Annotated in this window: 48 protein-coding genes (1 of these 48 running past the window's edge); 35 read left to right on the forward strand and 13 right to left on the reverse strand. The window is 62.2% G+C overall.

Features of this window, described 5'->3' with window-relative positions; all coding sequences use genetic code 11:
- Positions 1 to 213 precede the first annotated feature (213 nt).
- Positions 214 to 708 carry a DUF1543 domain-containing protein gene (locus tag ACZRMO_RS23640; protein WP_463974377.1) on the reverse strand — a complete coding sequence of 165 codons (495 nt, stop codon included), beginning with the start codon at positions 706 to 708 and terminating at the stop codon, positions 214 to 216.
- Positions 709 to 814: 106 nt separating this feature from the next.
- Here ACZRMO_RS23640 and ACZRMO_RS23645 point away from each other — a divergent pair, with 106 nt between their 5' ends.
- Positions 815 to 1,636 (forward strand): aldo/keto reductase, encoded by an 822-nt coding sequence (locus ACZRMO_RS23645; protein ID WP_463974378.1) that lies wholly within the window; start codon positions 815 to 817, stop codon positions 1,634 to 1,636.
- Here the strand turns inward: ACZRMO_RS23645 and ACZRMO_RS23650 are convergent.
- Positions 1,633 to 2,148, reverse strand: coding sequence for an Hcp family type VI secretion system effector (locus ACZRMO_RS23650; RefSeq protein ID WP_017737018.1), 516 nt, complete (start codon positions 2,146 to 2,148; stop codon positions 1,633 to 1,635). The two genes, ACZRMO_RS23645 and ACZRMO_RS23650, sit on opposite strands and share 4 nt — an antisense overlap.
- A gap of 479 nt (positions 2,149 to 2,627) precedes the next feature.
- On the opposite strand from ACZRMO_RS23650, the gene tssA reads away from it, so the two are divergent.
- Genes tssA through ACZRMO_RS23735 form a run of 17 tightly spaced genes read left to right on the forward strand, consistent with a single transcriptional unit; the run spans position 2,628 to position 22,078 of the window.
- On the forward strand, positions 2,628 to 4,181 hold the full coding sequence (gene tssA, locus ACZRMO_RS23655; RefSeq protein ID WP_463974379.1) for a type VI secretion system protein TssA: 1,554 nt from the start codon (positions 2,628 to 2,630) through the stop codon (positions 4,179 to 4,181).
- Between the two features lie 31 nt (positions 4,182 to 4,212).
- Complete coding sequence (tssB, locus tag ACZRMO_RS23660; protein WP_463974380.1) at positions 4,213 to 4,710, forward strand: type VI secretion system contractile sheath small subunit; 498 nt, start codon at positions 4,213 to 4,215, stop codon at positions 4,708 to 4,710.
- Between the two features lie 25 nt (positions 4,711 to 4,735).
- Positions 4,736 to 6,211 (forward strand): type VI secretion system contractile sheath large subunit, encoded by a 1,476-nt coding sequence (gene tssC, locus ACZRMO_RS23665; protein ID WP_463974381.1) that lies wholly within the window; start codon positions 4,736 to 4,738, stop codon positions 6,209 to 6,211.
- A gap of 14 nt (positions 6,212 to 6,225) precedes the next feature.
- Positions 6,226 to 6,627, forward strand: a complete 402-nt coding sequence (gene tssE, locus ACZRMO_RS23670; RefSeq protein ID WP_463974472.1) for a type VI secretion system baseplate subunit TssE — start codon at positions 6,226 to 6,228, stop codon at positions 6,625 to 6,627.
- Positions 6,617 to 8,386, forward strand: a complete 1,770-nt coding sequence (gene tssF / locus ACZRMO_RS23675; protein ID WP_463974382.1) for a type VI secretion system baseplate subunit TssF — start codon at positions 6,617 to 6,619, stop codon at positions 8,384 to 8,386. The genes tssE and tssF overlap by 11 nt, the downstream gene beginning before the upstream one ends.
- On the forward strand, positions 8,350 to 9,357 hold the full coding sequence (gene tssG, locus ACZRMO_RS23680) for a type VI secretion system baseplate subunit TssG (RefSeq protein WP_463974383.1): 1,008 nt from the start codon (positions 8,350 to 8,352) through the stop codon (positions 9,355 to 9,357). Before tssF ends, tssG begins: the two co-directional genes overlap by 37 nt.
- Before the next feature lie 12 nt (positions 9,358 to 9,369).
- On the forward strand, positions 9,370 to 11,793 hold the full coding sequence (locus ACZRMO_RS23685) for an AAA family ATPase (protein WP_463974384.1): 2,424 nt from the start codon (positions 9,370 to 9,372) through the stop codon (positions 11,791 to 11,793).
- The gene (locus ACZRMO_RS23690) at positions 11,790 to 13,307 is read left to right on the forward strand and encodes a sigma-54 interaction domain-containing protein (protein ID WP_463974385.1); all 1,518 of its coding nucleotides are present in this window, start codon (positions 11,790 to 11,792) and stop codon (positions 13,305 to 13,307) included. The genes ACZRMO_RS23685 and ACZRMO_RS23690 overlap by 4 nt, the downstream gene beginning before the upstream one ends.
- 24 nt (positions 13,308 to 13,331) lie before the next feature.
- Positions 13,332 to 13,463 (forward strand): type VI secretion protein, encoded by a 132-nt coding sequence (locus ACZRMO_RS23695; protein ID WP_124528541.1) that lies wholly within the window; start codon positions 13,332 to 13,334, stop codon positions 13,461 to 13,463.
- Positions 13,464 to 13,479: 16 nt separating this feature from the next.
- A complete protein-coding gene (locus tag ACZRMO_RS23700; RefSeq protein WP_463974386.1) occupies positions 13,480 to 13,833 on the forward strand; it encodes an FHA domain-containing protein in 354 nt (117 codons plus the stop codon).
- Entirely contained in the window at positions 13,820 to 14,590 is a 771-nt protein-coding gene (locus ACZRMO_RS23705) for a type VI secretion system-associated FHA domain protein (RefSeq protein WP_463974387.1), read from the forward strand. The genes ACZRMO_RS23700 and ACZRMO_RS23705 overlap by 14 nt, the downstream gene beginning before the upstream one ends.
- 5 nt (positions 14,591 to 14,595) lie before the next feature.
- Positions 14,596 to 15,063 carry a type VI secretion system lipoprotein TssJ gene (tssJ, locus tag ACZRMO_RS23710; RefSeq protein WP_463974388.1) on the forward strand — a complete coding sequence of 156 codons (468 nt, stop codon included), beginning with the start codon at positions 14,596 to 14,598 and terminating at the stop codon, positions 15,061 to 15,063.
- Position 15,064: 1 nt separating this feature from the next.
- On the forward strand, positions 15,065 to 16,393 hold the full coding sequence (gene tssK, locus ACZRMO_RS23715; protein ID WP_463974389.1) for a type VI secretion system baseplate subunit TssK: 1,329 nt from the start codon (positions 15,065 to 15,067) through the stop codon (positions 16,391 to 16,393).
- Between the two features lie 5 nt (positions 16,394 to 16,398).
- Positions 16,399 to 17,259 (forward strand): type IVB secretion system protein IcmH/DotU, encoded by an 861-nt coding sequence (gene icmH, locus ACZRMO_RS23720; protein WP_463974390.1) that lies wholly within the window; start codon positions 16,399 to 16,401, stop codon positions 17,257 to 17,259.
- Positions 17,260 to 17,274: 15 nt separating this feature from the next.
- Entirely contained in the window at positions 17,275 to 20,562 is a 3,288-nt protein-coding gene (locus ACZRMO_RS23725) for an ImcF-related family protein (protein ID WP_463974391.1), read from the forward strand.
- The gene (locus ACZRMO_RS23730; protein WP_463974392.1) at positions 20,559 to 21,266 is read left to right on the forward strand and encodes a PP2C family protein-serine/threonine phosphatase; all 708 of its coding nucleotides are present in this window, start codon (positions 20,559 to 20,561) and stop codon (positions 21,264 to 21,266) included. The genes ACZRMO_RS23725 and ACZRMO_RS23730 overlap by 4 nt, the downstream gene beginning before the upstream one ends.
- Complete coding sequence (locus tag ACZRMO_RS23735; RefSeq protein WP_463974393.1) at positions 21,263 to 22,078, forward strand: serine/threonine-protein kinase; 816 nt, start codon at positions 21,263 to 21,265, stop codon at positions 22,076 to 22,078. The genes ACZRMO_RS23730 and ACZRMO_RS23735 overlap by 4 nt, the downstream gene beginning before the upstream one ends.
- Positions 22,079 to 22,086: 8 nt before the next feature.
- On the opposite strand, the gene ACZRMO_RS23740 is transcribed toward ACZRMO_RS23735, so the two are convergent.
- From ACZRMO_RS23740 to ACZRMO_RS23750, 3 genes are all read right to left on the reverse strand, one after another.
- Complete coding sequence (locus ACZRMO_RS23740) at positions 22,087 to 22,416, reverse strand: DUF6388 family protein (protein ID WP_463974394.1); 330 nt, start codon at positions 22,414 to 22,416, stop codon at positions 22,087 to 22,089.
- A gap of 25 nt (positions 22,417 to 22,441) precedes the next feature.
- Positions 22,442 to 22,693, reverse strand: a complete 252-nt coding sequence (locus tag ACZRMO_RS23745) for a hypothetical protein (protein ID WP_463974395.1) — start codon at positions 22,691 to 22,693, stop codon at positions 22,442 to 22,444.
- Positions 22,694 to 22,801: 108 nt separating this feature from the next.
- Positions 22,802 to 24,115, reverse strand: a complete 1,314-nt coding sequence (locus ACZRMO_RS23750) for a serine hydrolase domain-containing protein (protein WP_463974396.1) — start codon at positions 24,113 to 24,115, stop codon at positions 22,802 to 22,804.
- A gap of 251 nt (positions 24,116 to 24,366) precedes the next feature.
- Here ACZRMO_RS23750 and ACZRMO_RS23755 point away from each other — a divergent pair, with 251 nt between their 5' ends.
- A complete protein-coding gene (locus ACZRMO_RS23755) occupies positions 24,367 to 26,442 on the forward strand; it encodes a PTS sugar transporter subunit IIC/EAL domain-containing protein (protein WP_463974397.1) in 2,076 nt (691 codons plus the stop codon).
- Here ACZRMO_RS23755 and ACZRMO_RS23760 read toward each other — a convergent pair.
- The 3 genes from ACZRMO_RS23760 to ACZRMO_RS23770 are packed head-to-tail and all read right to left on the reverse strand — an operon-like array spanning position 26,439 to position 29,710.
- Complete coding sequence (locus ACZRMO_RS23760; protein WP_463974398.1) at positions 26,439 to 27,272, reverse strand: metal-dependent hydrolase; 834 nt, start codon at positions 27,270 to 27,272, stop codon at positions 26,439 to 26,441. The two genes, ACZRMO_RS23755 and ACZRMO_RS23760, sit on opposite strands and share 4 nt — an antisense overlap.
- 15 nt (positions 27,273 to 27,287) lie before the next feature.
- Positions 27,288 to 28,178, reverse strand: a complete 891-nt coding sequence (locus ACZRMO_RS23765; protein WP_463974399.1) for an SDR family NAD(P)-dependent oxidoreductase — start codon at positions 28,176 to 28,178, stop codon at positions 27,288 to 27,290.
- Positions 28,175 to 29,710 (reverse strand): flavin-containing monooxygenase, encoded by a 1,536-nt coding sequence (locus ACZRMO_RS23770; protein ID WP_463974400.1) that lies wholly within the window; start codon positions 29,708 to 29,710, stop codon positions 28,175 to 28,177. Before ACZRMO_RS23770 ends, ACZRMO_RS23765 begins: the two co-directional genes overlap by 4 nt.
- A 275-nt stretch (positions 29,711 to 29,985) precedes the next feature.
- On the opposite strand from ACZRMO_RS23770, the gene ACZRMO_RS23775 reads away from it, so the two are divergent.
- From ACZRMO_RS23775 to ACZRMO_RS23825, 11 genes are all read left to right on the forward strand, one after another.
- Complete coding sequence (locus ACZRMO_RS23775) at positions 29,986 to 30,984, forward strand: alpha/beta fold hydrolase (protein WP_463974401.1); 999 nt, start codon at positions 29,986 to 29,988, stop codon at positions 30,982 to 30,984.
- Positions 30,985 to 31,278: 294 nt separating this feature from the next.
- Positions 31,279 to 32,559, forward strand: coding sequence for an alkane 1-monooxygenase (locus ACZRMO_RS23780; RefSeq protein WP_463974402.1), 1,281 nt, complete (start codon positions 31,279 to 31,281; stop codon positions 32,557 to 32,559).
- Between the two features lie 135 nt (positions 32,560 to 32,694).
- Complete coding sequence (praA, locus tag ACZRMO_RS23785) at positions 32,695 to 33,189, forward strand: alkane oxidation protein activator PraA (protein ID WP_017739150.1); 495 nt, start codon at positions 32,695 to 32,697, stop codon at positions 33,187 to 33,189.
- Positions 33,190 to 33,323: 134 nt separating this feature from the next.
- Positions 33,324 to 33,842 carry an alkane oxidation protein activator PraB gene (gene praB / locus ACZRMO_RS23790; RefSeq protein ID WP_257781058.1) on the forward strand — a complete coding sequence of 173 codons (519 nt, stop codon included), beginning with the start codon at positions 33,324 to 33,326 and terminating at the stop codon, positions 33,840 to 33,842.
- 282 nt (positions 33,843 to 34,124) lie between these two features.
- On the forward strand, positions 34,125 to 34,604 hold the full coding sequence (locus ACZRMO_RS23795; protein ID WP_463974403.1) for a protein activator: 480 nt from the start codon (positions 34,125 to 34,127) through the stop codon (positions 34,602 to 34,604).
- Between the two features lie 108 nt (positions 34,605 to 34,712).
- A complete protein-coding gene (locus ACZRMO_RS23800; RefSeq protein ID WP_463974404.1) occupies positions 34,713 to 36,167 on the forward strand; it encodes an outer membrane protein transport protein in 1,455 nt (484 codons plus the stop codon).
- Positions 36,168 to 36,425: 258 nt separating this feature from the next.
- Positions 36,426 to 38,951: an acyl-CoA dehydrogenase gene (locus ACZRMO_RS23805; protein WP_463974405.1), complete on the forward strand. Its 2,526-nt coding sequence runs from the start codon at positions 36,426 to 36,428 to the stop codon at positions 38,949 to 38,951.
- A gap of 146 nt (positions 38,952 to 39,097) precedes the next feature.
- Positions 39,098 to 40,441, forward strand: coding sequence for a 3-oxoacyl-ACP reductase (locus tag ACZRMO_RS23810; RefSeq protein ID WP_463974406.1), 1,344 nt, complete (start codon positions 39,098 to 39,100; stop codon positions 40,439 to 40,441).
- A gap of 3 nt (positions 40,442 to 40,444) precedes the next feature.
- Positions 40,445 to 41,335 carry a MaoC/PaaZ C-terminal domain-containing protein gene (locus ACZRMO_RS23815; RefSeq protein WP_463974407.1) on the forward strand — a complete coding sequence of 297 codons (891 nt, stop codon included), beginning with the start codon at positions 40,445 to 40,447 and terminating at the stop codon, positions 41,333 to 41,335.
- The gene (locus ACZRMO_RS23820; protein ID WP_463974408.1) at positions 41,332 to 42,630 is read left to right on the forward strand and encodes an acetyl-CoA C-acetyltransferase; all 1,299 of its coding nucleotides are present in this window, start codon (positions 41,332 to 41,334) and stop codon (positions 42,628 to 42,630) included. The genes ACZRMO_RS23815 and ACZRMO_RS23820 overlap by 4 nt, the downstream gene beginning before the upstream one ends.
- A gap of 31 nt (positions 42,631 to 42,661) precedes the next feature.
- A complete protein-coding gene (locus ACZRMO_RS23825; RefSeq protein WP_463974409.1) occupies positions 42,662 to 44,365 on the forward strand; it encodes an AMP-binding protein in 1,704 nt (567 codons plus the stop codon).
- A gap of 147 nt (positions 44,366 to 44,512) precedes the next feature.
- Here ACZRMO_RS23825 and ACZRMO_RS23830 read toward each other — a convergent pair whose 3' ends face one another.
- On the reverse strand, positions 44,513 to 45,628 hold the full coding sequence (locus ACZRMO_RS23830; RefSeq protein WP_463974410.1) for a Gfo/Idh/MocA family protein: 1,116 nt from the start codon (positions 45,626 to 45,628) through the stop codon (positions 44,513 to 44,515).
- Positions 45,629 to 45,937: 309 nt separating this feature from the next.
- Here ACZRMO_RS23830 and ACZRMO_RS23835 point away from each other — a divergent pair, with 309 nt between their 5' ends.
- From ACZRMO_RS23835 to ACZRMO_RS23855, 5 genes are all read left to right on the forward strand, one after another.
- Positions 45,938 to 46,975 carry a WD40/YVTN/BNR-like repeat-containing protein gene (locus tag ACZRMO_RS23835; protein ID WP_463974473.1) on the forward strand — a complete coding sequence of 346 codons (1,038 nt, stop codon included), beginning with the start codon at positions 45,938 to 45,940 and terminating at the stop codon, positions 46,973 to 46,975.
- An 18-nt stretch (positions 46,976 to 46,993) separates the two neighbouring features.
- Positions 46,994 to 49,369 (forward strand): efflux RND transporter permease subunit, encoded by a 2,376-nt coding sequence (locus tag ACZRMO_RS23840; protein ID WP_124528484.1) that lies wholly within the window; start codon positions 46,994 to 46,996, stop codon positions 49,367 to 49,369.
- Positions 49,370 to 49,447: 78 nt separating this feature from the next.
- The gene (locus tag ACZRMO_RS23845) at positions 49,448 to 49,741 is read left to right on the forward strand and encodes a DUF5629 family protein (protein ID WP_124528482.1); all 294 of its coding nucleotides are present in this window, start codon (positions 49,448 to 49,450) and stop codon (positions 49,739 to 49,741) included.
- Positions 49,728 to 50,903, forward strand: a complete 1,176-nt coding sequence (locus ACZRMO_RS23850) for a lactonase family protein (RefSeq protein WP_124528480.1) — start codon at positions 49,728 to 49,730, stop codon at positions 50,901 to 50,903. The genes ACZRMO_RS23845 and ACZRMO_RS23850 overlap by 14 nt, the downstream gene beginning before the upstream one ends.
- Before the next feature lie 155 nt (positions 50,904 to 51,058).
- A complete protein-coding gene (locus ACZRMO_RS23855) occupies positions 51,059 to 51,238 on the forward strand; it encodes a hypothetical protein (protein ID WP_017739136.1) in 180 nt (59 codons plus the stop codon).
- 144 nt (positions 51,239 to 51,382) lie between these two features.
- On the opposite strand, the gene ACZRMO_RS23860 is transcribed toward ACZRMO_RS23855, so the two are convergent.
- From ACZRMO_RS23860 to ACZRMO_RS23875, 4 genes are all read right to left on the reverse strand, one after another.
- On the reverse strand, positions 51,383 to 51,976 hold the full coding sequence (locus ACZRMO_RS23860) for a glutathione S-transferase (RefSeq protein ID WP_463974411.1): 594 nt from the start codon (positions 51,974 to 51,976) through the stop codon (positions 51,383 to 51,385).
- Entirely contained in the window at positions 51,973 to 55,611 is a 3,639-nt protein-coding gene (locus tag ACZRMO_RS23865) for an AAA family ATPase (RefSeq protein ID WP_463974412.1), read from the reverse strand. The genes ACZRMO_RS23860 and ACZRMO_RS23865 overlap by 4 nt, the downstream gene beginning before the upstream one ends.
- The gene (locus ACZRMO_RS23870) at positions 55,608 to 56,849 is read right to left on the reverse strand and encodes an exonuclease SbcCD subunit D C-terminal domain-containing protein (RefSeq protein WP_463974413.1); all 1,242 of its coding nucleotides are present in this window, start codon (positions 56,847 to 56,849) and stop codon (positions 55,608 to 55,610) included. Before ACZRMO_RS23870 ends, ACZRMO_RS23865 begins: the two co-directional genes overlap by 4 nt.
- A gap of 198 nt (positions 56,850 to 57,047) precedes the next feature.
- A protein-coding gene (locus ACZRMO_RS23875; protein ID WP_463974414.1) for a BatD family protein crosses the window boundary here: on the reverse strand, positions 57,048 to 57,671 show its 3' end. It continues 1,017 nt past the right edge of the window; 624 of the gene's 1,641 nt are visible here — the last part of the coding sequence; the start codon falls outside the window, past its right edge; its stop codon occupies positions 57,048 to 57,050.

Here is a 57,671-nt window from a genome sequence, read left to right on the forward strand (position 1 = left end):
CACGGATTCAAGCCGGAGTGAGGGCATGCCGAGCCTAGGCGAGGCACCGAGTGTTGGGGCAAGAGCCCTTTGCTTACTTTGGGGCTTTTCCAAAGTGAGCCGCTGTAAGAGCGGAACCCTAAGTGGCCGTTACCTAAATAATGGATATGTACACAGACAGACCGCTATCGCAGGCAAGCCAGCTCCCACACAAGCCAGCTCCCACAGTTGCCATCAGGGCAGCACGATGTAGTCATTGTGCTGCACGATGGGTCGGTGCTGAGCTTGCTCCAGATGAATATAACGCCCATCCACCAAGTCAATCGGCAGGCAGTCATCAATATCCATCACCGCATCGGTATGGGCCTGAGACCAGTGCCGCAGCATCTGCTGTTTGCCCAGGGCTTTTGCTTCCCGAGCATTGCGCGCCACCACCAGCAAGTAGTGATGGGCTTCACCAAACGCGTTGGCTTCATAACCGCCCAGGTTGATGAAGTACAGGCGCTCGGCGCCGGCAGCGGGGGCCAGGTGGCTGAGCTGGATCTTCCAGCCGTCCACGCCATCCACCGCCATCCATGAATCAATGTGTACACCTTTGGGGCTGCCAAACCAGGCATCGCGCAATTGCGGGTAGGTGGCTTGCAGCGTATCCGCCACGGCGAATACCACATCGTGCACTTCGATCCTGGCTCGTGGGTGCTTGCCCCCGAGCATGACGACAAACAGCATTGCAGGTTCTTCCTGGCGACTTGGCAGGCGCCAACCATACTGCGATTGAACCCTTTTGTCCGGCCAATGCCACACTGTTTATCCGCGAACTCATCAGGAGGTTGTCATGCGTACCATTGATCTGGCCGGTGTTCCGGTCCCTGTTGTCGGCCAGGGCACCTGGCGCATGGGCGAGGACCCGAGCCAGCGCCGCGCCGAAGTCGCGGCGTTGCAACTGGGGATCGACGAGGGCATGAGCCTGATCGATACCGCCGAAATGTACGGTGAAGGCGGCGCCGAGGAGGTGGTCGGCGAAGCCATTCGTGGCAGGCGCGACCAGGTGTTCCTGGTGAGCAAGGTGTACCCGCACAACGCCAGCCGCAAGGGCGTGCCACGTGCCTGCGACGCCAGCCTGCAACGCCTGGGTACGGACTACATCGATCTGTATCTGCTGCACTGGCGTGGCCAGTATCCCTTGGAAGAAACCGTCGAAGCCTTCGAACGCTTGCGTGACGCCGGCAAGATCGGCCGCTGGGGTGTGTCCAACTTTGATGTGGCAGACCTTCAGGAACTCGCCGCCCCGGCGTGTGCCACCAATCAGGTGCTCTACAACATTGAAGAGCGCGGCATCGAATTCGACTTGCTGCCCTGGTGGCAGCAGCACCATCTACCGCTCATGGCGTACTGCCCGATTGCCCAGGGCGGCGCGCTGTTGGCCAGCCCCACCCTCAAGCAGATCGCCCGCCGTTATGACGTCACCCCGGCGCAGGTGTCCCTGGCCTGGGTGTTGCGCCAGGACGGCGTGATTGCCATCCCCAAGGCCGTGACCCCCGAGCATGTGCGGCTTAACGCCCGCGCCGCACAGCTGGTGCTGGATGAGCACGACCTGGAGGCCATCGACCGGGTATTTGGTGCGCCGAAGCGCAAGCACCCGTTGGCGATGGTCTAGCCGGCTACGGGCGTGCGCCAGTCGTCCGAGCCGGAAGTGCCGGCCACTTCGTGGGTCCAGACGATCTTGCGATAGGTGAAGTGCACGTCTTCGAGATGGGTGAAATGCGCATTCGCCGGGTCCTGGCAATTGGGCATGCGTGACTGGATATCGACGATGGTCGCGCCTTCCAGCTCGATGGTGAAGTAATGCTCCTGGGTGCCAGCCGAGGAGGTACGGAACCACTCCAGGCGGCACTTGACCTCTTCGCCCGCCGTGAGCGCGCTGAAGAGCAGGGGCGAGGACTTGTCGAAGATCTTGCTGATCATCAATGGCTTATGCACACGCTGCCCGGTGGGTTGGCCGGACTGCGGATCACGAGGAATGATCACCTGGTGGCTGAACGCCTGCACCAGGATCTGATCTTCGTGGCCTTCCTGGTAGATGTTGCCGACCGAGTCCTGGGTAAACGTGCCTGCTGTAATCAAACCTTGTTTGACACCGGTGATAGAGAGATACGCGGGTGTTGGCATGTCGCTTTCCTTGTCTGGTTTTTAAGAGTTTCCACGCGGCGGAGGGTGCCGGGTGGGCAAGGTCCTATAACAAGAAGCGTGCCTGAAAGTGCAGGGGCTAATGAAATAAGGGGTGGCGGGTTAGTTGGGAGTTAGTTGAGGAGTAAGTGGGCGGGTTTTGGAAAGTATTTGCTCGGATTGACTGCGCAGTAGTGCGCAGTTAATTGCTCATCTCGTGGCGCTGAGTTTTTAAATGGTTTGCGAGTTTTTTGACGAGTTTTGCGTTGTTCAAGCTGCGCAAGAATTTGCGCATAGCCTTGTTTTATAAGGGTTGTAGGATATTCCTTAACCCCGGTTGCGTTGCTTGCCCAATGGTGTTTGCGTGGCTAAGGTTTGCGAGCTTCGCAGCGATTCAGCGAAGTTGATGCGGTGCGCTGATCTCGCGTTTAAATCGATGATTAGTTTGCCCGCCCTGCCTTTAATCGTCGTCGTGGCTGCGCATGATCTACTCCGATAAATTGCTCGATTATTACCTTGAAATGGCGCGCTCGCCTTGCTCGGCGGCGACGTTCGCCGGCAGTGACATGCGTTTTTCAAGTGAATATGAAGCCCTGGAGTTCGAGCTGGCCAAGGCGCAATCGATACATGGCAGCGGCCAGCCGGATTGGCAGAAGGTCAGGGACGTCGCTGAGGGGGTGTTGCGCCATCACTCAAAGGATTTGCGCGTCGCAGTGTGGTTGACCTGGGCGCTGCATCAGTGCGAATCCTTCCCAGGGTTGCTCGCGGGCCTGGGGTTGCTGCGTGATCTCTGCGAGCGGCATTGGGGCGAGGTTTATCCCGCCAAGCCGCGTACCCGTGCAGCGGCCTTTGGCTGGCTGGTGCTGCGCCTGGAGCCGCTGTGCCTGCAAAACCTGGCGCTGCACCCGCAACGTCCGTTATTCCAAGCCATCCTTGAACACCTCACGCAGCTCGATGAACTCTGGTCGGGGCACCTGGGGGAGGACGCACCGTTGTTGCTGCCAGTGCGCCGGCAGTTGGCGGAACATCTGGAGCGCGCCGCACAAGCAGCGCCCGAGCCCGGCGCAGTGGGTGCGGTGATTGCCCAGCTCAAGCACGCCACCACCCAATTGCTCGCGCCGGAACCTGCAATCGACAGCGAAAAAGCCGCGCACAAACGGCTGCGTGTCTTGCAGGATCAAGCCCGACCGCTGTGCGCCTGGTGGTTGCGTCAGGATGCCACCGACTTGCGCGCCCTGCGCCTGAGCCGCGCCATGGCCTGGCTGACGCTGGTGGGCTACCCGGATGCCGACGGTGAGCGCATCACCACCCTGCGCGGCCCCACGTCAGACAAACTCCAGCGCTATCAGGAGCGCTTCGACCAGGGGCATTACGCCGACTTGTTGCTTGAGCTTGAAGCCAGCCTCGCGACGGCGATGTTCTGGTTCGATGGCCTGCGCCGGGTCTGGGAGTGCCTCGCCGCGTTGCAGGCCGCAGCGGCGATGGCCGAACTTGAGGCCGACTTTGCCCAGTTACTCAAGCGTTTGCCGAACCTGCCCGAGCTGCGCTTTCACGACGGCAGGCCCTTTGCCGAAGCGGCCACCCGTGACTGGATCACGCTTCACGTCGAACGCCATATGCGCAAGCCCGAGCCGCACAAGGTAGCCATCGATGCCACGGCGCAGCCTTGGGAGACCGCCCTGCAGCAGGTCATGCCCGTATTGCGCAAGGACGGACTCAAGGCTGCCGTCAACCAACTCAACCAAGGCGTGCGCACCGCCGTCAGTGAGCGTGAGCGTTTCCAGTGGCGCCTGGCCGTGGCCCGGTTGTGTGTGCTGGCAGGCAAACACGAGCTGGCGAAGGTCCAGCTCGAGCAACTCGACCAAGAACTGCAACACGCCGGGCTCGAGCGCTGGGAGCCGGCGCTGGCCCTGCAGGTCGCGCAATTGCTGTACCGCTGTTGCGACCTCTTGCCGCAAAGCCAGGCCGTGCGCGAACGCAAGGAAGACACCCATCGCAGGTTGTGCCGTTTCGATCTGGAAGCGGTACTTGAATAGGCTTTCGAGCCACAAAAAAAGGAGAAACACCATGGCCAAAGAAGGTTCGGTTGCGCCTAAGGAGCGCATCAATATTACGTTCAAACCGGCGCTTGGCGGTGCTCAGGAAGAGGTCGAGCTGCCGTTGAAATTGCTGGTGCTGGGGGATTTCACCGGGCGTGAGGACCTGCGCAAGCTGGAAGACCGCAAGCCCATCGGCATCGACAAACACACCCTGGACGAGGTGCTCGCCAAGCAGGCGTTGAGCCTCACCCTCTGCGTGCCCAATCGCCTGCAGGACGAGGCCGACCCGCAAGAGCTGGGCATAGCCGTGCGCATCAACTCAATGAAGGACTTCAACCCCGCGAGCCTGGTCGAGCAGGTCCCGGAGTTGCAAAAACTGATGGCCCTGCGTGAAGCGTTGATGGCGCTCAAGGGCCCGCTGGGCAATACACCGAGTTTTCGCCACGCCATTGAACAGGCGTTGGCCGACGACGATTCCCGCGCGCGGGTCTTGGCTGAGCTTGGACTGAGCAGCCCTGACGCCTGATTTTTCAGTAAAAGGACACTGATGCATGAGCACCCAAACACAGCCGCAGCACCTGCAACCCACCGGCGAACGCAGCATCCTTGACGGCATCATCGCCCAGACGCTGTGGAACGCCGATGATGAGGCCTATGGCATTGCCAAGCGCGGTGTCGCCGCGTTTATTGCAGAGTTGGTCAAGCCGCATAACAACGGTGAACCGGTGAAGAAACGCCTGGTGGACCGGATGATCAGCGAGATCGACACCAAGCTCAGCCGGCAAATGGACGAAATTCTCCACCATCCCGAGTTCCAGGCGCTGGAGGCGGCGTGGAAAGGCTTGCAACTGCTGGTCGAACGCACCGACTTTCGTGAAAACATCAAGATCGAGCTGTTGAACGTCGCCCGCCAGGACTTGCTCGACGACTTCGAAGACTCGGCGGAAATCACCCAGTCCGGGCTGTACAAACACATCTACAGCGCTGAATACGGCCAGTTTGGCGGCCAGCCCGTGGGCGCGATCATTGCCAATTACTACCTGTCGCCCAGTGCCCCTGACGTCAAGCTGATGCAGTACGCGTCCAGCGTTGCCTGCATGGCCCATGCGCCCTTTATCGCGTCTGCGGGGCCGGGTTTCTTTGGCCTCGAAAGCTTCACCGGGTTGCCGGACCTCAAGGACCTCAAGGACCATTTCGAAGGCCCGCAGTTTGCCAAATGGCAGAGCTTTCGCCAAAGCGAGGATGCGCGCTACATCGGCCTGACGGTGCCGCGTTTCTTGTTGCGCACGCCCTACGACCCTCTCGAATGCCCGGTGAAGACCTTTGTGTATCAGGAGAACGTGGTCCACAGCCACGAACACTACCTGTGGGGCAATACCGCCTATGCCTTCGCCACGCGCCTGACCGACAGCTTTGCGCGGTTTCGTTGGTGCCCGAACATCATCGGCCCACAAAGCGGCGGTGCGGTGGAGGACTTGCCGCTGCACCATTTCCAGAGCATGGGCGAAATCGAAACCAAGATTCCCACCGAAGTACTGGTCTCCGACCGCCGTGAATACGAGTTGGCCCAGGAAGGCTTCATCGCCCTGACCATGCGCAAGGGCAGTGACAACGCCGCGTTCTTTTCCGCCAGTTCGGTGCAGAAACCCAAGCACTTCGGCATCAGCGCCGAAGGCAAGGACGCGGAGTTGAACTACCGCCTGGGCACGCAATTGCCCTACATGATGGTGGTCAACCGCCTGGCGCATTACCTCAAGGTATTGCAGCGCGAACAGCTGGGCTCGTGGAAGGAACGTGCCGACCTGGAGTTGGAGCTGAACAAGTGGATCCGCCAGTACGTCGCCGACCAGGAAAACCCCAGCGCCGAAGTGCGTGGGCGACGCCCATTGCGGGCTGCGCGGATTGTCGTCAGTGACGTGGAAGGCGAACCCGGCTGGTATCGCGTCAACCTGAGCGTGCGACCGCACTTCAAGTACATGGGGGCGGACTTCACCCTGTCCCTGGTCGGCAAGCTCGACAAAACATGAGCGCCAGCCAAGGGATGACCGATCACCGCAGCCTGTTCGAGCGCCTGGCACGGCCGGAGGCCGCCCAAGCCTCCCGCGTGGCCTGCATCGCCACACACCTGGGGAACATGCTCAGCACCCGCGCCGGCAGCGTGCAGACACGGCCGGACTACGGGTTGCCCGACTTCAACGACATGCGTTGCAGCCTGCATGAGTCGTTGAGCCAGTCACGGCGGCAGATCGAGGGTTTTATCCAGGCCTGCGAGCCACGGCTGGCGAATGTCCACGTCAGGCTGTTGCCCCGTGATCGCGACCCCTTGGTCCTCGCGTTTGTAATTGACGCGCTGCTGACCGTCAACGGCGTCACCCAGCCCGTCGCATTCCGCGCGCAATTGGGTGAGGCCGGGCGGGTCGAGGTGTTGCCCGATGGCCTTTAACCGCTATTACCAAAGTGAACTCAGCGCCCTGCGCCAGCTTGGGCGGCGTTTCTCTGAGCGCAACCCGGCCCTGGCGCCGTTCCTCGCCGACGCCGGGCAAGACCCGGATGTGGAACGGTTGCTGGAAGGCTTTGCGTTTCTCACCGGTCGTCTGCGCCAGAAGCTCGACGATGAACTGCCCGAGCTGAGTCACTCGCTGATGCAATTGTTGTGGCCCAACTATATGCGGCCGGTGCCGGCATTCAGCATCTTGCAGTTCGACCCGCTCAAGCACGCCGGGCCTGGCGTCGAGGTGGCGCGGGATACGGTCGTGGAGAGCGTGGTGGTGAATGGCGCACGCTGCCGTTTCCGCACCTGCTACACCACCCATGTCATGCCGCTGCAGATCGGCGCGCTGGACTATGTTGCCCAAGGCGAGCGCGGGTTGTTGAGCCTGCGCCTGGACATGAGCGCCGACGGTGATTTCAGCATGCTGGCCGTCGACGTCCTGCGCCTGCATCTGGCCGGCGACCGCTACATCAGCCAAGGGGTGTACCTCAGCCTGTTGCGTCACCTGGAAGGTATCGAACTGTTGCCGTTGGACGCGGACGGGGTGCCGCTCAACAGTGGGGACGGGCAAGCGATGGTCTTGCGACTGCGTCCGCAGCAGGTGCAACCCGTCGGTTTTGCCGAGGATCAGGCGTTGATCCCGTATCCGCAAAACACCTTTCGCGGCTATCGCCATTTGCAGGAGTACTTCGTCTTTCCCGAGAAGTATCTGTTTGTCGACATCGGCGGGCTTGAAGTCGTCCACACGTTACCCACCCACGTGCTGAACGCCACGCGCAGCCTGTTGCTGCGCTTTGCCCTGGATATTCGCGGGCACGCGCCGCCGCCGCCGACCCTGGACAACGTGAAGCTGTATTGCACGCCCATCGTCAACCTGTTCCAGCACGACGCGGTGCCGGTGCGGCTGGACGCCAGGCAGGACGAGTACCTGCTGCTGCCGGGGGAATATGCCCCAGGCAATGCCAGTGTGTTTTCCGTGGACACGGTGACCGGCTGGCGCCCGGGAGGCTTGGGCTACCAGGCTTACGTGCCGTTCGAATCCTTTGAACATGATGGCGATGCTGCGAGCTATACCGTTCGCCAGCGTGCTTCGGCGCAGCATGCCGGGCTGGATACCTGGCTGGCAGTCGGCCATGGGCACGGCCATGAGCAGGAAACACTGTCGGTCGAGCTGACCTGTACCAACCACAACCTGCCACGGCAACTGCAGGTGGGCGATATCCGCCAGGCCTGCGAGCAGACGCCGGCATTTGTCACCTTCCGCAATATCAGCGTGCCGACTCCCAGCCTTGCGCCGCCCCTGGACCAGGATTTCCTGTGGAAATTGATCAGCCACATGTCGCTCAACTACCTGTCGCTGACCGATATCAACGCGCTCAAAGTGATCCTCGAAACTTACGACCTGCCGCGTTATCACGACCGGCAGGCGCAGAAAATCAGCCGGCGCCGCCTGGACGCATTGCGTTCGATCCGCCACGAAGCGGTCGATCGCCTGCATCACGGCTTGCCATTTCGCGGGTTGCGCGTCGACCTGTGCATCGAGCCCCAGGGCTTTCTCGGCCAAGGTGAAGTGTTTGTGTTCGCCTCGGTGCTCAATGAGTTTTTCGCGCTGTACGCCAGCCTCAACTCGTACCACGAACTGCGAGTGATCAGCACACAAGGAGATGTGTACCTATGGCCACCCCGGATGGGCCAACAACCCCAGCTTTAAACACACTGACCCGCACCATTCGTGAGTACTCGCTGTACCAGGCGGTGCTGCAAGTGGTCGGTCACTTGCGCGTAGCCCATCCCTTGATGGATGAGGACGCGCTGTACGACCAACTGGAGTTTGTCGCCAACCCTGGCTTGGGTTTTCCCGGGCAGGACATTGACCGCGTGGAGTTCTTCCACGAACACGGGCAACTGCGTGCGCGCCTGCGCCTGAATGTCCTCGGGCTGTTTGGCGCGGGTTCGCCGCTGCCGGCGTTTTATGGCGAACAGGCCTGTGCCGAGCAAACAGGCGGCAACGCGACGCGGGATTTTCTCAACCTGTTTCAACACCGCCTGCAACGGTTGCTGTTGCCGATCTGGCGCAAATACCGCTATCACGCGCGGTTTCGCAGCGGCGCCGGCGATGCCTTCTCCGAGCAGATGTTTGCCTTGGTGGGCTTGGGCGGGCCGGCGATACGCCAGGCCACGCCACTCGATTGCAAGCGCTTGCTGCCGTACCTCGGGCTGTTGAGTCTGCGTGCGCATTCGGCGGCGTTGGTCGAGACGGTGCTGCGTTACTACTTCAAGCACGAGCGCTTGTTCATCGAACAGTGGGTGGCGCGCAGCGTGTCGATCGAGCCGCCGCAGCGCAACCGCTTGGGCCTTGCCAACCATGGGCTGGGCCTGGACCTGGTGTTGGGCGAACGCGTGGCCGACCGAGGCGGCAAATTCCGGGTGCATATCGTTGGGCTCGATTGGCAGCGTTTTCACGAATTCTTGCCGTTCGGCACGGGTTACCCGGCGTTGTGCGCCCTGGTGCGGCTGACCGTACGCGACCCGTTGGCCTATGACCTGCGCCTGGTGTTGGCCGCAGGCGAGATCCGCGCGTTGCATATCGGCGCACGCAATGTGTGTCGCCTGGGCTGGACCACTTGGCTGGCGCACGAGCGCGCCGACGGCGCGGTCACGCTGGCCGGCAATGATCAATAGGGAGCAAGGGTGATGATGAATATCGATTTGCAACAACTGATCCAGACCTTGACCTCCCGCACGCGCGGCGACCTGGAGCGGGCAGCCGAGCGTTGCGTCAACCGCGGTGGCCGGGACGTGTTGGTGGAAGATCTGCTGCTGGTGCTGTTGGAGTATCCCGCCGGTTTGGTGGACAAGGCCCTGATGGATGCCGGAGTTCCCGCGAGTGAACTGCATGCCGTGCTGCAACCCAAGAGCGAGAGGCATGCGACGCGAAATCCGGTGTTCGCCCAACCTCTGGTGCGCTGGTTGCAGCAAGCGTCGATGGTGGCCCATGTCGAGCTGGGACAGCCCGAGGTCGGTCACGGCGCATTGCTGCTGGCGCTGCTGCGCCACCCGCTGGAGCATGCGGGCAACGCTTATCAACGCTGCCTGGCACGCCTGGATGTGGCGCGCGTGCGCGACTTTATTCTGAGCCAAGCCCCCGCCCGTGAGCACGTGGTGGCGGGATCGATGCTGCAACGGTTTACCCATGACCTGACGCAACAGGCTCGTGAAGGGCGGATCGACCCGGTGCTGTGCCGCGACGGGGAAATCCGGCAGTTGATCGACATCCTGATGCGCCGCCGCAAAAACAACCCGATCCTGGTCGGCGAGGCCGGCGTGGGCAAAACCGCCGTCGTCGAAGGGCTGGCCTTGCGTGTGGCCGCCGCGCAGGTGCCAGCCCCGCTCCAGGAAGTGCGCCTGTTGACCCTGGACATGGGCTTGCTGCAAGCCGGTGCGAGCCTGCAGGGTGAATTTGAACGGCGCCTCAAAGGCGTGATAGACGAGGTCCACGCTTCGCCGCAGGCGGTGATCCTGTTTGTCGATGAAGCGCATACCCTGGTGGGGGCGGGTGGTCCGGCAGGTGGCAGCGATGCGGCCAACCTGCTCAAGCCGGCATTGGCCCGAGGTGAGCTGCGGACCATCGCGGCCACCACCTGGTCGGAGTACAAACGGCACATCGAAAAAGACCCTGCCTTATCCAGGCGTTTTCAGCCGGTACTGGTCAATGAGCCGAGCGTTGGCGAAGCCGTGTCGATCCTGCGCGGGCTCGTGCCGGTGTATGAGGCCAGCCATGGCGTATACGTGCGTGACGACGCGGTGGTCGCCGCCGCCCATATGAGCGCGCGTTATCTGGCGGGACGCCAGTTGCCGGACAAGGCCGTGGATGTGCTGGATACCGCGTGCGCCAGGCTGCGTACGCAACTGGCGATGCCCACTGAGGCGGTGCAGCAGTTGCACGCCGAGCGGGCAGAAGCCATGCGCCAGCAAGGGGCGTTGACCCGCGATGCCGACGCCGGGTTACCCGTCGACCACGCGGCCTTGCACGGCGTGACTCAGCGCTTGAAGGCAATCGGACAGGCGCGTGAGGCGTTGCCGCAAGACGAACAAGCGTCGATCAAGGCCGAAGTCTGCCCCCGCCTGATCGCTGAAGTTATCAGCGCCTGGACCGGCATTCCCGTGGCACAGATCGCCCTGGAACACAGTGCAAAGGTCATGGGTTTCGCCGACGCCTTGCGCGCACGCATCTTCGGTCAGGAGCACGCCGTGCAGACCCTCGACCGCAGCCTGCGGGCGGTCGCGGCAGGTCTGAACAATGCCGATTCGCCGGTGGGCGTGTTCCTGTTGGTCGGCCCCAGCGGAGTAGGCAAGACCGAAACCGCATTGGCCCTGGCGGACCTGTTGTATGGCGGCGAGCGTTTTGTGACCACCATCAACATGTCCGAGTATCAGGAGAGGCACTCACTGTCGCGCTTGATCGGAGCACCGCCTGGCTATGTGGGCTACGGCGAAGGCGGCGTGCTGACGGAGGCGGTGCGCCAGCGCCCGTATTCGGTGATTCTGCTTGATGAGGTCGAGAAGGCCGACCCGGAGGTGTTGAACCTGTTTTACCAGGTCTTCGACAAGGGCCGCGCCAATGACGGCGAGGGCCGGGCGATTGATTTTCGCAATACGCTGATCCTGATGACGTCCAACCTTGGCAGCGAGCGTATCGGCGCGCTGTGTGCCGGCGGCCGACGTCCCGCCATCGAGGCGCTGCACGCGGCGATCCAGCCGGAGTTGCGCGCGCACTTCAAACCGGCGTTGCTTGCGCGCATGCGTGTGGTGCCTTACTACCCGATTGCCGGTGAAGGACTGCATGACGTCACCCGTCTCAAGCTTGGGCGCCTGGGCCAGCGCTTGCAGCAACGCAAACTGGCGTTTACCTACACCGCCGAACTGGTTGCGCACATGGCTGAGCGCTGCGTGCATAGCGACAGCGGCGCCCGCTACATCGACCAATGGATCGAGAGCCAGTTGCTGGCGCAGATGGCGGATCAATTGCTGGCCGCGATGTCGGCTGGCGAATGCCTCGCCCACGTCCACGCGCGGTTGGACGAACACGGCGCGCCGGTCTGTGAGTTCAGCCAATGACGCAGACGTTATTCAGCCAACTGCCGCAACCCTTGGCCTATGCCGAAACCCTGCTGGACTGGATCAGCCGCCTGGGGCTTGAACACGATGAAAGCCGTTTGCCGAACCTGTGCGTGGCTGCTGCCGCACAACTGAGCGAGTGTGAACTCAGCCAATTGTATTGGCGGGATGCAACGAGCGGGCGGCTGGTGCTGCTTGCCCAGCACGCAAGCGACGCACAGCCGCTGGGCGACAGGGACTTCCAGCACGAGCAACTGTTGCAGTGTGTCGTCAATCAGCGCGTCGCCCTGTGCCTCGACGATGTGCACGGCAGCGTCTATAACCGCGCGTTCCTGCCAGCAGCGTCGACACCCTGGCGTGCCTTGGCCTGTGTGCCGCTGCTAAACCCGAGCCAGGCAATCATCGGCGTGTTGCTGTGCGCCAGCCAGCGCACGGCGGCATTGCAGGGCTACACCGCATCGCTGGCGCAACTGGGCAGTTTTGCCCTGAACCAACGGGCGCTGTTGCGGCGTATGCCGCCGGTCCATACAGGCGTGCTGTCCGAGGCGAATGCGCCAACGACCGGCACCTATGGCCTGATCGGCACCAGTGCGGCGATGCAAGACACTTGCCGCTTGATCGGCAAGGTCCTGCATACCCCTTACACCGTATTGCTGCGCGGTGAAACCGGCACGGGCAAGGAAGTGGTGGCGCGCGCCATTCACGCCAGCGGCTCGCGCCGGGCCCAGGCATTTGTGGTGCAGAACTGCGCCGCGTGCCCGGAAGGGCTGCTGGAAAGCGAGCTGTTTGGCTATCGCAAAGGTGCGTTCACCGGCGCCGACCGCAATCACGCCGGGCTGTTTGACGCAGCGCACGGCGGCACGTTGCTGCTCGATGAAATCGGTGACATGCCACTGGCATTGCAAGCCAAGTTGCTGCGGGTGTTGCAGGAAGGCGAGGTGCGCCCACTGGGGGCCAGCAGCGCCCATAAGGTCGATGTGCGCATCATCGCTGCGACCCATCGGGACCTTGCGGCCATGGTGGCCGTGGGCAGCTTTCGCGAGGACCTGTACTACCGTCTGGCGCAGTTCCCCATCGAATTGCCCGCCCTGCGTGCGCGGGACGGCGATGTGCTGTTACTGGCCCGGCACTTTGCTGACAACGCCTGTTCGCTGCTGGGCAAGGCGCCGGTGGCCTGGTCAGGCGCTGCCGTCGATCAACTGTCGAGCCACCGCTTTCCGGGCAACGTGCGCGAACTCAAGTGCCTGGTGGAGCGCGCGGTGTTGCTGAGTGACGACGGCGTGATCCTGCCGGCGCACCTCTCGCTGGCACCCGACTCGCCGGTGACGGTGGTCGACGCCACGCTGCGCCAGCGCCTGGAGCGGGTCGAGCGCGTGGTCCTGATTGATTGCCTGCACAAGAACCGCGGTAACCGCACGCGCACCGCGCGTGAGTTGGGCGTCGCGCGGCGCACGCTGCTGTATCGCCTTGCCCGCCTGAATATTCCCCTCGGTGATGCCCAGGCGGAATGCTGAATGAATCCTCTAGGGAGATACCCAATGCCTGATCGTTGGTGGCGAGCCTTGGTGCTTGCGGTTTTTTTACTGGGCGGCTGCAACGCCAATTACGTCTTTGATGACGGTGACTACCGCCCGTTGGGCGATCCACAGGTGAGCCGCCGTGGCCAGTGAGTCGGGGAGGTCATTCATGCAATTAGTGTTAGAGGTGTGCAGCGGCGGCCAAGCCGACCCATCGGCCCACAAGGCGTTTGCTGGCGCCGGTGGTGTGATCGGGCGGGGCAGCGATTGTGATTGGGTGCTTCCCGACGCCAGCCGCGTGTTGTCCAGCCACCATGGCCTGGTCAGCTACCGGGACGGGCGCTATTTCCTCACCGATATCAGCAGTAACGGTATCGGCGTGGCGGGCAGCGCCGAACGCTTGCGCCGGGGGCAACCGTGGCCGATCCACGATGGCAACGTCTTCGAATTGGGGGCCATTGGCGCTGCGTGCGCGGTTGACGGCGCCGCGGCAGCGGCTCGCCGAGCCTGTGCCTATTCCTGACGATGGCTTCCTGGCGCCGACCCCGCTGCCGTTGATCGAGGATGAGTGGGTGGCTGATGACGCGACGCAACCCTGCACGGAGCACGGTACGCCGCAATGGGATCACCTGCTGACGCCGACCCTCACCGCGCCTGCGGACGAAGCCGCTGCGCCGTTACCCGTTGCAACTGCGGCGCCGAGCCATGACGCGTTCTGGGCGCACTTCGCGCAGGCGTTGGGTAGCGATATGTCGACGCTCGACACCGCGCGCCGCGAGGCATTGGCGATCAAGGTCGCGGGCTTGCTCAAGCACACCCTCGATGACCTGCAACAGTGCCTGCGTACCCAAGAGGCGCTGAAAGGCGAGTTGAACCTGGCGCCGCTCGACAACCATTGCCAAGGGCACAACACCCTGCAGGACATGCACGTGTTGTTGGGTGATGGCGGGGTGGGCGAACTGCCCGCGCAACAGGCCGTGACCCAGGCGTTCCGCGACCTGCAAGCCCATCAAGTGGCGATGCTGGCGGCGTGCCGGGCCGCCGTGCGGGGTGCACGGCAGGCGTTTGCACCGGATCAGCTGCAACGCTGCTTTGTACGTCAGGGCAAACCGCCAAGGTTCTTCAGGGATGGCGCGCATTGGCGTGCGTATCAACGGTATTACCAGCAGTTGATCGACGACGAGCCGTCGGCCGAGCCTGCGCTTGGCCGTGATTTTCTCGCGGCCTACAAGGATCAGGTGCGCCTGATCGCGACCTTGCATGCGAACTACCCAGGATGATGTCCATGTATCGAACTTCCATGGTGACCCTGCTGGCAATGCTGCTGGCAGGTTGCAGCGCGTTGTCGCCGCTTTCGTCGCTGACCAAGCTGGACCTGACACTGGCCGCCGGCGAGCGGCTCAACCCGGACCTGCATGGCCGTCCCTCGCCGGTGGTGGTGCGCCTGATCGAACTGCGGCACCCGGTAGCGTTTGAAAACAACGACTTTTTTAGCCTTTACGAGCGGGCAGAGCAGGTACTGCCCAAGGACTGGGTGGCCGCTGAAGAGCTGGAACTGCGCCCGGGTGAACGGCGGCTACTCAAGCTCAGCGTTGAGCCGCATAGCCGCTACGTGGGGGTACTGGCGGCCTATCGAGACCTCCCGCACGTGCAATGGCGCTGGGTGCTGCCCGTCAGCCCGCAGCGGCGTACGCAGGCCGAGTTGCTGCTGGACGAGACGGGTGTACGCCAAGTCGGCGTGGGGGAGGGTTGAGATGCTGGTTCATAAAGTCGTCTGGCAAGAAGGCATGCTCTTGCGGCCTCAACACCTGCAACACAACGATCGCCACTACCAGCAGCAGCTCAGCTGGACCCGCCTGCTGGTCCCGGATGCCTGGGGCTTCTTGAGCCTGGCGATGGATTTGCAGTACCTGCACCTGGGCAAGATCGTGGTCAGCCAGGCCACTGGCGTGCTGCCGGATGGCAGCTTGTTCGAGCTGGGTGCAGGGGCGCCACCGCTGGTCTTGCAAGTCGCGGCCAACACCGGTCAGCAAGGGATCTACCTGGCATTGCCATTGGCCAGCGGCACACAGGTCGACACCCGGCGGCCGGAGCAGGTCGATGTGTTGGCGCGCTATATCAGCTGTGAAGTGCAGGCCCCTGATTCCAATGCCGGCAGTGAGTCCCAGTGCCGGCTCGATTGCGCGCGCCCGGATCTGCGCCTGGTTGCCGGGGAGCAACACAGTGACCAGACGCTGGTCACGCTCCAGGTTGCCCAGGTGATGGCGTGCACCAGCGAAGGGGGCGTGACCCTGGATTCGGACTTTAGCCCGACCTTTATCTACCTCCAGCAACACGGCTACCTGGCATCGTGCCTGAGCGAAGTGATCAGCCTGCTGGCCAGCCGCGGCGAGGCGCTTGCCACGCGTATTCGTGGCAACGGCGGGGCGCCCGGGACGCAGATCGGGGATTTCCTCATGCTGCAACTGATCAACCGCACCGAACCTGTCCTGCGCCATTACGCGCACCAGTCCAAGGTACGCCCGGAGACCCTGTACCGCGAGCTGTTGGCGATGCTCGGCGAGTTATCGACCTTCGCCAATGACAGCAAGCGTTGCCCTCTGCAACTGCACTACCAGCACAGCGATCAGGGTGCGAGCTTTCGCGGGCTGATGGAGGCTATTCGCAGCCTGCTGTCGATGGTGCTGGAGCAGCAGGCCATCGAGTTGGCCTTGCAGGCGCGCCAGTACGGGGTGTTGGTATGCCCGGTCAGCGAGCTGAAATTGCTCGGCGTTGCGACGTTCATCCTCGCCGCGAGCGCCCAGTGCGACGGCGACACCTTGCGCACTCGCTTGCCGGCCCACCTCAAGATCGGCGCCGTGGAGCGAATCCGTGAGCTGGTCAACCTGCACTTGCCGGGTATCCGCCTCAAGCCGCTGCCGGTGGCGCCAAGGCAGATCCCGTTCCGTGCCGACAAAACCTATTTCTTGCTTGAACTCAGTGCCCGTGACACCGCGCAGCTGGAGCAATCGGGCGGCTTTGCCTTCCATGTCAGCGGCGAGTTTGCCGAGTTGCAGCTGAACTTCTGGGCGATCAGGAATTGAACACCATGACCATGGATAGCGAATACCCGCCGGATGAAAAAACCATCTTGCTCGACCGCGAAGGCCACGGGCCGGCACAGCGGGCAATGACAGACCACCCATCGCCGCCGCGCTTCGAGCAGTTGGCAGACCGGATGATCTACGCCGCCCGCTTGCCCGGTGCGCATAGCTTCAACGTGGGTCTCAACACGTTGGTGGCCGCGGCCTGGGCAGTATTGGCCGAGGCCGCTCAGCTCAAGAGCCATGTCGGTCGCGAGAGCCTGGGCGCGCTGAATGAGCGCCTGGTGTTGGCGATCACGCAGTTCGAGCAGCGCGCCTTGCATGAGGGGGTGGAGAGCGTCGAGGTCAACTCGGCCCGCTACGTGTTGTGTGCGGTGCTGGATGAGGCGGTGGTCACGGCGCAGTGGGACAGTCATGGCGACTGGTCGAAGATCAGCCTGTTGAGCCGCTTTCACCATGAAACCTTGGGCGGCGAAAGGTTTTTCACCTTGTTGGAACGACTGTCCCGCGACCCGATCAAGCACGTGGCGATGCTGGAGCTGATGTACCTGTGCCTGGCGATCGGCTTCGAAGGCAAATACCGCGTCGTGGAGCGCGGGGTGGTGCAGCTCGAAGCCGTGCGCGATGGCCTGTATCGACAGATCCGGCATGTGCGCGGCGAGCCTGCGCCACCGGTGCCAGCACCTGCGCTGCGCAGGCGCAATCGGCGGTTACGCGGGTTTTCCACGCCGTGCTTGGCGGTGTGTGTCCTGGCCTGTCTGCTGGCCATGTACACGGGGTTTGCCTGGGTCCTGGGCAACGAGCGCGTGACGGCGCTGGAATCTTTTCATCCTATGGCGCCGGCCCTGACGCGGACGCCCTTGTAACGCTGGGAGCAATGAATGAACGCATTCTTCAAGGGCGCGGGTGCCGTGCTGCGTCGGGTTTGGGTATGGAGCCTGCTGCTGGTGCTGTTGAGCGCCGGCCTGGTGTGGTTTGTCGGGCCATTGCTGGCGGTGGATGACTATCGCTTCTGGCAGGGCGCGACGGCGCGTCTGTTGACGATCAGCAGCGTGTTTCTGCTGTGGGGGCTGGCGATGGTCTGGCTGGGTGGGCGTCGCGTGGCGGCGTCGAACAAGCCTGAAAACCATGCCCGTGACGCACAGAAAGGCCGACTCGAAGACGAGCGCCGACACGTGCGTGCGCGCTTCAAGGAGGCCGAGCAAGCCCTGGCGACGACACCGCGCTACGGCAACCACCGCAAGCGTTGGCGCCATGAGCTGCCGTGGTATGTGCTGATAGGCGAGGAGGGCAGCGGAAAAACCAGCCTGCTAGCGGCGAACGGGTTGCACGCGCCCCTTGATCGCAGTGATGCAACGCCAGCCGGGCGCAGCGCTTTCTGTGACTGGTATTTTGCCGACAAGGCGGTGTTGATCGATACCCCAGGTCGTTACCTGTGCCAACCACACGGTGCACCCGACGCGGCGGGATGGGCGACGTTGCTGGGCTTGCTCAGGACGCGACGCAGGGCCAGCCCGCTCAACGGCGTGGTGGTAACGCTGTCGGTGCAGACCTTGCTCGCCAGCAACGAACACGACCTGGACCTGCATGCTCGCCAGGTACATGCCCGTTTGCAGGAGGTCCAGCAGACGTTGCACGTGGATGTGCCCCTCTACCTGGTGTTGACCCACGCAGACCGTTTGCCGGGGTTTGCCGAGTATTTCGATACGCCCGAGGCACAAGCGGCCGTCGGTGTATTGGGCGAGCCGTTGGCTGTTGGCACCGCGGGAGCCGAGATGGCCCAGGTGCGACAGGCATTCGAGGCCCTGCTGCAACGTTTGAGCGCTGAACTGATCACACGTTTGCATCAGGAGCGTCACGTGGAGCGCCGTGCGCGCATGCTGGACTTGCCGCCACAAGCGGCGCAGATGGGCGAGCGTTTGTGTGCGTTCATCGAGACGGCGTTCCGCGCCCATCGCGCTCCGCGCATCAACGGTTTGCGCGGCTTTTACCTGACGTGCGCGGGCGACGTACGGGCGCGCGGTGTGTCGGGGTTGTTCCGTCAGGTCATCCTTGCCGAAGCCGACCTCGCCGGCCTGCATACCGAGGAACGCCAGCGCCTGCGTTGGCGCCGGGCCGGGTTGAGCCTGGCGGCGCTGTTGCTGCTGGGGGCGAGCGCGGCCCTGTGGACACACAGCTACACGGTCAATCATCAGCGCCTTGGGCAACTGGTTGAATTGGCACGCGAGCCCGCAGCCGTGGCGCCAGAGACCGACAGCACCCTGGTTGTCCTGGCACAGTTGGACCAACGCTTTGCCGCCACCCAGGTGTTCCCGGCCAAGGGCGATGCCCGGCTGCTGGAGCGCGCGGGCCTGTATCAGGGCGACCTGAGTGCGCCGGTGTTGGCGAGTGCCTACGAGCACACCTTGCACCAGCAGTTGCTGCCGGTTGTCGTCGCGCTGCTGGAAGAACAGGTGCAGGGCAGCCTGGCAGACCGCGAGCGGTTGCTGGACCCCCTGCGTGCGTACCTGATGCTGACGCTGCGCGAACGGCGAGAGAACCGCTGGTTGGCCGAGCGTGTCGCGCAAGCCTGGTCCACACGTTATGCCGGTGCGGCCTCGGTGCAGGAGCGCCTGAATGCACACGTGGCGCGGCTGCTGGCGTTGCCGTTCGCGGCGCCGCTCAATGATGCCCTGGTGGCCCAGGCACGCCAGGTGTTGCGCGGTGAATCGTTGGCCGACGTGGTCTACCGGGTATTGCGTGAACAGGCGCGTGATCTGGAACCTTTGCACCTGGCCGAGGGCGTGGCGTTTGCCGGCGTCGATCCGCCCATTCCCGGCTTTTACACCAAGCGCTTCTTGCAGTATTTCGATGCCCAGGGGCCTCGGTCGGTGAATGCCATTGCGCAGGACAACTGGGTGCTTGGAGAGAGCGGCGACCTGAGTGCGCTGGAGCTGCGCCGATTGATACTGGCGTTGGAGCAGCGCTATTTCAGCGAGTACGCCGATGTCTGGAGTGGCGCCCTGGGGCGGGTTCGACGGGGGGCGAGCGAAGACTTGAAGCAGGACGCCGCACGGCTGGCGAGTGTGACGTCGGCCCGCTCGCCCCTGGTGCTGCTGTTGCAGCAGGTGCGGGAAAACACCCTGTTGGCCGGCCCATTGCCGATGGCCGAAGACTCTCCCCGGCGCACGTTGCAACGGCGTTTTGAGCCGCTTCACCAATTATTGGACGAGCAGCAGAACCCCGGCACCGAGCTGACCCGGGCATTGGGCTTGCTTGATGAACTGCACCTGCAACTGCTTGCCGTGAACCGCGACGTATCGCCAGGGCAGGCTGCGTTCCTGCGGGTCAAGCGGCGCATGGAAGGGCAGCCGGACGTGTTGGGCACTTTGCGCGATGCCGCCGCGCGCTTGCCGCTGCCGCTGTCGAGCCTGTTTGAGGGCATGGCCGACGACAGCTGGCAGCATTTGCTGGAGGACGCCTACGTACACGTCAATCAGCGTTATCAAAGCGAGGTCTACGGGGTTTACGCCCAGGCGATCCGTCAGCGTTACCCGTTCAATGCCCACGCCGCCAGCGACGTGGCCCTCAGTGATTTCCAGGCGTTTTTCAAGCCGCAAGGCGTGATGGCACGCTTTTACGACGGTTATCTGCGGCCTTTCGTCAGCGCCGAAGGTGGGCGTTATCGTCTGCGTAGCCTGGACGGGCGCAGCCTGCCGATGACACGCGGGATGCTTGATCACCTGAGCAAGGCCCAGCTTATCCGCCGCAGCTTCTTCAGCGACGGCGGGGGCGACCTGCAGGTGCGGTTTACCTTGGCGCCCTACAGCCTGGATCAGGCGGTCAGTCGCGCCGTGTTGCGCGTCGGTGAACGCCAGTTGGAATACCGCCACGGGCCCATCGTGCCGATGGTGTTCCAGTGGCCTGACGAGGCCGAAAACGGTCGCAGTAGCCTGGTGCTGGAGCGGGGCGCAGAGCGGCCATTGGGCCTGGAAAAAAACACCGGTGCCTGGTCGTGGTTTCGCCTGGTTGATCTGTTGCAGAGCGAGCCGGCCAGCGGTCGCGATGGGCACTTGCTCAAGGCCGACCTGGCCGGTTTGCGCGCCAATTTCCTGTTGACCAGCCAACGCACGCCCAGCCCGTTCCCGTTGGGGGATTGGCGCACGTTCCGTTTGCCGGAGCAGTTATGAACCCCGTGCCCTGGCGCAGTGCCGCGCGCACCCAGCGCGGCAAGCTCCGCGCGCGCAATGAAGATGCCTTCCTGGACCGCCCGCAGAGTGGCTGCTGGGCGGTGGCGGACGGAATGGGCGGGCATCGCGCGGGCGATGTTGCCAGCCAAGCGGTGATTGCCAACCTGGCCGCGTTGCACGCGCAAGGTACGCTGGACCAGCGGGTCGAGGCGCTGCGCGGGTGCTTGCAACGGCTCGATCGGCGCCTGGGCCTTGAAGGCCAACAGGGCACAATCGGCAGTACGGTGGTGGCGCTGCTGCTGGAGGGGCATCGCGCCGCTTGCGTGTGGGCAGGAGACAGCCGTTGTTACCTGTGGCGCGCGCAGTGTCTGTATCAGCTGTCGCGAGATCATTCGATGTTTGAGCGACTGATGGCCGAGCAGCAGTTGAGCCGCGCGCAGGCACAGGTTCACCCGGACGCCCGGGCGCTGACCCGTGCGGTCGGCGGCCGTGCGCCGTTGAGCCTGGAGGTGCTCGAACTCGACACGCGCCCCGGCGATGTATTCCTGTTGTGCAGCGACGGCCTGTACCAGGCGCTCAGCCACCGGGAATTGGGCGGTGCCCTGAGTCAGGGCACGGCGCAGCAGATGGTAGAGCGTTTGTTTGCCCTGGTGTTACGCGGGCCCGCACGGGATGACCTGACGGCGGTGGTGGTGCTGCCATGACGGAGGCGAAGATCGCCCTTGACCTGCTTGCCGGGCGTTATCACCTTGAGCGGGTGCTCGGCACGGGCGGGATGGGCGTGGTGTATCGCGCCCGCGACTTGCTGCACGAGCAATTTGGCGAGCCCTGCTCGCGCGTCGCGTTGAAGGTGGTGGGCGATGGCCTTGCCCAGGCCAGTGATGCCCATGTGTTGTTGTACAGCGAGTTTGCCGTGACCCGCAGCCTGCGCCATGAGCGGATCGTGCGGGCGTTCAGCTTTGAGGTCGATACCACTCGCCAGGTCGCGTTTTTCACCATGGAGTTGCTACCGGGGCTGACCTTGGACCGGCTGCTGCTGGAATGCCCTGGCGGCTTGCCCTGGCCGCAGTTGCAACCGCTGGGGGTGCAGGTGCTCGATGCGCTGGCGTACGCCCATGGGCAGGGCGTGCTGCACGGCGACTTGAAGCCGGGCAATGTGATGGTGGGCGAGGCGGGCATCTGCTTGTTCGACTTTGGTTTGGGCCAGGGTGACGGGTTGCCGCAGTTGAGTCGTGACCGTTTCAATGCGTGGACACCCGCGTACGCCGCCCCGGAATTGGCCGACGGTGGCGCGCTGACCCCGGCGGCGGATCTCTACGGCGTGGCGTGCATGTTGTACGAATTGGCCGAGGGAGGCCGCCCCGCCGACTTTCAGCCCCTCAAGCCGCGCAGACTCCCCAGGCAATGCTGGCCCGCACTCAAGACCGCGTTAGCCGTGGACCCGGAGCGCCGGGCCATCAGCGTCGCCGAATTGCGTGATGCGCTGGCCCGCGACGCTTGGCGCTGGTACCTGTAGCCAGTGGCTCAGTGGCTCAGGTCATGCAACTGGCAATACTCCGCCCAACTCAGCCCGGCCATTTGCGCCACTTCTTTATGCACTTCCAGGCGCTGGGTCTCGAAGGCTTCGGCTGACTCCGCCGTCAGCTTGAGCGTCAATTCCCAGGCGAACAGGCCCAGGCGCTCCGCTTCGGCTTCGAAGGCTTCGTGCAGGCGCTCGGCGCGGTACTGCACCAGGGTTTCGCCCTTGGCCTGGGCGGCGAGGGGGTTGAGGGTGTCGAGTTGCGTGAGGACCTCAGGGTGTTCGTTCAAGAAACGGTCCAGCGCGCGCTGGTGGTTATCGCCGGGTTGGGACAATGCGTCACTCCAGATAGAAAAGGCTTCAAGCGCGGCTGCGATGTCGGCGCCGGGCGTTTTTGCGCAGGCGGCGCTGGATGGCGTTGCGTATCGGCTCAAGCAAAAACAGCAGCAGGTAAGCCATCAGCACCGTGACCAGGTCCATCGAGCTGTCGCCCAACGGTCCGGTAAACTGCTCCACGGCGTCCTTGATCATCAACAACAAGGAAACACCACCTAGCCACAGCAACACATTGAGCAACAGCGGGCGTACGCCCGTTGAGGATTTGTCTTGCATGTTGAACCTCATCTCCCTGACGGCGGTTTCCGACGCAGATACTGCGGCTTGAAGTCAGTGTAGGAATTGTGTCAGGTCATAAAATCCACTTAATCGTACTGCTCAGGTTTACCGGGTTGTCTTCAAGTACTGCGCCAAGGCTGCGTAGGCGGGCAACGTCACCCCATCATTGGCGGCATTGCCTGCGATGGGGTGGGAGGCGAAACGCACAATCACCATTTCGGCCTTGGGATCGATGTAGATGCTCTGGCCGTGCACGCCACGGGCCATGAAGGCGCCGTCCGGGTTATGGGTGACCCACCACATGGAGCGATAACTCCAACCCTGCAACTGACTATAGCCGGCCTTGGCAAATGCGCGTTTATCACCGCCTTGGCGGATATCGCTCACCACGGCTTCAGGAACGATTTGCTGGCCATTGAAGCGGCCGTTGTTGCGTAGCATCTCGCCAAACCGGCCGAGGTCGCGCAGCCCGGCGTTGAAGCCGCCACCGGCGAACGGTGTGCCGATGGAATCCACGCTGAAATACGCGTCCTGCTCGCTGCCCAGCCGGCTCCAGATACGCTCGCTGAGCAGTTGCGCGACATTGCGCCCGGTGGCGCGGGCAATCACCCAGCCGAGCACGTCGGTGTTGACGGTCTTGTAGCCAAACGCCTGGCCGTGCTCACCCTGTTGGCGCACGGTCTGCAAAAACTCGAAATAGCTGCGCGGGCCGGTGTAGTCCTTGGGCTTGGGCAGTGGGTTACCGGCCTGGGCGTGGGCCCAGACTTCGGCGTTGGGGTCGGCGTAGTCTTCGCTGTAGTCCAGCGCGGTGGTCATGTCCAGCACTTGGCGCAGGGTTGCGCTGCCAAAGGCGGAGTGGGCCAGTTCCGGCACGTACTCGACGATCTTCTTGTTGGCATCGAGGGTGCCGTCGGCCACCAGCATGGCACCGAGCGTGCCGACCACTGACTTGGTGACCGACATCGCCGCATGTTGGCCGTTGTCCTTGAGCACACCGAAATAGCGCTCATACACCACCGTGCCACGGTGCAGCACGAGGATGCCGTCGGTGTAGGTGGCGTCCAGGGTCTGGCGCCAGCTCAGGGCCTGGCTGGCGGCGCTCGGCACCACGGCCAGGCTGTCGATCCGTGTATCCAGCTGGCGGGCCAGGGGCGACGGCGCGCCGAGCCCGCGCGAGACGTTGACGGTGGGCATCAACTGGCGAAAGTTCGACACGCTCCAGCGCATCGCCGGGAAGCGAAAGTAGCTGCCATCTTCAAAACGCAGGGTTCGGTCGGCGGGTGGCGGCGCCCCAACCATCCACTTGAGCAGGGCCGGGTCACTGGCCTGGGCGTCGGGGAAGGCGGTGTCGGCGGCGTGGGTCAGCACGCTGGCAGCGCTGAGGAACACGCCGGTCATAACGGGAAGGAATCGCAGCATCAGCAGGCGCCTTGATGTCGGGGAGACGACGGGAGCAAGGCTCGGGGCTCGACTCCATTCGAGGGAAACGTTACCGGTTGTGGCAACAGCTATCCGGCAGGATGGGCCAAACGGGGGCCTTCGACAACCGCCAAGGCTCCAAATGAGTAGGGAATAATTTGCCCGGGCACGGCAAAAGCCTTTCACTCCCGGCATCAGGACGTGTAGCGTTAGTCGGTATTTTCGCCCCGCGATGGACAGAGGGATCGGTCATGGCGCAAACGCTGTTCAAGCTGTTTTTTACCCAGCGTCTGGCTGCCTTGGCCAGCACCGAGTCGTTGCGTGCGATTCGTGAAGGGCTGTTGTGGATCCTGCCGTGCCTGTTGGTGTCAGCGGGGTTTCTGATCTTGTCCGAATGCGCCCGGGTGCTGGGGTTCGATCCGCAGGTGGTGGGTTTCCTGGCCGGGTTGCACAACCAGATCAGTTCGGTGATCCCGCTGCTGGTGGCGGCGTCGATTGGCTACATGCTGGCGATCCAGTACCGCTTGCCCCAGCTGCCCGTAGCGTTTCTGTGCCTGGCCCATGTGGTGGTGGCCACGTTTATCCTGCGTGAGTACCCGCGCGCTTCGGCCACGTTTGTGTTGTTTATCGCGATTGCCTCGCCACTGCTCAATGTGCCGGCGATTGCCTGGTTGCACCGTTACCGTTGGACACGATTGGTCAACGAGGACCTGGTGGGGCACAACTTGCGCGGCACCATCAACATGGTGCTGCCCGGTGCCGTGACGGCGCTGGCCCTGGTGGTGGTGTTGTCGCTGCTGTTGCAGATTCCCTATGTGGCGCAGTTGCAGGGGCCGCAGGTGCTCGAAGCGCTGGACTCGCCCTACGGCAGCGGCCTGTTTGTGACGTTGATGAATTCGCTGCTGTGGTTTTTTGGTATCCATGGCGTGTACGCCATGCAGCCGCTGTTCGATGTGCTTGACCATGCGGTGGTGCTCAACGCGGCGGCGTTGGCGGCGGGTGAGCCGATCCGGTATGCGCTCAACAGTGGCCTGCTGGGCAGTTTTGCATTTATCGGCGGCTCCGGCGGCGCCCTGTGTTTGCTGGTGGCGATCCTGCTGTTCTCGAAGAGCCAGTCCATGCGTTTGCTGGCGATTGCCAGTGTGCCGCTGTCGTTGTTCAACGTCAGCGAAGTGCTGTTGTTCGGCTTGCCCATCATCCTCAACCCGCGCCTGTTCATTCCGTTTCTGCTGGTGCCGGCGTTTAACGCCATGGCCGCGTTGACGGTGGTGCAACTGGGTTGGGTGTCGCCGGCAGTGGTCAGTGTGCCGTTCACCTCGCCGGTGCTGTTCAACGCCTACCTCAGTACCCATGGCGACATCGCGGCGGTGGCGTTGCAACTGGTGTTGTTGGGCGTGGGCACGTTGATCTACGCGCCCTATGTGCGGGCGATCCATCGCCAACCGGCTGAAGGCGGCACGGTGTACCTGCGCTCGTTGGACATGACCTTTCGCGGCCTGGAAGAAAAGGGCCGCTTGCTGGAGGCCGACCCGGTGCTGGCGTCCCACAAGGCGATTGCGCGCCAGGCCAGTGAACTGAGCCGCATCCAGCAAATCAGCGACTATGAGTTCTACCTCGAATACCAACCCCAAGTGTCCACCCTGACTGGCCTGTGTACTGGCTGCGAAGCGTTGATGCGCGCACGTGACAGCCAGGGCACGGTGCATTCGCCGTGGGAGTTCTTGCAGTGGCTGGCGCAGGCGCGGTTGATGCCGGACGTGGATGTGTGGGTGGCGTCCGAGGCGGTGCGTCAGTACCAGCATTGGCAGGCATTGGGGTTTGCGCTGCCGATGACCATCAATATCTCCAGCGCCACCTTGACCGACCCGGCCTACGGCAATCGCCTGGTGAAGATTCTGGCCCAGGCCCATGGGCAGGTGTCGGTGGAAATCACCGAAGACGCGCTGGTAAGTGATATCCAGGCCACGCGCCAGACCATCGAGAAGCTGCAGGCCATCGGCGCCAAGGTGTATATCGATGACTTCGGCACCGGGTTTTCCGCCCTGAGTTACCTGCACCAGTTTCCAGTGGATTTCATCAAGATCGACCGCAGTTTTGTGGTCGCTCAGTGCGACCCCAAAGGCGCCCAAGTGCTGACGGGCATGTTGCGCTTTTGCGAGGCGCTGAACCTGGGTGTGGTGGTCGAAGGGGTGGAGACCGCCGAGCAGTTGGCCTTCTTGAATACCGGCAGCGAGCTGTTTATCCAGGGCTGGTATTTCAGCAAGGCGCTGCCGGGCGATCAGTTGCAACGGTTTGTGCGCGAACGTGCGGCGCTGGCCGAGGCTTAGGTCGAGGGGTAGCTGCGTTCGACCTCTTCGACCAGGCTGTCGATGCGCTCCAGGCGCGCGCGGTTGTCGTGGTCCCAGGGGTGAAAGCCTGGCCGGAAGTAATCCAGCCAGGGCCGAAACATCCGTGGGAACACACCCCGTGGCCCATACAGAAACTTGAGCATGCGCCAGAAACCCTTCAGGTGCCCGCCGGCCTTGCGGTCGGCAATCAGCAGGCGCAGGTGGAAATCCAACACCACCAGCCAGAAGAACACCGTGGTGGTGAGCATGGTTCCGGTGCGCAGCAGGTAGCGCTTTGGCCCGGGCTCTATCACGCGGTTCCACACGTCGAAGGCCACGGCTTTGTGTTCGGTTTCTTCAAGGGCGTGCCAGTACCACATCTGCTGGTAACCCTTGAGTGAGTCGCCAAAGCGCGACGGGTCGCTGAGCAGGATCTCTGCGAGCATGGCGGTGTAGTGCTCAAGGGCTATGGTGATGGCCAGGTTGAACGACGGCGGGAAGTGTTTTTTCTGCCAATCGAGGATGAACTTCAGGCGCCGGTCGAGAGTGTGTGCCGGCAGGCCGGCGTCTTGCAGCAAGTCGTTGTAGGCCACGTGTTCACGGCTGTGCATGGCTTCCTGGCCGATAAACCCCTGGACCTGTTTTTTCAGCTCGGGGTCAATGATTTGCGCGCGGTAGTGACGCACGCTGTCCATGAAAAACAGTTCGCCCTGGGGAAACAGGAGCGACAGGGCATTGAAAAAGTGCGTGATGAACGGGCCTTGTTCATGCCAGTCCTTGATACGTTCGGCAGGCAAGGCGAAGTGGAGATCGCGACGGATCGGCAACATGGCAGGTGCTCCTGTTCAGAGACGGGACTCGTCGTTGGTTTCCAAGACCTGGGGGCGCGTTTTGGGCGCCATGCGTTTGCTGGCCAGTACCACCAGCGCTTGATAGGCCGCCGGCAGGCAGCGTGCGAGCAGGTCGAGAAAGTAGGCGTCACGGCCGATCAGCACGCGCCGTTTGTTGTGGCGCACGCCTTGCAGGATCACTTTGGCGGCCTTGTCGGCGTCGGTGATAAACAGCTTTTCGAAATCCGCGCGGGCTTGTTGTTCGCTGTGGATCAGAAAGCCGGTCATGTTCGCGTCGATGCGGCTGCTGCGGCAGATATCCGTACGAATGCCGCCCGGGTGCACGCAGGTGGCGGACACGCCGCAGCGTTGCAGGTCGAGTTCCTGGCGCAGCGATTCGGTAAACCCGCGCACCGCAAACTTGGTGGCGTTGTAGCCGCTCATGCCGGGCTGGGCAAACAGGCCGAACACGCTGGAGGTGTTGACCACATGGCCGTCGCCGCTGGCTTTCAAGTACGGCAGGAACGCCTTGGTGCCGTGGACCACGCCCCAGAAATTGATGCCGACGATCCATTCCAGGTCGGCATAGTCCACGCCTTCCACGGTGCTCGACAGCGCCACCCCGGCATTGTTGAAGATCAGGTTGACCTGGCCGTGCTGCACAAAGGTCTCGCTGGCCCAGGCTTGCACGGCCTCGCGGTCGGACACGTCGAGTACCTGGGTGGTCATCGTCACCGGCGACAGCGTGGATGCCTTGATGATCGCCACGGTCTGTAACAGCCCCGGGCCGTTCTTGTCGGCCAGCGCCAGGTGGCAACCTTCCCGCGCCAGGGCCAGGGCCAGTGCGCGGCCCATGCCGGAAGCGGCGCCGGTGATGGCCGCGACGCGACCGTTGAAGGACTTCATGACAGGCTCCTTTCGGCGGCGCTGTGGGGCACGGCGACCGGGCGGGGTGGCTGGATCGGCAGCAGCTTGGCCACGTAATCCTTGAGGGCAAAATGCCGGGTGACCTGCTTGAAGCGCCAGGTCGAACCGGGCCACAGGGTGGTGTTCTTGCCGGTGCGCGGGTCCAGGTACCAACTCTGGCAACCGCCCGTGTTCCAGATCGTGCGCTGCAATTTGGCCTGCACGTCCAGGTTGTAGGCTTCTTCCACGGCAGGCTTGACCTCCACCGTGGCGATGCGATGGCGTTGCATCTGCTGGATAGCGTCGAGGATGTAAGTGACCTGGGCCTCGATCATCAAAATCATCGAGTTGTGCCCCAGGCCGGTGTTGGGCCCGACGATCAGGAACAGGTTCGGATAACCCGGCACCGTGGTGCCCTTGTAGGCATGGGCGCCGTCGTGCCAGGTGTCCATCAGGTCGATGCCATCGCGGCCGATGATGCAGTCGCGGGGCAGTGGGTCGCTGGCCTGGAAGCCGGTGCCGAAGATCAGGCAATCGGCCGGGTGCTTGATGCCGTTGGCGGTGACCACGCCGTCGGCTTCGATGCGCAGCACGGTGTCAGTCACCACCTCGACGTTGCTGCGTGACAGCGCCGGGTAGTAGTCGTTGGAAATCAACACGCGCTTGCAGCCAATGGTGTAGTCCGGCGTCAGGGTTTTGCGCAGGGAAGGGCGCGCGACCTGTTTGTGCAGGTGGCGCTGGGCGATCTTCTGCACCATTTTCATCAACCGTGGGTGCAAGGCAAACCCCACGACCCGGCCCTCCAGGGCCCAGTAGAACGCGCCACGCACCAGGCGTTGGGTGAACGGCAGGTGTTTGAACAGCCAGCGTTCGGCGGTGGAAATCGCCCGGTCGGGCTTGGGCATGATCCAAGGTGGCGTTCGCTGGAACAGGTCCAGGTGCGCTACCTGCGGTGCAATCTGCGGCACGAATTGAATGGCGCTGGCGCCGGTGCCGATCACGGCCACGCGTTTGCCTTTCAATGAATAGGTGTGGTCCCACTGCTGGGAGTGGAAGCGCTTGCCCTTGAAGCTGTCGAGCCCCGGAATCAGTGGCAACGCCGGGCGCGACAGGCCGCCCATGCCCGACACCAACACCCGCGCACTGACCTGGCGGCCGCCGTTGAAGCGCAGTTGCCAGCGTTGTTGCTGCTCATCGAACACCGCACGCTCAAGGCCCATGCCAAAGCGCAAATAGGGCGCCAGCTCGAAACGCTGTGCGCATTGCTCCAGGTAGGCGCGGATCTCCGCTTGCGGCGCGAATTGCCGCGTCCAATCCGGGTTGGGCGCAAAGGAAAACGAATACACATGGGATTGCACGTCGCAGGCGCAACCGGGGTAGTGGTTGTCGCGCCAGGTGCCGCCGAGGGTATCGGCCTGTTCGGCAATCAAGAAGTCGGTGAGCCCGGCTTCCTTGAGCTTGATGGCCATGCACAGGCCGGCAAAACCGGAACCGATGATGGCGATGTCGATGGCATCGTCGTGGGCATTCATAGGCTGTCCTTCATGGGCATCTCATGTGCTCCTGTTTTTGTTGTGTGTTTTAGATAGAACACCATTGCAAAGGAAAAATGAATTAATTATTTTAAAAAAGATTTTAAATAATCTACCTGAAAATATCGCCTACGCTAGTCACTGGCTCCTCATATGAGATGTGTCCGACGGACAGCACCTCTCACACGCAGTTAGGGAACAGAGCGTTAACGGTAGCTGAGGCCGGTACCAATACCGGTCAGGCCGTCAGCAGCAGGGAAGCAGAGGACCGAGCTATGGCTGTCGAATGGATTGCCGCTGGCGCTGTGTTTGTCGGCGCGAGTGCTTTGTTGTGGGCTTTCAGTGCGCGGATGACCCGGCGCATCGAAGCGGCGGTACCGAGCAACGGGCGCTTTGTCGAGGTGGAGGGCGAGCGCTTTCATTATGTAGAAGAGGGCAAGGGCCCGCCGCTGGTGATGATTCACGGGCTGATGGGCAGCAGTCGCAACCTGACGTATGCCTTGTCCGGCCAGTTGGCCGAGCAGTTTCGGGTGATTACCCTGGATCGCCCAGGGTCGGGTTACTCCACGCGCCACACGGGCACCGCGGCTGATCTGCCAGGCCAGGCCCGGCAAATTGCCGCCTTTATCAAGACCCTTGATCTGGATAAACCGCTGTTGCTGGGGCATTCCCTCGGCGGCGCGATTTCCCTGGCGTTGGCCCTCGATCATCCCGCGGCGGTAGGCGGGTTGGTGCTGGTGGCGCCGCTGACCCATCCGCAGCGCCTGTTGCCGTTGGTGTTCCTGTCGTTGGCGGTACGTCCGGCGTGGTTGCGGCGTTGGATGGCCCACACGTTGACCATGCCCATCGGGCTGCTGACCAAAGGCTCAGTGGTCAAGGGCGTGTTTGCCCCCGATCCCGCCCCGGCAGATTTCGCCACCCGTGGCGGCGGGTTGCTCGGCATGCGGCCAGGCAACTTCTATGCAGCCTCCACCGAGATCAACACGGTCAATGATGACCTGCCGGGGATGGTCAAGCGCTACCCCCGACTGACCCTGCCCATCGGCCTTGTCTACGGCTCGCGCGACCAGGTGCTGGACTTTCGCAAGCACGGCCAGGCCCTGGCCGACCTAGTGCCGGGCCTGAAGCTGCAGTTGGTGGAAGGGCGTGGCCACATGCTGCCGATTACTGCCACCGCGCGCGTGGTGGAGGTGGTGCAGCAGGTCGCCAAGCGGATGCGCGCGCCACAAAGCGCGACGCTTTTGCCCCCGTCGTTTGCCCTGGCGAACAAATAAGCGTGGCCTCGATTGCGGGTTGGACTGTCGCAAACGCTTGCTCTAGAGACCTGACCAAACGGCTGAAAAAGAGACTGCCCGGTCACGTAAAAAAGGCCTCGAAAAAGTAGTTGACGACCTACCGATTCCGCGTTATTTATTTAAAAAAATATTTCAATTTATATTTTGAAATGATTTTTGAAATGCCTAAGAGCGGATAAAAATGAAAAAAACGTCTTTTATCGCATGGTTGGTTTTCGGGAGCATTCAACGCTCCACGGACCTGTTTTCTGCCCGCCTGCCAAGGAGCCTGTCATGAACCAGACTCTGGCAGCTCCTGGCGTATGGACCGACGGCAAGCGCCACCTGTGGTGGTTGGGAATCATGCCGCTGGCCACTCCTCTGTTGTCCGGTGCATTGGCCATTACCACTGGTATCCAGCAACTGTGGTGGGTCGGGGTACTGGTGATTTTCGGCCTGATCCCGCTCATCGACGGCCTGCTCGGCGAAGACGTCAGCAACCCGCCTGAATCCGCCGTCAGCCATCTGGAAACGCAAAGCTACTACCGCTGGATCGTCTACACCGGCGTGTTGTTTGTGATTTCGTCAGTGGTGATCACCGGTTGGCTCGCCGCCGGCGGCATTGAATGGATCATCCAGGGTGGCCTGCTGCAGGCCGCTGCCACACTGGACCCTTCCAGCTGGCTGTCCCAGGCCGCCAGTTACATCACCGCGCGCACTCAACTGCATGGCGAACCGAGCTGGTTCACCTACCTGGGCATGGCCATGTCCACCGGCGCGGCAACGGGCATCGCCATCAACACCGCCCATGAACTGGGGCACAAGCCCAACGCGCTGGAAGTGTTCCTTGCCAAGGTTACCCTGGCGCCTACGTTCTACGGGCACTTCTACACCGAACACAACCGTGGCCATCACGTACGTGTTGCCACCCCTGAAGACCCGGCCAGCTCGCGCCTGGGTGAGAGCTTCTGGGCCTTCCTGCCGCGCTCGGTGTGGTTCAGCGCTCGCTCGGCGTGGAACCTGGAGCGTGAACGCCTGCGCAAACTCGGCTTGCCCGCCTGGCACTGGCAGAACGGCGTGCTCAGCGCCTGGATGTACAGCGTGGTGTTGTGGGGCGCGATGATTGCCTGGCTGGGGGCGGCGGTGATTCCGTTCCTGATTATCCAGGGCATCTACGGGTTCTCATTGCTGGAAGTGGTGAACTACGTCGAGCACTACGGCCTGAAACGCCAGAAGTTGCCCAATGGTCGTTATGAACGTTGCTCGCCTCGGCACTCTTGGAACAGCAATCGGATTGTCACCAATATCTTCCTGTTTCAATTGCAACGGCACTCCGATCACCATGCCAACCCAACGCGTAGTTATCAGTCGCTGCGCCACTTCGATGAGTCGCCGCAACTTCCATATGGCTACGCGAGCATGATTGTCTGGGCCTATGTGCCTTACTTGTGGCGTCGGCGCATGGACCATCGGGTGCTCAATCATTACGCCGGGGATATCACCCTGACCAATCTTCAACCGTCACAACGTTTGAAGTATCTGGAGAAGTACAGCGGCAGTGCCAAGCCGTTCTGATGTGAATTAACGCGTGAGTGGGCGTACTCGGGATCTGTGTATCGCGCAGGTTCTTATCGCCCAAGGTTTCCCGGTTTAGTTGCAAGAAAGTTGTTTGACCCTAACAAAAATAATTTCAAGGGAAGGACGTACACCATGCAAGCACCTGCCAAGTTCACCACCCATATCGTATTGGCCGCATTGGGGCTGATCGTCTATCACCAGGCCCAGGCCGCGCGCATCGAGCCAGCCGGCAGTGCCTTTACGGCCCAGGGCCCCATCAGCTTTTCCAAGGGCGCGCTGATCAGCGCCGACTGCACCATCAAGGTGGCCGGCAAGGTCGCGGCGGATGGTTCATCGGTGAATGTCGACAAAGTCGAATTCGACGGCGGCCTCAAGTGCAGCCGGGTCGAAGCCATTAACTTGCCCTGGGTATTGATCGCCAAAGACACCAAGAGTGGTTCCATGTCGAAGATCAGCGTGGACGTGCACGCCTTCGGTCTGGGGGGCAAGTGTGGGCCTTCCACCGCCGACGGTACTTGGGATAACGCCACCGGTAAGTTGGAAGCCAGCAATGTACCGATTGGCGAAGACTGCAAGATTAAGACGGTGTCGATCAAGATGCCGCCGAACTTCAAAGTTGTTGAATAAGCGTCAGATGTTGTTGCGGTAATCGAATTGAGATTTGGCTGGAAAGGGAAGTTCTGCTGTGTTTCACCGTGACCTCTCGTTCATGGCCATTACCCCTGGCGAAATGACTTCGCCATAACATGTGAGGAACAATAATGAAAAGTTTGAAAACCCTCGTATCGTTCACTGCTTTGGCTGTTTGCATGGGTGCGGCCTCAATGGCCAATGCGGCTTCGTTCAGCCCAGTGGGCAAAACGTTCACCACGGATGCCACCGGCACGATTGTGGTGAAGTCGCCGTCGTCATTTGGTGGTGCCGTGACCTGTAAGGCTGTATTCCAAGGCACTGTTCGCGCCGACGGTAAAGCGGATATCACCAACGTAACGATTTCCCCGGGCTCCAGCACCCTGTGCAACCTGCCCAACATTACCGGCCTGCCTTGGCTGCTGACGCCTGTCACCACCACCACCGGCACCGCAACCAACGTCGGCTACACCATCACGGGTGCTCCACCACTGATCCCAGCCACCAACTGCGGCCCGTCCCAGATCAACGTAACACTGGCGTCTACGGCGTCGTCCATCAGCCTGGCGGCCGCCAACCAGCCACTGTCAGGCAGCTGCACCGTGCAGTCGCTGAATGTAACGGCCACCGGCGTAACCATCGTTCCTTGATAGCGGCACTCCGTAACAAGGGCTGATCACCCGCAACAACGCAGGTGCCTCTCGCGGGGCACCTGTTTGCAGGTGGTTGGGTTTGCGGCAAAGGTAGGGATGATGATGCAAAGGTTAAACACCTTCTTATGTACCGGATTGTTTGCGCTATGCACGACTGTGCCTTGGGTATCCAGTGCCGCGACGTTCACTAACGCGGGTTGAACAGAAGCTGGCGGAGCCGGCTGAAAAATAAAATGTCTGAGGACAGAGACAATGCAAAGCGTCAGCTCACGAATTTCCTTGGCCGCACTGCTCCTGGGTGTGGTGTTCACCTCATCGATGGCAACGGCGGCCACGTTTGCACAGGCGGGAACCGCATTTACCACCACGGGCTCGATTTCCACAGCGGTCAAGATGCTCGCGTGGACCCCGGTTCCCTGCAACCTCACCTTGACCGGCCACGTCGCCGCCGATGGCAGCCACGCAACCATCACCGGCGCCACCTTTACCCCCGTCAGTGGCACCAACTTGCTGTGTACCTATTCGGCGCCGCTCAACCTGCCATGGACGTTGCTGCCTACCAGCGCGAATACCGCAACGCTTGCCGGTTTCAGTGAAAAGGCGGCCTACGACAGTTGCGCGACGCCCAGCACATTGAGCCTGCAATGGAGCGCTGCCAGCAACGCCTTCAGCCTGGCCAGCCCGCACATGATGAATGCCACTTGCAAGATCACCGCGTTGACCTTCAAGCCTTCGCCGGTGCTGACGATCAACCCTTGAGGTCGATCCAGGCGCCGCTATTCGACGTACCGCCTTTGACCAGGCGAACCAAGCAGCATGACGAACCGGCTGGGGTCGGTTCAGTGAGATAACAATAAGGAGTGCCGCATGAATAATAAAAAACAACAGGTACAGGTATTGCTGGGGTTGGCGCTGATGGGAGGGGTGATGGTTGCCGCGCCGGTGCAAGCCGGCGGCTTCTCCACGCCGACCTATGGTGCGCAGGGCTGGGGACGTGCGTTTGGTGGTGGTTCGCTGTTCAAGAACGACCCCAGTTCCGCCTACAACAACCCGGCGGCCATGGCATTTGTCGAGCACAATGTTGCGCAATTCACCGTCGATTACGCGCGAATCAAGATCAAGTACAAAGGGGAGGCAAACAACTATCTTGGCAACCCCGTGACCAACACGCCGGTCACTGAGGAAGGGTTCCCTGGTGCAGAGTCCACGTTGAATGAAAACAATGGCGGCGAAGGCGGGTTCACCGCCTGGTTGCCCACCGGTTTCATGGTGATGCCCCTGGGCGACCGCTTTGCGTTCGGGTTGAGCCAGGTGGTTCCGCAAGGCATGCGTTCAACGTGGGATTCGGACTCGAAACTGCGGGATTTTGCGGTAGACACCAAGATTGAAACCGTCGGCCTGACCGGTTCTCTTTCGTTCAAAGTGAACGACGAGTTCTCGATTGGTGGCGGTGTCATCGTCCAGCACAGCAAAGGCTTCGTCAGCCAGAATATCGACTTGCTGGCGGCGGCCTCCAACTCCCAGTCCGAGTTGTTGGGCGGCATTGATTTTCCGGCAGGGGTAGGTGGCGCGCTGATGCGGGTCAAGGTCGATAATATCTCGGCGGGCTGGTTCACCGGCATCGTCTGGAAACCGACGCCGCAAGACACCCTGGGCCTGAACTATCACGCCAAGATCAAGAACAAAATGACCGGCAAATACAATATCTACGCCGATCAGTTTTCCTACAACCTGATGACCCAACCCAGCCCGTTTGGTGGTAGCGGCACGCTGGTCGAAGAGGCTTACCCTGGGCTGAAACTGTTCCCGGATGGCGCGCATGCCAGCACCCAACTGGACATTCCAGCCACGGCGGCCTTTGACTGGGTCCACCAGTTCAATGACCGCTTCACGTTGGGCGCCAGTGTGGCCTGGACTCAGTGGTCGTCGTTCAAGGACCTGACCCTCAAATCCGGCGATATCACCATCGTCTCCATTCCCTACAACTACAAAGACACCTGGATGTACTCCGTCGGTGGCGACTTCCGCGCCACGGATGAGCTGACCCTGCGCGCGGGTGTGGCCCTTGACCAGACGCCAACGCGCAACTCGACCCGTGACCCACGGATTCCAGACGGCGACCGTACATTCCTGTCATTGGGGGCGGGCTACGAGGTCAAAGCGATCAAGGGCTTGAGCCTTGACGTGGCGTACTCTCACCAGTTCGTCCAGGAGGTCAAGCTGAAGACCAAGAACGTCGACCGCCTGGGGGGCGCGAGCCTCGACGGTAAAGCCGAGTCGTCGGGCGATGTGGTCAGTGTGTCGGCCACCTACGCGTTCTGATGATTGATCGAGGATGATGGAGGAGGGCATCAAGCGCATCTTGCTGCCGTTATTCCGTGGTTCATCCTCATACCTCTTTTTGCGTGTTGATTGATCCGGCTGACCCGTTCAGCCGCTGTTTTTTTTGCCAAAACATTAAATAAAAATTTCAAAACAAAATTTGAAAAATGCTTTGCGAGTTTGTAGTGTGGCCTTACGCCGCAGCTTTTCCGGGCTGCCGCATCGAGGCCGTACCCTGAATCGAGTAGAGGTATCCCCATGGTTATCTGGTTATTGGCGGGTGTCGCAGCAGCGATTGCCCTGGCGTATCGACAAGCAGCGGCCACCTTGTGGCTGGGCGCCGGCCTGGTCTGGTTGGCGGTGGGTTACCTGTTCAATGGGGTCGAGGGCTGGGGTGCCACTGTTGCAGCGTTGCTGGTGCTGGCGCCCGCGTTGCTGATGGCGATCAAACCCCTGCGTCGCAGCCTGTTGACCAGCAAGGCCCTGGCCCTGTTTCGCACCATCATGCCGGCGATGTCCGACACCGAGCGCGCGGCCATCGAGTCCGGCACCGTGTGGTGGGACGCCGAGCTGTTCAGCGGCAAACCCGACTGGCAGCGCCTGCTGCAAGCCGCTCCCGCCAGCCTCAGCGCGGAAGAACAAGCCTTCCTCGATAACGAAGTGGAAACCCTGTGCGACATCGCCAACGACTGGGAAACCACCCAGGTGTGGCAGGACATGTCCCCCGAAGGCTGGCAGTACACCAAGGACGCCGGTTTTCTCGGCATGATCATTCCCAAGCAGTACGGCGGCAAAGGCTTCTCTCATTACGCCCATTCGCAGGTGGTGATGAAGCTGTCGACGCGCTGCTCGGCGGCGGCGATTTCGGTGATGGTGCCCAACTCCCTGGGCCCGGCCGAGTTGCTGTTGCATTACGGCACCGATGCCCAGCGCAACTACTACCTGCCTCGCCTGGCGCGGGGTGAGGACATCCCTTGTTTCGCCCTGACCAGCCCCTATGCCGGCTCCGACGCCGGGGCGATCCCCGATCTGGGCATCGTCTGCAAAGGCACCCATGAAGGTGAGGAAGTGCTGGGTTTTCGCGTGACCTGGGACAAGCGCTACATCACCCTCGGGCCGATTGCCACTGTGCTCGGCCTGGCGTTTCGCGCCGAAGACCCGGACGGCTTGCTTGGCCTGGCCGGTTCGCTGGGGATCACCTGTGCGTTGATCCCCACCGATCATCCCGGGGTCAACAGCGGCCGGCGGCACTGGCCGTTGAACGCGGTGTTCCAGAACGGTCCGACCACCGGCAAGGATGTGTTCATCCCACTGGAGTGGGTGATCGGCGGCCGCGAACAAGTCGGCAATGGCTGGCGCATGCTGATGGAATGTCTGGCAGCAGGTCGGGCGATTTCCCTGCCGTCGGCCAACGTCGGCCTGGGCAAGGTCGCCGTGCGCGGCACCACCGCATATGCGGCGATGCGCAAACAGTTCGGCCTGCCCATCGGTAAGTTCGAAGGTGTGCAGGCGCCACTGGCGCGCATGGCCGGGCATTTGTATGCGTGCGATGCGGTGCGCAAAGTCTCGGTGGCATCCCTGGATGCCGGTGAAAAACCCTCGGTGATCTCGGCCATTGCGAAGTACCACGTCACCGAGCGCGCGCGGATCATCGTCAACGATGGCATGGACATCGTCGCCGGCAAGGGCATCTGCATGGGCCCGAACAACTTCCTGGCCCGTGCCTACCAGCAAAGTCCTATCGCCATCACGGTGGAAGGCGCCAACATCATGACTCGCTGCCTGATCATCTTTGGCCAGGGCCTGATCCGTTGCCATCCCTACGTGTTCCGCGAGATGGAAGCGGCGCGCAACCCGGATCGGCGCCAGTCGCTGGAAGACTTTGACAGCGCGATGTTCGGCCATGTGAGTTTTGTCCTGGCCAACACCGTACGCGCGGCGGTGCATGCGCTGACGGGTGGGCGGCTGATTGCCGTGCCGGCCAAGACGGATCCCGCGCTGGCGTCCTACTACCGCCAGGCCAATCGTCTGTCGGTGGTGCTGGCGTTGATCTCGGACGTGTCCATGGGCGTGCTGGGCGGTGCCCTCAAACGCAAGGAAAGTATCACCGGGCGCTTGGGGGATATTCTGTCGCAGCTGTACATCCTGTCCTGCGTGCTCAAGCGTTTTGAGGATGACGGCCGGCCCCAGGCGGACCTGCCGCTGGTGCATTGGGCGGCACAGGATGCGTTGCTGCGGGCCCATGAAGCCCTCGCGGAAGTGCTCGATAACTATCCGTCCAAAACCGCTGCGGCGGTGGTGCGCGGCTTGAGTTTTCCGTTGGGCATTCCCCTGCGCAAACCGTCGGATCGCTTGTTGGCCCAGGTGGCGGATGTGGTGCAAACCCCTGGCGAAACCCGCGACCGTTTGCTGGCCAATTCCTACATTCCTCGTCCGGAAGTCGACAAGTTGGCCTACGGCGAACTGGGCTTCCGCTTGCTGCCACAGGTGGAGTTGATCGACGCGCGGCTCAAGCCGGCGATCAAGCAAGGCCTGCTTGAGCCGATGCCGATCTCGGCCACGGCCTTCACCGCGTGGCGGGTCAAGGCGCGGGCGCTGGACCTGATCAGCGACGACGAAGACGCCTTGCTGGCGCGTTATGTGGAATACGCCGATCACGCCATCCAGGTGGACGACTTCCCGCAGGATTTCGGTTTGCTGGAGGCGTTGCAACAGCGCAAGCAGGCGCTGGAGCCGGTGGCCAAGCGCCGTAGCAGCCAGGGCGAAAACGCCTCGGTCAACTAGGCGACACAGGGTCATTGTGGGAGCGGGCTTGCTCGCGAATGCGGTCTGTCAGTGACAGATGTGCTGGCTGACCCAGCGCATTCGCGAGCAAGCCCGCTCCCACAGTGATTGGGTTTCCAGGTCAATACAGTGTTGTGAGTGCATTTATGAGTGACAGCTACTTAACGTTCGTCAATTCCCCTTGGGGCCGCCGCCTGGCCCAAACCATCGGCTTGCCGCAACCCCTGCCATTGCAACGCCATCGTAGCGGCCAGCAGGGCTTGGCCAACCCGGTGATCGTTGCCGGGGCAGGGCGCCTGGCGGCGCAAGTGCAACATCTGTTCAGCGCCACCGACACGGTCACTGCCGCTGCAGCCACTCTCAAGGCACCGTCCACCGGCAAAGTGCTGGGCGCGGTGTTTGACGCCAGTGGCGTGAGCAGCCTGCAACAACTGGATGAGCTGTACGAATTCTTCCATGCCAACGGCAAACGTCTGGGCCAACACGGCCGTGTGGTGGTGCTCGGCACCGCGCCGGAACATTGTGCGGACTTGCCCCAGGCCATCGCCCAACGCGCCCTTGAAGGTTTGGTGCGCTCCCTGGCCAAGGAGCTGCGCCGTGCAATCACCGTGCAATTGCTCTACGTTGCGCCGGGGGCCGAAGACGCGCTGGACAGCAGCCTGCGCTTCTTTCTGTCGCGTCGTTCAGCCTACGTCTCGGGGCAAGTGGTGCGCGTGGAAAAACCCGTGGACGGCCACGTGACGGTCAATTGGGACAAGCCTTTCGCCGGTCGCCGCGCGCTGGTCACGGGTGCCTCCCGTGGCATCGGCCTGGCGATTGCCCAGGTACTGGCCCGCGACGGTGCCCATGTGGTGTGCGTGGATGTGTCCCAGGCCCAGGACTCCCTGCAACAAGCGGCGGCCAGTGTGGGCGGTTCGGCATTGCCGTTGGACATCACCGCCGCCGATGCGGCGGCGCTGTTGCACGCCCATGTCAGCCAATACGGCGCATTCGATGTGGTGGTGCATAACGCCGGGATCACCCGCGACAAGACCATCGCCAAAATGACCGAAGCCGCGTGGCGCAGCGTGTTGGCGGTCAACCTGGACGCACCCCTGCGCCTGACTGAGGCATTGCTGGGCAGCCAGGGCCTCAACCCCGGAGGGCGCATTGTGTGCGTGTCGTCGATTTCCGGCATCGCCGGCAACCTCGGGCAAAGCAACTATGCCACTTCCAAGGCCGGGGTGATTGGCCTGGTGCAGGGCCTGGCGCCGCGTGCAGCAGCGCAGCAGGTCACGGTCAATGCCGTGGCACCGGGGTTTATCGAAACCCAGATGACCGCGAAGATTCCGCTGATGATCCGCGAGGCGGGGCGGCGTATGAATTCGTTGCATCAGGGCGGACAGCCGATTGATGTGGCCGAGACGATCGCCTGGCTGGCGCACCCGGCTTCCGGCGGGGTCAATGGACAAGTCGTACGGGTGTGCGGGCAAAGCCTGCTGGGAGCTTGAACCATGGACTACGTGACGCAGATTATCGATCCACCGCCGTCGCGCTCCCAGCTGTTGCTCGACGGTGTGCGTGCCTTGCGCAAGCCCAAGCTGGACGGTGCACCGGTATTGCCGACTGAACGTCTGGTGCGTTCGGCCGTGGCGTTGCAGGCCGCCGATATTGCCGGCTATGGCCGTGCCTGCGGATTTCGCCCTGAGCAGGGCGTGCCACTGTCCTATCCCCATGTGCTGGCGTTCCCGCTGCACTTGATGCTGCTGACACGGCCAAACTTTCCCTACCCGGCCAGCGGCATGGTGCACCTGGCCAATCGCATTCGTCAGCATCAACGCTTGCAGGAGGGCCAGGCGCTGCGCCTGGAGGTGTATTGCGAACGCTGGGTCGCGCATGCCAAGGGCCAGGCGCTGAGCATCGCCACCCGGGCCTACAGTGCGGGCAGCCTGGCGTGGGAAAGCGACAGTCTGTACCTGCGTCGGGACGTCAAGGACCCCGTCGGCGAACCCTGGAATGAGGCGTTGGCGTTGCAGGAAGAAGGCCTGCTGCGCACCCAGCGCTGGGTGTTGCCCGCCGACCTGGGCCGACGCTTTGCCCGGGTATCAGGGGACTTCAACCCGATCCACACCTCGCTGATCGGCGCCAGGCTCTTTGGCTTTCGCCGCGCCATCGCCCACGGCATGTGGACCCTGGGCCGCGCGCTCGCCGCCCAGCAACCGCCCGGTGGGCTGGAGCAGGCCGAGGCGCATTGCGACTTCAAGCTGCCGATCTTCCTGCCCGGCCAGGTCGCGCTGTGGAACCACCCCGCAAGCGGCCCGCGCCGCGAGTTCGAAGTGCGCAATTTCGCCGGTGATAAACCGCATATGCGCGGGCTATTTGTCTGGAATGAGAGCCATCGATGACTGACTACAGCTTCAACCCGGCCCCGACGCGCCGCGTGGCGATTATCGGCGGCAACCGCATCCCGTTTGCCCGCTCCAACACGGTGTATGCCCACGACAGCAACCAGGACTTGCTGGTGGCGGCGCTGCAAGGCCTGGTGGACCGCTACAACCTGCACGGCCAGCGCCTGGGGGAGTTTGCCGCCGGTGCGGTGATCAAGCATTCGCGGGATTTCAACCTGGCGCGTGAGTCGCTGCTGTCCACCACCTTGTCGCCGGATACGCCGGCCTATGACGTGCAACAAGCCTGCGGCACCGGCCTGGAGGCGGCGTTGCTGGTGGCCAATAAAATCGCCCTCGGCCAGATCGACGTGGGCATCGCCGGGGGGGCCGATACCACTTCCGACGCGCCCATCGGCATCAACGAGTCCCTGCGTCACACTTTGCTCGCGGCCAATCGCGCCAAAGGCCTGGGCGGCAAGTTGCAGGCCTTGCTCAAGGTGCGCCCGTCGATGTTTTTCAAGCCGCTGCTGCCGCGCAATGGCGAGCCGCGTACCGGCTTGTCCATGGGCGAGCACTGCGAAGCCATGGCCCAGCGCTGGCAGATCAAGCGCCTGGCCCAGGATGAGCTGACGTTGACCAGTCACCAGCGCCTGGACGCGGCCTATAAGCGCGGCTTCTTCGACGACCTGATCAGCCCTCATCGCGGCCTGGCCCGGGACAACAACCTGCGCGCCGACACCACCCTGGCCAAACTCGCCAGCCTGGCGCCGGCCTATGACCGTGACAACGGCAGCCTCACCGCCGGCAACTCGACACCGCTGACCGATGGCGCCTCGGTGGTGTTGCTGGCCAGTGAAGAATGGGCCGCCGCCAATGGCTGGCCGGTGCTGGCCTACCTGCGCACCGGCGAGACGGCGGCGGTGAATTTTGTCGATGGCAGCGAAGGCCTGCTGATGGCCCCGGCCTACGCGGTGCCGCGCATGCTCAAGCGCGAAGGCCTGAGTTTTGCCGACTTTGATTTCTTCGAAATCCATGAAGCCTTCGCCGCTCAGGTGCTGTGCACCCTCAAGGCCTGGGAAGACGCCGATTACTGCCGTGAACGCCTGGGCCTGGACGCGCCGCTGGGCACCATCGACCGCGCCAAAATGAACGTGAATGGCGGCTCCCTGGGCTGCGGCCATCCTTTCGCCGCCACCGGTGGCCGGCAACTGGCGACGCTGGCCAAGACCATTCATGACAACGGCGGCGGCCGTGGCCTGATTTCGATCTGTGCGGCGGGCGGGCTGGGCATTACCGCCATCGTCGAAAAGTAGCGCTATCAAAAACAACAATAAGGAAACTGCCATGAGCACTGTCAGCCTGGAACAAACCGAACGGATCTGGTTGGACGCTTACCTGCCCGGCGTGCCGGCGGACATCGACGCGGGGATTGAGGCTTACCCGTCGCTGCGGGAAGTGTTCCTGGAACACCTGGAAAAATTCCGTGAGCGTGTCGCCTACGTCAGCATCGGCACGGAAATGACCTACGCCGACTGGGAAGTCCAGGGCTTCGCGTTTGCCGCGTGGCTACAGGGTCAGGGGGTGAAAAAGGGCGACCGCGTGGCGCTGATGATGCCCAACTGCTTGCAGTACCCGATTTGCCTGTTGGGCACGATCCTGGCCGGTGCGGTGGTGGTCAACGTCAACCCGCTGTACACCTCCCATGAACTGAAGCACTTGCTCAAGGACAGCGAAGCCGAAACCGTGGTGATCTTCGAGAACTTCGCCCACACCCTGGAAAAAGTCATTGCCGGCAGCAGCGTCAAGCGCGTGGTGATCGCGGCCATTGGCGATCTGCTCGGCACGTTCAAGGGCGCGGCGATGAACTTCATCCTGCGCTCCGTGCAAAAGCAGGTGCCCGCATTCAACCTGCCGGGTGCGTTGCGCTTCAACCGGGTGCTCAAGCAAGGGCGTGGCCTGAACCACTTCCCGGTGGCCATGCAGCTCGATGACCTGGCGTTCCTGCAATACACCGGTGGAACCACCGGGGACGCCAAGGGCGTGATGCTCAGCCACCGCAATATCATCGCCAACCTGCTGCAAGCCAAGGCCTGGGTCGGCGATCAATTGGACCAGGATAAGCAGGAAACCAACGTCACCTTGCTGCCGCTGTACCACATCTTTTCCCTGACGGTGAACTGCCTGATGTTCATGTGCCTGGGCGGGCGCAACATTCTCATCGCCAACCCGCGGGACGTGAAGCGGGTGCAGATGATCCTGCGCAAGGAGCGCTTCAATGGCATCGCCGGGGTCAACACCTTGTTTAATGGCTTGCTGGAGAACAAGGAGTTCTGTGCGCGGGACTTTTCCGACCTGCGCATGGTGATCGCTGGGGGCATGGCGACGCACACGGCGGTGGCCAAGCGCTGGCAGGAAGTCACCGGGCTGCCGATCATCGAGGGCTACGGCCTGACGGAATGCTCGCCGGTGGTGAGCATCAGCCCGATCAATATCGCACGCATGCGCGAGATGGAGTTTACCGGCAGCATTGGCGTGCCATTGCCGTCTACCTGGGTGCGCTTTGTGCGTGAAGACGGCGAGTTGGCCGAGATTGGCGAGCAGGGCGAACTGCAAGTTCGGGGGCCGCAGGTGATGCAGGGCTACTGGAAACGCCCTGAGGCTACCGCCGAAGTGCTGGATGCCGAGGGGTGGTTGTCGACCGGTGATATCGGGGTGATGGACGCGCGCGGATATATCCGCCTGGTGGACCGCAAGAAGGACATGATCCTGGTCTCGGGTTTCAACGTGTATCCCAATGAAATCGAAGACGTGGTGGCGCTGCACCCCGGTGTGGGCGAGGTGGCGGCCATCGGTGTGGAAGATCCGGTAACGGGCGAGAAGGTCAAGGTCATCGTGGTGCGCAAGGACCCGAGCCTGACACAGGAGCAGGTTCTTGCACATTGCCGGGAATACCTGACGGGCTACAAAGTGCCCAAGTATGTGGAGTTCCGCACGACGGAATTGCCCAAGACTACCGTGGGAAAAGTGCTGCGCCGGGCGTTGCGCTGACGCTTAGGCCCTGGTGATCCAAATGTGGGAGCGGGCTTGTGTGGGAGCGGGCTTGCTCGCGAAGGCGGTGGGCCAGTTGATACATGTGCTGACTGACACACCGCCTTCGCGAGCAAGCCCGCTCCCACAGGGGATCATCGTTGGGTTTTAAACGGTGTTCACTTTGACCCAGCGTTCTTCCTTGGCCGCGACACGAATCGCAGTCGCCAACTGTTCAACCGCCCACGCCGCTTCAAAGTCCGTGCCATCCGTTCCCTGTCCGGCCACGGCCAAGATCAGTTCCTGCACTTCCAGCGTCTTCAATTCGTTGTAGCCCAACTGATGCCCCGCCGCCGGGCTGAACGCCGCATAGCCGGGCAGGGCAGGGCCGGCCAACAAGCGCTGGAACCCGTCCTGGCCGACCCGGCACAGTTGCAGTTCATTCAACCGCTCCTGATCAAAGGCCAACGTGCCTTTAGTCCCGCTGATTTCAAAGCTCAGGTGGTTCTTGTAGCCATGCTTGAGCCAGCTGCTGCTGACGGTGCCGCGTGCGCCGTTGGCGAAGCGCAGCAGCGCATGCACCTGGTCATCCACGGCGATGGCTTTGTGCTCGCTGCTGCCTCTGACGGCAGGGCGCAGGGCATGCACGGTCTGGGTGTCGGCGCACACGCTGGTCACATCACCGACCAGATAACGCGCCATCGACAGCAAGTGGCTGCCCAAGTCCGCGAGGGCGCCCCCGGCATGTTCCACTTCGCAGCGCCACGACCAGGGCGAGGTCGGGTCGGCCATGAAGTCTTCGCTGAACTCGCCCTGGAAACTGATGATCTCGCCCAGGTCGCCCCGGGCAATCATCTGCTTGGCCAGCGTGATCATCGGGTTGTGCTGGTAGTTGTAGCCCACGCGCGTGACCACACCGGCAGCACTGGCCGCGCGGCGCATGGCGTCAGCCTGTTCGAGGCTCACGGCCAGGGGTTTTTCGCAGTACACCGCCTTGCCGGCCGCGATGGCGGCCATGGCCATGGGGTAGTGCAAGTGGTTGGGGGTGGTGATGGCCACGACATCGACGTTGGGGTCGTTGATCAGCGCTTGCCAGTCGCCATGGGCCTGGGCAAAGCCCCAATCCCTGGCGCAGCGTTGTGCGCGCTCGGTGTCGGCGTCGGCCAGGGCGGCCAGCTTGAGGTGTACCGGCAGTTCGAATACCGCGCGGGCGTTATTGAACGCCAAGGCATGGGCGCGGCCCATGAAGCCTGTGCCGATCAAGCCGATTCCGAGTTCACGCATAGCCGTGGTCCTTTGCATTATTGTTTTCAGAGGCGCTATTAATGGAATAAAAATTCCCAAAATTCAAGAGATGGAATAAAAATTCATCAATGCGCCGGCAATCACTCTGGCGAATGCAGCTATATTCAGCCCGTGGCCAAATGCCGCCAGTTAACAAAAGATAACGTAGCGCCGATTGTCAGACGATTCGAAAGCCCGATAGGATGGCCCCTGCTTCCTCCAGGCGCTCTAGATTGCAGGTTTCAGAGCCCGGGAAGGCGAGATGACCTAACAATAATAAATGGGAGAAGGTCTATGAGTGAGCCTGTCATGGGTTGGGTTGTTTGCCGCCCACGCGCCGCACGCAGGGTTGCGTTGCTGGCCACAGCGCTCTCGCTGTTTGGGGCCGTCGCGTTGCCGACCGTCGCCCAGGCCGCTGGCGATACCCCCGCCGCGGCGGTGTTTGCAATTGAATCGCCCAAGGCCGCCAAGGGCCTGATGATCGACGTGGTGCACGCCGGCAAGCGCCTGGTGGCGGTCGGTGATCGCGGGCATATCCTCTATTCCGATGACCAGGGCGCGACCTGGACGCAAGCCAAAGTCCCCACCCGGCAGTTGCTCACGGCGGTGTTTTTCGTCGATGACAAACAAGGCTGGGCCGTCGGGCACGATGCGCAAATCCTCGCCAGCACCGACGGCGGCGCCACCTGGACCCAGCAGTATCAAGACCTCAAGCGCGAATCGCCGCTGCTGGATATCTGGTTCAACAACGCCAACCACGGCCTGGCTGTCGGCGCCTACGGTGCGCTGATCGAAACCACCGACGGCGGCAAAACCTGGGCCGATGTCAGCGACCGCCTCGACAACGAAGACCAATTCCACCTCAATGCCATCGCCTTTATCAAGGACGCCGGCCTGTTTATCGTCGGCGAGCAGGGCAGCATGTTCCGCTCCAGCGATGACGGCCAGACCTGGGAAAAGCTCGAAGGCCCCTACGAGGGCTCACTGTTCGGCGTAATCAGCACGGCGCAGCCGCAAACCCTGTTGGCCTATGGCTTGCGCGGCAACCTGTATCGCTCCACGGATTTTGGTAGCACCTGGGAGCAGGTCGAGCTCAAGGCCGCGCGGGGTGCGCTGGAGTTTGGCTTGTCCGGCGCGACATTGCTGGATGACGGTTCCATCGTGGTCGTCGGCAATGGCGGCAGTGTGGTGGTCAGCCATGACGACGGGGTGACCTTCAGTGTCTTCAACCGCCCGGACCGGATTTCACTCTCGGCCGTGACGGCGGCAGGCAACGGCAACTTGATCCTCGCGGGGCAGGGTGGCGTGCGTGTCGCCACCGTTGCCGGCGCAGAGCTCTCAAAATAATAAGAAGGCGGGGATTCAATGAGCAGTCATCACAACGATAAAGCGACCTTTCTTGAGCGTCTGATCTTCAACAACCGCCCGGCAGTGATCGTGATCTGCCTGTTGGTGAGCATTTTCCTGTTCTGGCAGGCGACGTTGATTCGCCCGTCCACCAGCTTTGAAAAGATGATCCCCCTCAAGCACCCCTTCATCGAGAAGATGATGGAGCACCGCAACGACCTGGCGAACCTGGGCAACACGGTGCGTATTTCGGTGGAGGCGAAGGACGGTGACATCTTTACCCAGGAATACATGGAGACCCTGCGGCAGATCAACGACGAGGTGTTCTACATCTCCGGCGTCGACCGCTCGGGCCTCAAGTCGCTGTGGAGCCCCAGCGTACGCTGGACCGAAGTGACCGAAGAGGGCTTCGCCGGCGGAGAGGTGATCCCGCAGAGCTACAACGGCTCGCCGGAAAGCCTCGATCAGCTGCGCAACAACGTGCTCAAGTCCGGCCAGGTCGGGCGCCTGGTGTCCAACGACTTCAAGTCGAGCATCGTCGATATCCCGCTGCTGGAGGCCTACCCGGACCCGCAGGACCAGGGCAAGTTGCTGGCCCTGGACTATCGCAAGTTCTCCCATGAACTCGAAGACAAGATCCGCGACAAATTCGAGGCGCAGAACCCCAACGTCAAGATCCACATTGTCGGTTTCGCCAAGAAGGTCGGTGACCTGATCGATGGCCTGGTGATGGTGGTGATGTTCTTCGGCATCGCGTTTGTCATTACCCTGATCCTGTTGCTGTGGTTCACCAACTGCCTGCGCAGCACCATCGCCGTACTGAGCACCACGTTGGTAGCGGTAATCTGGCAACTGGGCCTGATGCACTTTTTCGGTTTTGGCCTCGATCCGTATTCGATGCTGGTGCCGTTCCTGATCTTTGCCATCGGTATTTCCCACGGCGTGCAGAAGATCAACGGTATCGCCCTGCAATCCAGCGAGGCCGACAACGCGTTGACGGCGGCGCGACGTACGTTCCGGCAACTGTTCCTGCCGGGGATGATCGCGATTCTGGCGGATGCGGTGGGCTTTATTACGCTGCTGATCATCGATATCGGCGTGATCCGCGAACTGGCCATCGGTGCGTCCATCGGTGTGGCGGTGATCGTGTTTACCAACCTGATCCTGCTGCCGGTGGCGATTTCCTACGTCGGCATCAGCAAGCGCGCCATCGCCAAGAGCAAGAAAGACGCGAATCGCGAACACGGGTTCTGGCGCCTGCTGTCGAACTTTGCCAGCCCGAAAGTCGCCCCGATCTCCATCGCCCTGGCGCTGGTCGCCTTTGGCGGCGGCCTCTGGTACAGCCAGAACCTGAAGATCGGCGACCTTGATCAGGGCGCGCCGGAACTGCGCCCGGATTCGCGCTACAACAAAGACAACAACTTCATCATCAGCAACTACTCCACCAGTTCCGATGTATTGGTGGTGATGGTCAAGACCGCGGCCGAGGGCTGTTCGCGTTATGAAGCCATGGCGCCCATCGACCAGTTGATGTGGAAGATGCAGAACACCGAGGGCGTGCAGTCGGCGATCTCGTTGGTGACCGTGTCCAAGCAGATGATCAAGGGCATGAACGAGGGCAACCTGAAATGGGAAACCCTGTCGCGCAACCCCGATGTATTGAACAGCTCGATCTCCCGTGCCGATGGCCTGTACAACAACAATTGCTCCCTGGCGCCGGTGCTTGTGTTCCTCAACGACCACAAGGCTGAAACCCTCGACCGTGCGGTGCATGCGGTGCAGGAATTTGCCAAGGAGAACAACAAGGACGGCCTGGAATTCATCCTCGCCGCCGGTAATGCCGGGATTGAAGCCGCGACCAACGAGGTGATCAAGGAGTCGGAACTGACCATTCTGATCCTGGTGTACCTGTGCGTGGCGACCATGTGCATGATCACCTTCCGCTCGTGGGCGGCGACCCTGTGCATCGTGCTGCCGCTGGTGCTGACGTCGGTACTGGGCAACGCGTTGATGGCGTTCATGGGTATCGGCGTCAAGGTCGCGACCTTGCCGGTGGTGGCCCTGGGTGTGGGGATTGGCGTGGACTACGGCATCTATATCTACAGCCGCCTGGAAAGCTTCCTGCGTGCCGGCTTGCCACTGCAAGAGGCGTATTACCAGACGCTCAAGTCCACTGGTAAAGCTGTGCTGTTCACCGGTTTGTGCCTGGCGATTGGCGTGTGTACCTGGATCTTCTCGGCGATCAAGTTCCAGGCCGACATGGGCCTGATGCTGACCTTCATGTTGCTGTGGAACATGTTCGGTGCGCTGTGGCTTTTGCCGGCACTGGCGCGGTTCCTGATCAAACCCGAGAAGTTGGCGGGGCAGAAGGGCAACTCACTGTTCGCCCATTGATCGATTAGACCATTGCCGCAAGGCACGGCGGGGGAATTGACCTATCATGTGTCTTTTCCCCCGCAGTGACTTCACATCATGACCGACGCAACACCAAACCTGAGCAGCGCCCTGAACGACAGCGACATGCTGATCATCAACGGGCTGCACGCCTTCGAGTTCACCTTTGACCAGCATTTGCTGATCGAAAGCATGGACGGCCGGGACCTCAAGCGTTGGAAGTTCAGTCCCGAACAACTGGCCGCCGCGACCTTCGATGAAAGCTTGCAAAGCTGGTTGCTGATCAATGAAGACGGCGAGCACCGCCTGGTTTGCTTGAGCGCGTTCACCGGCAACAATAACGACGAGGACGAAGCCGATGCTGATGCGTAAATTCTGGCCCCTGCTGATGGCGGGCAGTGTTGGAGCCATGTCGGTGCAGGCCGCGCCGGCCGAGACCTATGAACTGTTGGTCGGCAGCTACACCGCCGGCACCAGCGAAGGCATCTACCGCCTGCAATTCGACAGCCGTACCGGTAAGTTTCAGGGCCAGCCCGTCTTGGCCGCCAAGGCCGCGAACCCGTCCTGGTTGACCGTTTCCAAGGACCAGAAACATTTGTTTGTGGTCAATGAGAATGGCCCGGGTCAGAAGGATCCGGTCGGTCGTGTGAGCAGTTACCGCATCGACCCGCAGAGTCATCAACTGACCCTGATCAATCAGGTGCAGAGCCTGGGCAACGAACCGACTCACTCCAGCGTGGCCGCTGACGGGCGTTATCTTTTCGTTGCCAACTATTCGGTACTGGAAGATCCGGGCGGCAGCCTGGCGATCCTGCCCGTGGACGCTGCTGGCACACTGTCGGCACCCGTGCAGTTGAGCGGGCACCCGGCCAGCCGCGTCAACCCTGAGCGCCAGGCGTCCAACCATGTGCATTCGGTGGTGTCGTCACCGGACGGCAAGTACGTGTTTGTGCAAGACCTGGGCGCCGACAAGGTGTTTGCCTACCGCTACGATCCCAAGGCCAACCACGAGCTGCCGCTGACCCCGGCCAACCCGGCTGCAGTGCAATTGCCACCGGGCAGCGGCCCGCGTCACCTGTTGTTCAGCGCGGATGGCAAGCATGCCTGGCTGACCACCGAGATGAGCGCCCAGGTCGCGGTGTATGACTACCACGATGGCACACTCACCCAGACCCAATTGGTGGACTTCGCGGCTGGCCAGCCGGTGTCCGACAAGGCCGGTGCTGCGCTGCACGCGTCCAGCGACGGCAAGTTCCTGTATGTGAGCAACCGTGGCACGGCCAATCAACTGCTGGTATTCAGCATCGATCCGGCCACCGCGCACCTCAAGGAACTGCAACGCCGCTCCGTAGAGGGCGACCATCCGCGTGAGTTCAGCCTGGATCCGAGCGGCAAGTTCTTGCTGATCGCCAACCAGAAAAGCAATGAAATCGTAGTGGTCGAGCGTGACCCCAAGACCGGCCTGCTGGGTAAAACCGTGCAGAAATTGCCGATCGATGCGCCTAGCGACCTCAAGTTCTTGCTGCGTCAATAAGCCACAGGCCCCGCACTGCGGGGCCTGCGCCTTTCTATTAATTCGAGTGATAACGGCTACTGTTTCAAAGCATTTCTAAGGCGTAACCCTCGGGCGTAAGTTTGGTTCCAAGGCCTTCCCGGCCACTCAATCAAACGAACACAAGGGTTACCGCCATGAACTTCAATCTCTTCTCGATCATCGCTGCTTCCGCCGTTTCCGCCACCGTGGCCCTGCCGGCTGCCGCCAGCGTGGAACTCACCGGCAAAAAATCCAGCACCAGCGCCTATACCCAGAAATACCTGCAACAGAGCGCCAATTTCTATGCCGCCCTGGATCACAAAGCCCAGCACTGATCCAGGAGCGAATGAGGTCAAATGTGGGAGCGGGCTTGCTCGCGAATGCGGTGGATCAGTAACAAATTTGGTGACTGACACTCCGCTTTCGCGAGCAAGCCCGCTCCCACACAAGCCCGCTCCCACATTCGGATTGTGTGGCTTTCAAGCCTTCGCCATGACGGCAACAAAGAGCGGTGAATCCAGAAAACGCTGCAACCAAACCTGCAACCGTTTATACGACGTACCGGCAAACCACACTCGATCCACATGGGCAAACTGGCGCACAAACGGCGCCAGTGCAGCATCCGCCAGGGTCAGGTGGTTTGCCAGCAGGTAATCCCGCTCGGCCAGCAACCCCTCCAACTTCTGCAAGAACACTTCGCCCTCGGCCCGATAATGTTCCATCGATTGTTCCGGGTAGCGGTCGGCGTACTTGTATCGATTCAAGTGATGCTTGAAGCCCTGATCGTTCTCTGCGATCAACCCCAAGACTGCCGGATTACCGTGCAGCAACCAGTCGTCAGGATCGTGCTGGGCCAGGGCCCATTGCATGATCTCCAGGCTCTCTTCAATCACCCGCCCGTCAACGCTCAACACCGGCACCGTGCCTTTGGGCGATAGCGCGAGCATTTCGGCCGGCTTGGCCTTGAGGCTGACCTCGACGATACGTACCGGCACGCCGGCGTAGCGCAACGCCAACCGTGCGCGCATCGCGTACGGGCAGCGGCGGAACGAATACAGCAGCGCCTCGCTCACTTGACCTCCAGGGTGCTCAGGCCATTGCCTTGGCGCTTGACCTGGATCTGCACCGGGATGCGCTCGTGCATTTCCTGCACGTGGGAAATTACCGCGACTTTGCGGCCCTGAGCCTGCAAACCGTCCAACGCATCCATCGCCAGTTGCAGCGATTCCGGGTCCAGGCTGCCGAACCCTTCATCGATAAACAGCGACTCGATCTTCAACGTGCTCGACGCCATCGACGCCAAGCCCAGGGCCAGCGCCAGGGACACCAGGAAGGTTTCACCGCCGGACAACGAGTGCACCGAGCGCAGTTCATCGCCCATTTCCGTGTCCATCACCAACAAACCGAGCATGCTGCCGCCGCGCTTGAGGCGGTAGCGCCGCACCAGCTGACGCAGTTGTACGTTGGCGTGGTGCACCAGCAGGTCGAGGTTGTAGGCCTGGGCGATCTTGCGGAACGTGTCGCCGGTGGCGGAACCGATCAACGCATTCAGACGTGCCCAGCGTTGCCACTCGTCGTAGGCCTGGGTGATCTGTTCGGCGAAGGCTTGGTTGGCGTCCTGGCGGCGCTGATCTTCGGACTGGCGCGCACGCAACTCGGCGCAGTGTTTTTCGCTGTCGGCCAACTGCTGGTTGAGGCTGGCCAGGGCGCTGTCCAGTGCCTCGGCGTCGAGGTTGCCATTGTGCAGGGCCTGATGCTGAGCCAGCAGATGCTCGCGCTCTTGCAACAAGACCTTGGCCTGCTCGACGGCTTTTTCGCTGTGTTGCAGTTGCTGGCGCAACTGGCTCACCTGGGTGTCGTCGTAGGCCAGCAAGCGGTCCAGGCCGGCGTCGTCGAGTTCCGGGTGCAGGGCACGCCACTCGCCGAGGCGGCTGGCGAGGGTCTGTTGTTCGGCTTGCAAAGCCTGCTCGCGCTCTTGCTGGGCCTTGAGGTCGGCCGCCAGTTGGATCAGTGCGTTGTGGATCTCTTGCAGCTGTTTGCTGGCATCGGTTTCGCTTTGGCGTGAGCCGGTGACGGCCTCATCCAACTGGTGTTGCCATTGCTCGGCACTGACGTGCTCGCCGAGCAACGTGCTGAGCGTGGCCTGGGCGGCCTGTTGCTGGGCCGCCACGTCGTCGACCTGTTGAACCAGCACATCGAGTTGTTGCTGGCGATGCTGTTGGTGGGTCTGTTCTTTCTCGATGACCTGCTGGCGTTCTTGCCGCTCGGCCAGCTCATCGCGTTGATGGCCCAGCTGTTCAAGGCGCTGGCTGATCTGCTGGTCCAGCTGCATGAAGGTGGCGGCCGGCTCGGTGCGCAAGCCTTCCAGGGTGTGCGCAGGCAGCAGGCTGGCGAAGGCGTTCAGTTCCTCCTCGAGACGTTCGCGGTCGTTGGCCAACTCGCGTTGCTGGTCCACCAGCAATTGGCGCGCCTGTTGGCTGGCTTCCTGGGCAGCTTGCACTTGTTGCTGCAGGCGCCCGGCGTTCTGTTGCAGGTTGAGCAGGGCGCCTTGGCGCTGTTCGTCCTGGGTGATGCTCTGGGTCAGTTGGCTCAGTTGCTGGTCCAGCCAGGCGCTGCGCTTGGCCGTGTCCTGGTCGAACAACGCCGCGGACAACGGGTGCGCATCCAGGCTTGGCTTGAGGGCTTGCTGTTGCGTCGTCAGCTGTTCCTGTTGTTGCAGGTATTCCTTTTGCTGGGCAATCAGGCCGCCCACTTCACCGCGCAGCTCGGTGAGTTTTTCCTTGAGGGTATCGACGGCTTTCTGTGCCGAGGCCTCTTCGTTTTCGTCATGACGACCCAGGCTTTGCAACAGGGCTTCGGGCTGGTGGTACGGGTGCTCGTGGCTGCCACACACCGGGCACGGCTGGTCGTCCTGCAACTGTTCGCGCAACTCTTCGACGCTGGCGCTGCGGGCCAGGCGCTGGCGTTCCAGCAGCTGTTTGGTCACGCTCAGCGTTTGTTCGGCAACGGTCAATTCGGCTTTGGTTTGCAGGCCAGTCTGGTTCAGTTGCTCGCGCTGCTGTTGGGCATCGGTGAGTTTTTGCGTCAGCGTGGTGGCTTGCTGGTCCAGCTGTTGCTGGCTGTCCCACAGGCGCGTCAGGTCTTCGAAGGCGCGCTGTTGTTTGCGATTGTCCTGCAGCAGGCTGGCGAGCAATTGGATCTGCTCGGCCACCGCATGGGGTTCGGCACCGGCTTCCTGATACAGCAGGTCCAGGGCTTCACGTTGCCCGGTGAACTGCTCGGCGGCGGCGGTGGCGCGTTGTTCCAACTGCGGCAGTTCGGCTTGGCCTTTGTTCAGGCGATTGCCGATCAGCATCAGTTGTTGCAGGCGGTCGCGGTAGGCGGTCCAGGCATCGCTCAAGGGCGCGAGGCCGACGCTGCGCTCAAGCTCGGTCGCCAGGCGTTGCAGGCGTTCGCAGACTTGGCTCTGTTTTTCCAGCAGGCCATTGAGCTGTGTCAGGCCTTCGGTGCTGGCGTGTTCCTGCTGCTGTTTTTCTTCGGAGCGCTTGGCTAATTCGGTGGTCAAGCGGGTGAGGGTGCTTTGCTCTTCAAATGCCTGGCGCAGCAAAGGCCCTGCATCGGCCTGGTGTTTCAGGGCTTCGGCCAAGGCGGTTTGCGCGTTGGCTTGTTGTTGCCGGGCCTGTTCCTGCCGGGTGTGCAGTTCAGCTTGTTGCTGGCTATGGGATTGAATCTGCGCGGCCAACGGCGCAAGCAGGCTGCCGAGTTCGGCCTGGCGCGCGAACTGATGGCGTTGCGGCGCCAACTGCTCCAGGCGGTTCAGGTCTTCGCGTTGCTGGCCCTGGTTCTCCCAGTCGGCTTGCGCGCGCTGCAGTTGTCCGGTGGCGGCCCGTTGGCGTTCCTGCCAGTCGTGCAGTTCCTTGAGCCAGGTGTGCTGAAGCTCAAGCTGTTTGAGCTGGACTTGCTGGGTCTTGAGCTGCTGTTGCGCGGCGTCAAACTGCTGATCCAACTCGGCGCGTGCTTCGGGTGCCAGGGGAACCACGCCAACCGCCTGGTCCTGCAACTGCTTGTGTACGTCACGGGCCTCTTTGGCCTTGTCGAAGGCACGCCGACCCAGCTGTGTGTAGAGCGCGGTGTCGGTGAGCTTTTCCAGCAGTTCGCTGCGTTCGTTGTCGTTGGCCTTGAGGAAGGCACTGAACTCGCTTTGCGCCAACAACACCGCACGGGTGAATTGCTCGAAGTTCAGGCCCAGCGCCAGTTCCAGCTGGGTCTTGTATTCGGTTTTCTGGCTGGCCAGCAGTTGTTCGCTGTCCAGGTCGATCAGGCTCTGGCGGCTGTTCTGCAACTTGCCGCTGGCCTTGTCGCGGGCGCGGTTGGCTTCCCAGCGCGCGCGGTAGCGCTTGCCGTTGACACCGACAAAATCCACCTCGGCATACCCGCCGCCGGTGCCGCGACGCAACAACGTACGCGGGTCGCCGATGGAAATATCACTGTCGGCATCCGGCATTTTCGCCTGGCCGGTATCGCCCAGGCGAGGCACGGCGCCGAACAACGCCAGGCACAGGGCATCCAGCAAGGTGCTTTTACCGGCACCGGTCGGCCCGGTAATGGCAAACAACCCGGCACTGGCCAGGGGCTCGGCGGTGAAATCGATCTCGAACGGGCCGGCCAAGGAGGCCAGGTTCTTCAGGCGGATGGCGAGGATCTTCATGGCTGTTCGCCCTCCTGTTGCACTTCCTGGAGCAGCACGGCGAAATCCTTCAAGGTCTGTTCATCCACTTCACTGCCGTAACTGTCCTGCCAGGCGCGGCTGAACAGTTCTTGGGGCGTGAGCTGGTCAAGTTCGACCAAGCGATCTTCGCCTTCCTCCTCACGGCTGCCTTTTCCGGCGTACTCGGCAGCGATGCGCACCAGGCGCACCGCCTTGCCTTGCAGGGCGGTTTCGATCTGCTGGCGCAGGTCCGGTTGCGGTTCGTCGAGGCGCACGCGCACTTCCAGCCAGGGGTGGCGCTGGGTTTCGGCGAGCAGGTCGATGTCCGGCAACTCGGCGAGCTGCGCAAGAATATCCGCCAGGGGCGCGGCTTCCAGGCGTTGCAGGTCGACCGAGCGCGGGATCAGCAGCGGTTCGACGCTCACCAGGGCTTGACCCTGGAAGGTCACGTCGAGGATCTGGTGCTTGTAGCCGATTTCGGAGAACGACAGCGGAATCGGCGAGCCGCTGTAGCGGATGCGTTCCTCACCATTGACCTTTTGCGGCTTGTGCAAATGGCCGAGGGCAACATAACCGACACTTCTGTCGAACAGCTTGGCGGGGAGTGCCTCGGCATTGCCGATGATCAGGCTGCGCTCGGAGTCTTCCGACACCGATCCACCGGCCATGTGCGCATGGCTGATGGCGATCAATGCCTGGCCTTTTTTACGTTTGGCGTTGGCGGCAGCGATCAGCCATTCGTGCACCTGGCCGATACCGCGCAGGTAATCGTCACCCAAGTGCGCCCCGGTGACTTCCGCCGGGCGCAGAAACGGTAGCGCCAGGCACCAGGCAGCGATCTTGCCCTTGGCATCCGGCAACGGGATCAGCAGGCGCTCGGCATCCAATTGGCCGTCATCCAGCCACAACACCCGCCCGAGGGCATGGGTGCGCAGGCGACGCATCAACGGTGCGGGCAATTCGATACGCGAGCCTGAGTCGTGGTTGCCGGCGATCATCACGATGGTGAGGTTGGGGTTTTGTTCGTGGGCGCTGATGATGAAGTCATACAGGCGCTCCTGGGCCTTGAGCGGCGGGTTGACCGTGTCGAAGATATCGCCGGCGATCAGCAGCGCATCGGGTTGATGGGTCTTGAGTTGGCCCAACAGCCAGTCGAGGAAACAGGCGTGTTCGTAATCGCGTTCCTGGCCATGCAGGTTTTGCCCAAGGTGCCAGTCGGAGGTGTGGAACAGACGCAAGGCGAACTCCCTGGAGAAGATGAAAAGGAGGGGAGTTTACCTGTATTGCGAACACATCGCCCCCTGCGGGAGCTGGCTTGTGTGGGAGCTGGCTTGCCTGCGATGCAGGCGCCTCGGTTTGTCAGCCATACCGAGGTGATGCCATCGCAGGCAAGCCAGCTCCCACAGGGGATTGTGGTGTTTTTGGGGGGAGCGTGATTACTTGGGGTAGAGCGGTGGCAGGCTCGTGGTGTCGGCAGTGGGGTCGGCTTCGCGTTCGGCCATTGGGATGGCCTTTACCGCGCGCCACAGCTCTTCACCCAGCCAATACTGGCCGCTTTCGCTGTAGAGCGCGCCGTTCAGGCCGTCCAAGGCATCGGACAGCGGGATAAACCGCGCAGCCATCTCGGCCAGGGTTTCCGGTTGCTGCCGCGCCCAGGCGTCGAGGGCCTGTCGGGTGGCCTGGGGGTCGTTGGCCTGGGTGGCGCGCTTGAGGTCGTCGAGCAAGGTGCGCGGGCTTGGGCCGGTTTGTGCGGCGCGCAGTACGGCCGGTTGCCGGCGCGCGCGCCACCACAGGCCGAAACCCAGGAGCGTGGTGCAGGCCAGGATCAGCGTACTGAGCTGCCACAACCACAGGCGGCTGTCGTCCGGCGCCGTGATGACAGTGGGCGTGGCAGGCGTATCCACCACCAGGCTCGGGTTGTTGGCGACCTGCAAGGTCCGCGCCGGCAGGCTGGTGCGTTCCAGGTGGTCTTCGTGGGTGTTCCACCACACCACTTCCACCGCCGGCAGTTCCAGTGGGCCGACGCGGTTGGGCACCAGGGCTTCGCGGTCTTCGCGGCT

It is taken from the genome of Pseudomonas sp. B611 (genome assembly GCF_055407965.1).

Coding starts and splice junctions, on each gene's coding strand:
- ACZRMO_RS23780 (WP_463974402.1), top strand. CDS start 31,279: ATGAACCAGACTCTGGCAGCTCCTGGCGTATGGACCGACGGCAAGCGC.
- ACZRMO_RS23725 (WP_463974391.1), top strand. CDS start 17,275: ATGAACGCATTCTTCAAGGGCGCGGGTGCCGTGCTGCGTCGGGTTTGG.
- ACZRMO_RS23810 (WP_463974406.1), top strand. CDS start 39,098: ATGAGTGACAGCTACTTAACGTTCGTCAATTCCCCTTGGGGCCGCCGC.
- tssE (WP_463974472.1), top strand. CDS start 6,226: ATGACCGATCACCGCAGCCTGTTCGAGCGCCTGGCACGGCCGGAGGCC.
- ACZRMO_RS23770 (WP_463974400.1), bottom strand. CDS start 29,710: ATGAATGCCCACGACGATGCCATCGACATCGCCATCATCGGTTCCGGT.
- icmH (WP_463974390.1), top strand. CDS start 16,399: ATGACCATGGATAGCGAATACCCGCCGGATGAAAAAACCATCTTGCTC.
- ACZRMO_RS23835 (WP_463974473.1), top strand. CDS start 45,938: ATGGGTTGGGTTGTTTGCCGCCCACGCGCCGCACGCAGGGTTGCGTTG.
- tssJ (WP_463974388.1), top strand. CDS start 14,596: ATGTATCGAACTTCCATGGTGACCCTGCTGGCAATGCTGCTGGCAGGT.
- ACZRMO_RS23760 (WP_463974398.1), bottom strand. CDS start 27,272: ATGTTGCCGATCCGTCGCGATCTCCACTTCGCCTTGCCTGCCGAACGT.
- ACZRMO_RS23800 (WP_463974404.1), top strand. CDS start 34,713: ATGAATAATAAAAAACAACAGGTACAGGTATTGCTGGGGTTGGCGCTG.
- ACZRMO_RS23775 (WP_463974401.1), top strand. CDS start 29,986: ATGGCTGTCGAATGGATTGCCGCTGGCGCTGTGTTTGTCGGCGCGAGT.
- ACZRMO_RS23855 (WP_017739136.1), top strand. CDS start 51,059: ATGAACTTCAATCTCTTCTCGATCATCGCTGCTTCCGCCGTTTCCGCC.
- ACZRMO_RS23700 (WP_463974386.1), top strand. CDS start 13,480: ATGCAATTAGTGTTAGAGGTGTGCAGCGGCGGCCAAGCCGACCCATCG.
- ACZRMO_RS23805 (WP_463974405.1), top strand. CDS start 36,426: ATGGTTATCTGGTTATTGGCGGGTGTCGCAGCAGCGATTGCCCTGGCG.
- tssG (WP_463974383.1), top strand. CDS start 8,350: ATGGCCACCCCGGATGGGCCAACAACCCCAGCTTTAAACACACTGACC.
- ACZRMO_RS23735 (WP_463974393.1), top strand. CDS start 21,263: ATGACGGAGGCGAAGATCGCCCTTGACCTGCTTGCCGGGCGTTATCAC.
- praA (WP_017739150.1), top strand. CDS start 32,695: ATGCAAGCACCTGCCAAGTTCACCACCCATATCGTATTGGCCGCATTG.
- tssK (WP_463974389.1), top strand. CDS start 15,065: ATGCTGGTTCATAAAGTCGTCTGGCAAGAAGGCATGCTCTTGCGGCCT.
- ACZRMO_RS23850 (WP_124528480.1), top strand. CDS start 49,728: ATGCTGATGCGTAAATTCTGGCCCCTGCTGATGGCGGGCAGTGTTGGA.
- ACZRMO_RS23730 (WP_463974392.1), top strand. CDS start 20,559: ATGAACCCCGTGCCCTGGCGCAGTGCCGCGCGCACCCAGCGCGGCAAG.
- ACZRMO_RS23820 (WP_463974408.1), top strand. CDS start 41,332: ATGACTGACTACAGCTTCAACCCGGCCCCGACGCGCCGCGTGGCGATT.
- tssB (WP_463974380.1), top strand. CDS start 4,213: ATGGCCAAAGAAGGTTCGGTTGCGCCTAAGGAGCGCATCAATATTACG.
- ACZRMO_RS23865 (WP_463974412.1), bottom strand. CDS start 55,611: ATGAAGATCCTCGCCATCCGCCTGAAGAACCTGGCCTCCTTGGCCGGC.
- praB (WP_257781058.1), top strand. CDS start 33,324: ATGAAAAGTTTGAAAACCCTCGTATCGTTCACTGCTTTGGCTGTTTGC.
- ACZRMO_RS23830 (WP_463974410.1), bottom strand. CDS start 45,628: ATGCGTGAACTCGGAATCGGCTTGATCGGCACAGGCTTCATGGGCCGC.
- ACZRMO_RS23745 (WP_463974395.1), bottom strand. CDS start 22,693: ATGCAAGACAAATCCTCAACGGGCGTACGCCCGCTGTTGCTCAATGTG.
- ACZRMO_RS23685 (WP_463974384.1), top strand. CDS start 9,370: ATGATGAATATCGATTTGCAACAACTGATCCAGACCTTGACCTCCCGC.
- tssF (WP_463974382.1), top strand. CDS start 6,617: ATGGCCTTTAACCGCTATTACCAAAGTGAACTCAGCGCCCTGCGCCAG.
- tssA (WP_463974379.1), top strand. CDS start 2,628: ATGATCTACTCCGATAAATTGCTCGATTATTACCTTGAAATGGCGCGC.
- ACZRMO_RS23845 (WP_124528482.1), top strand. CDS start 49,448: ATGACCGACGCAACACCAAACCTGAGCAGCGCCCTGAACGACAGCGAC.
- ACZRMO_RS23750 (WP_463974396.1), bottom strand. CDS start 24,115: ATGCTGCGATTCCTTCCCGTTATGACCGGCGTGTTCCTCAGCGCTGCC.
- ACZRMO_RS23815 (WP_463974407.1), top strand. CDS start 40,445: ATGGACTACGTGACGCAGATTATCGATCCACCGCCGTCGCGCTCCCAG.
- ACZRMO_RS23765 (WP_463974399.1), bottom strand. CDS start 28,178: ATGAAGTCCTTCAACGGTCGCGTCGCGGCCATCACCGGCGCCGCTTCC.
- ACZRMO_RS23825 (WP_463974409.1), top strand. CDS start 42,662: ATGAGCACTGTCAGCCTGGAACAAACCGAACGGATCTGGTTGGACGCT.
- ACZRMO_RS23755 (WP_463974397.1), top strand. CDS start 24,367: ATGGCGCAAACGCTGTTCAAGCTGTTTTTTACCCAGCGTCTGGCTGCC.
- ACZRMO_RS23690 (WP_463974385.1), top strand. CDS start 11,790: ATGACGCAGACGTTATTCAGCCAACTGCCGCAACCCTTGGCCTATGCC.
- ACZRMO_RS23840 (WP_124528484.1), top strand. CDS start 46,994: ATGAGCAGTCATCACAACGATAAAGCGACCTTTCTTGAGCGTCTGATC.
- ACZRMO_RS23695 (WP_124528541.1), top strand. CDS start 13,332: ATGCCTGATCGTTGGTGGCGAGCCTTGGTGCTTGCGGTTTTTTTACTG.
- ACZRMO_RS23645 (WP_463974378.1), top strand. CDS start 815: ATGCGTACCATTGATCTGGCCGGTGTTCCGGTCCCTGTTGTCGGCCAG.
- ACZRMO_RS23640 (WP_463974377.1), bottom strand. CDS start 708: ATGCTGTTTGTCGTCATGCTCGGGGGCAAGCACCCACGAGCCAGGATC.
- ACZRMO_RS23650 (WP_017737018.1), bottom strand. CDS start 2,148: ATGCCAACACCCGCGTATCTCTCTATCACCGGTGTCAAACAAGGTTTG.
- tssC (WP_463974381.1), top strand. CDS start 4,736: ATGAGCACCCAAACACAGCCGCAGCACCTGCAACCCACCGGCGAACGC.